This window comes from Microcoleus sp. N3A4 (assembly GCF_036701805.1).
In the GTDB taxonomy this organism is placed as follows: domain Bacteria; phylum Cyanobacteriota; class Cyanobacteriia; order Cyanobacteriales; family Microcoleaceae; genus Microcoleus.
Window position 1 is genome coordinate 57,672 of sequence record NZ_JAUBRJ010000003.1, and the last position, 57,671, is coordinate 115,342.

47 protein-coding genes (1 of these 47 only partly in view) are annotated in these 57,671 nt (G+C 44.2%); 8 read left to right on the forward strand and 39 right to left on the reverse strand.

Translation table 11 applies throughout. The features are described from left to right. Positions 1–1,097, reverse strand: partial view of a glycosyltransferase family 4 protein gene (locus QUA56_RS02630; RefSeq protein ID WP_333352816.1) — the 5' portion only. Its footprint begins 160 nt before the window's first position; 1,097 of the gene's 1,257 nt are visible here — the first part of the coding sequence; it begins with the start codon at positions 1,095–1,097; the stop codon falls past the left edge of the window. A 56-nt stretch (positions 1,098–1,153) separates the two neighbouring features. Further along, complete coding sequence (locus QUA56_RS02635; protein WP_333352820.1) at positions 1,154–2,005, reverse strand: class I SAM-dependent methyltransferase; 852 nt, start codon at positions 2,003–2,005, stop codon at positions 1,154–1,156. Positions 2,006–2,165: 160 nt separating this feature from the next. On the opposite strand from QUA56_RS02635, the gene QUA56_RS02640 reads away from it, so the two are divergent. Together QUA56_RS02640 and QUA56_RS02645 are read left to right on the forward strand one after the other, a co-directional pair. Beyond that, positions 2,166–3,257: a tetratricopeptide repeat protein gene (locus QUA56_RS02640; protein ID WP_333352822.1), complete on the forward strand. Its 1,092-nt coding sequence runs from the start codon at positions 2,166–2,168 to the stop codon at positions 3,255–3,257. Positions 3,258–3,384: 127 nt separating this feature from the next. Then, positions 3,385–7,416 carry a tetratricopeptide repeat protein gene (locus QUA56_RS02645; protein ID WP_333352825.1) on the forward strand — a complete coding sequence of 1,344 codons (4,032 nt, stop codon included), beginning with the start codon at positions 3,385–3,387 and terminating at the stop codon, positions 7,414–7,416. A 57-nt stretch (positions 7,417–7,473) separates the two neighbouring features. On the opposite strand, the gene QUA56_RS02650 is transcribed toward QUA56_RS02645, so the two are convergent. The 35 genes from QUA56_RS02650 to nadD all read right to left on the reverse strand — a co-directional run bounded on the left by QUA56_RS02650 (position 7,474) and on the right by nadD (position 47,633). Then, positions 7,474–8,238: a CmcI family methyltransferase gene (locus tag QUA56_RS02650; protein WP_333352828.1), complete on the reverse strand. Its 765-nt coding sequence runs from the start codon at positions 8,236–8,238 to the stop codon at positions 7,474–7,476. 53 nt (positions 8,239–8,291) lie between these two features. Beyond that, entirely contained in the window at positions 8,292–9,203 is a 912-nt protein-coding gene (locus QUA56_RS02655) for an NAD(P)-dependent oxidoreductase (protein ID WP_333352830.1), read from the reverse strand. Then, positions 9,200–9,733, reverse strand: coding sequence for a dTDP-4-dehydrorhamnose 3,5-epimerase (gene rfbC / locus QUA56_RS02660; protein ID WP_333352833.1), 534 nt, complete (start codon positions 9,731–9,733; stop codon positions 9,200–9,202). The genes QUA56_RS02655 and rfbC overlap by 4 nt, the downstream gene beginning before the upstream one ends. Further along, the gene (locus tag QUA56_RS02665) at positions 9,730–11,010 is read right to left on the reverse strand and encodes a class I SAM-dependent methyltransferase (RefSeq protein ID WP_333352836.1); all 1,281 of its coding nucleotides are present in this window, start codon (positions 11,008–11,010) and stop codon (positions 9,730–9,732) included. The genes rfbC and QUA56_RS02665 overlap by 4 nt, the downstream gene beginning before the upstream one ends. Continuing rightward, positions 11,007–12,005 (reverse strand): GDP-mannose 4,6-dehydratase, encoded by a 999-nt coding sequence (locus tag QUA56_RS02670; RefSeq protein WP_333352840.1) that lies wholly within the window; start codon positions 12,003–12,005, stop codon positions 11,007–11,009. The genes QUA56_RS02665 and QUA56_RS02670 overlap by 4 nt, the downstream gene beginning before the upstream one ends. Positions 12,006–12,103: 98 nt before the next feature. Continuing rightward, on the reverse strand, positions 12,104–12,292 hold the full coding sequence (locus tag QUA56_RS02675) for a hypothetical protein (RefSeq protein WP_333352843.1): 189 nt from the start codon (positions 12,290–12,292) through the stop codon (positions 12,104–12,106). Further along, on the reverse strand, positions 12,292–14,442 hold the full coding sequence (locus tag QUA56_RS02680; RefSeq protein WP_333352845.1) for a TIGR04372 family glycosyltransferase: 2,151 nt from the start codon (positions 14,440–14,442) through the stop codon (positions 12,292–12,294). The genes QUA56_RS02675 and QUA56_RS02680 overlap by 1 nt, the downstream gene beginning before the upstream one ends. Further along, positions 14,405–15,064, reverse strand: a complete 660-nt coding sequence (locus tag QUA56_RS02685) for an SIS domain-containing protein (protein ID WP_333352848.1) — start codon at positions 15,062–15,064, stop codon at positions 14,405–14,407. The genes QUA56_RS02680 and QUA56_RS02685 overlap by 38 nt, the downstream gene beginning before the upstream one ends. Continuing rightward, complete coding sequence (locus tag QUA56_RS02690; RefSeq protein ID WP_333352852.1) at positions 15,065–15,574, reverse strand: NUDIX domain-containing protein; 510 nt, start codon at positions 15,572–15,574, stop codon at positions 15,065–15,067. Positions 15,575–15,578: 4 nt separating this feature from the next. After that, positions 15,579–16,574, reverse strand: a complete 996-nt coding sequence (locus QUA56_RS02695; protein ID WP_333352854.1) for an SDR family oxidoreductase — start codon at positions 16,572–16,574, stop codon at positions 15,579–15,581. Then, positions 16,571–17,725 (reverse strand): class I SAM-dependent methyltransferase, encoded by a 1,155-nt coding sequence (locus QUA56_RS02700; RefSeq protein WP_333352856.1) that lies wholly within the window; start codon positions 17,723–17,725, stop codon positions 16,571–16,573. Before QUA56_RS02700 ends, QUA56_RS02695 begins: the two co-directional genes overlap by 4 nt. Before the next feature lie 25 nt (positions 17,726–17,750). Then, positions 17,751–18,518 carry a TylF/MycF/NovP-related O-methyltransferase gene (locus tag QUA56_RS02705; protein WP_333352859.1) on the reverse strand — a complete coding sequence of 256 codons (768 nt, stop codon included), beginning with the start codon at positions 18,516–18,518 and terminating at the stop codon, positions 17,751–17,753. Positions 18,519–18,533: 15 nt separating this feature from the next. Next, the gene (locus tag QUA56_RS02710) at positions 18,534–19,355 is read right to left on the reverse strand and encodes a phytanoyl-CoA dioxygenase family protein (protein WP_333352862.1); all 822 of its coding nucleotides are present in this window, start codon (positions 19,353–19,355) and stop codon (positions 18,534–18,536) included. A 16-nt stretch (positions 19,356–19,371) separates the two neighbouring features. After that, the gene (locus QUA56_RS02715; protein ID WP_333352865.1) at positions 19,372–20,229 is read right to left on the reverse strand and encodes a phytanoyl-CoA dioxygenase family protein; all 858 of its coding nucleotides are present in this window, start codon (positions 20,227–20,229) and stop codon (positions 19,372–19,374) included. Next, positions 20,226–20,984 carry an SDR family oxidoreductase gene (locus QUA56_RS02720; protein WP_333352867.1) on the reverse strand — a complete coding sequence of 253 codons (759 nt, stop codon included), beginning with the start codon at positions 20,982–20,984 and terminating at the stop codon, positions 20,226–20,228. Before QUA56_RS02720 ends, QUA56_RS02715 begins: the two co-directional genes overlap by 4 nt. Before the next feature lie 47 nt (positions 20,985–21,031). Next, on the reverse strand, positions 21,032–21,499 hold the full coding sequence (locus QUA56_RS02725; protein WP_333352870.1) for an LIC12192 family sporadic carbohydrate cluster protein: 468 nt from the start codon (positions 21,497–21,499) through the stop codon (positions 21,032–21,034). Next, the gene (locus tag QUA56_RS02730) at positions 21,492–22,298 is read right to left on the reverse strand and encodes a sporadic carbohydrate cluster 2OG-Fe(II) oxygenase (protein WP_333352873.1); all 807 of its coding nucleotides are present in this window, start codon (positions 22,296–22,298) and stop codon (positions 21,492–21,494) included. The genes QUA56_RS02725 and QUA56_RS02730 overlap by 8 nt, the downstream gene beginning before the upstream one ends. Positions 22,299–22,355: 57 nt before the next feature. Beyond that, a complete protein-coding gene (locus QUA56_RS02735; protein ID WP_333352876.1) occupies positions 22,356–23,015 on the reverse strand; it encodes a class I SAM-dependent methyltransferase in 660 nt (219 codons plus the stop codon). Positions 23,016–23,136: 121 nt separating this feature from the next. Next, positions 23,137–24,234, reverse strand: coding sequence for a tetratricopeptide repeat protein (locus tag QUA56_RS02740; protein ID WP_333352879.1), 1,098 nt, complete (start codon positions 24,232–24,234; stop codon positions 23,137–23,139). 81 nt (positions 24,235–24,315) lie between these two features. Then, complete coding sequence (locus tag QUA56_RS02745) at positions 24,316–27,045, reverse strand: tetratricopeptide repeat protein (RefSeq protein ID WP_333352882.1); 2,730 nt, start codon at positions 27,043–27,045, stop codon at positions 24,316–24,318. A 194-nt stretch (positions 27,046–27,239) separates the two neighbouring features. After that, positions 27,240–29,258: a tetratricopeptide repeat protein gene (locus tag QUA56_RS02750; protein WP_333352884.1), complete on the reverse strand. Its 2,019-nt coding sequence runs from the start codon at positions 29,256–29,258 to the stop codon at positions 27,240–27,242. 127 nt (positions 29,259–29,385) lie between these two features. Then, a complete protein-coding gene (locus QUA56_RS02755) occupies positions 29,386–32,076 on the reverse strand; it encodes a tetratricopeptide repeat protein (RefSeq protein WP_333352887.1) in 2,691 nt (896 codons plus the stop codon). Between the two features lie 30 nt (positions 32,077–32,106). Beyond that, complete coding sequence (locus QUA56_RS02760; RefSeq protein ID WP_333352890.1) at positions 32,107–33,099, reverse strand: GDP-mannose 4,6-dehydratase; 993 nt, start codon at positions 33,097–33,099, stop codon at positions 32,107–32,109. After that, entirely contained in the window at positions 33,096–34,229 is a 1,134-nt protein-coding gene (locus QUA56_RS02765; protein ID WP_333352893.1) for a DegT/DnrJ/EryC1/StrS family aminotransferase, read from the reverse strand. Before QUA56_RS02765 ends, QUA56_RS02760 begins: the two co-directional genes overlap by 4 nt. Before the next feature lie 9 nt (positions 34,230–34,238). Continuing rightward, complete coding sequence (locus tag QUA56_RS02770) at positions 34,239–35,390, reverse strand: DegT/DnrJ/EryC1/StrS family aminotransferase (protein WP_333352894.1); 1,152 nt, start codon at positions 35,388–35,390, stop codon at positions 34,239–34,241. A gap of 27 nt (positions 35,391–35,417) precedes the next feature. Next, positions 35,418–36,482: an alpha-ketoacid dehydrogenase subunit beta gene (locus tag QUA56_RS02775; protein WP_333352897.1), complete on the reverse strand. Its 1,065-nt coding sequence runs from the start codon at positions 36,480–36,482 to the stop codon at positions 35,418–35,420. Positions 36,483–36,490: 8 nt separating this feature from the next. Next, on the reverse strand, positions 36,491–37,456 hold the full coding sequence (locus tag QUA56_RS02780) for a thiamine pyrophosphate-dependent dehydrogenase E1 component subunit alpha (RefSeq protein ID WP_333352900.1): 966 nt from the start codon (positions 37,454–37,456) through the stop codon (positions 36,491–36,493). A gap of 58 nt (positions 37,457–37,514) precedes the next feature. Beyond that, positions 37,515–38,513: an NAD-dependent epimerase/dehydratase family protein gene (locus tag QUA56_RS02785; RefSeq protein ID WP_333352903.1), complete on the reverse strand. Its 999-nt coding sequence runs from the start codon at positions 38,511–38,513 to the stop codon at positions 37,515–37,517. 89 nt (positions 38,514–38,602) lie between these two features. Next, positions 38,603–39,184, reverse strand: a complete 582-nt coding sequence (locus tag QUA56_RS02790) for an HAD family hydrolase (protein WP_333352905.1) — start codon at positions 39,182–39,184, stop codon at positions 38,603–38,605. A 2-nt stretch (positions 39,185–39,186) separates the two neighbouring features. Continuing rightward, complete coding sequence (locus tag QUA56_RS02795) at positions 39,187–40,734, reverse strand: PfkB family carbohydrate kinase (protein ID WP_333352908.1); 1,548 nt, start codon at positions 40,732–40,734, stop codon at positions 39,187–39,189. A 321-nt stretch (positions 40,735–41,055) separates the two neighbouring features. After that, entirely contained in the window at positions 41,056–42,963 is a 1,908-nt protein-coding gene (locus tag QUA56_RS02800; protein WP_333352911.1) for a hypothetical protein, read from the reverse strand. 468 nt (positions 42,964–43,431) lie between these two features. Further along, positions 43,432–44,208, reverse strand: coding sequence for a glucose-1-phosphate cytidylyltransferase (rfbF, locus tag QUA56_RS02805; protein ID WP_333352914.1), 777 nt, complete (start codon positions 44,206–44,208; stop codon positions 43,432–43,434). 90 nt (positions 44,209–44,298) lie between these two features. Then, a complete protein-coding gene (locus tag QUA56_RS02810) occupies positions 44,299–45,258 on the reverse strand; it encodes a GDP-mannose 4,6-dehydratase (RefSeq protein WP_333352918.1) in 960 nt (319 codons plus the stop codon). 450 nt (positions 45,259–45,708) lie between these two features. Continuing rightward, positions 45,709–46,728: a type I glyceraldehyde-3-phosphate dehydrogenase gene (locus QUA56_RS02815; protein ID WP_333352920.1), complete on the reverse strand. Its 1,020-nt coding sequence runs from the start codon at positions 46,726–46,728 to the stop codon at positions 45,709–45,711. 191 nt (positions 46,729–46,919) lie between these two features. Further along, positions 46,920–47,633: a nicotinate (nicotinamide) nucleotide adenylyltransferase gene (gene nadD, locus QUA56_RS02820; protein WP_333352923.1), complete on the reverse strand. Its 714-nt coding sequence runs from the start codon at positions 47,631–47,633 to the stop codon at positions 46,920–46,922. A 954-nt stretch (positions 47,634–48,587) separates the two neighbouring features. Between nadD and murC the strand changes: the two genes are divergently transcribed. From murC to QUA56_RS02840, 4 genes are all read left to right on the forward strand, one after another. Beyond that, positions 48,588–50,144 carry a UDP-N-acetylmuramate--L-alanine ligase gene (gene murC, locus QUA56_RS02825; RefSeq protein ID WP_333352927.1) on the forward strand — a complete coding sequence of 519 codons (1,557 nt, stop codon included), beginning with the start codon at positions 48,588–48,590 and terminating at the stop codon, positions 50,142–50,144. Positions 50,145–50,295: 151 nt separating this feature from the next. Further along, on the forward strand, positions 50,296–51,252 hold the full coding sequence (gene murB / locus QUA56_RS02830; protein ID WP_333352931.1) for a UDP-N-acetylmuramate dehydrogenase: 957 nt from the start codon (positions 50,296–50,298) through the stop codon (positions 51,250–51,252). 62 nt (positions 51,253–51,314) lie between these two features. Continuing rightward, positions 51,315–51,665 carry a YbaB/EbfC family nucleoid-associated protein gene (locus QUA56_RS02835; protein ID WP_006634273.1) on the forward strand — a complete coding sequence of 117 codons (351 nt, stop codon included), beginning with the start codon at positions 51,315–51,317 and terminating at the stop codon, positions 51,663–51,665. A 335-nt stretch (positions 51,666–52,000) separates the two neighbouring features. After that, positions 52,001–52,489, forward strand: a complete 489-nt coding sequence (locus tag QUA56_RS02840) for a low molecular weight protein-tyrosine-phosphatase (RefSeq protein WP_333352934.1) — start codon at positions 52,001–52,003, stop codon at positions 52,487–52,489. Between the two features lie 10 nt (positions 52,490–52,499). Here the strand turns inward: QUA56_RS02840 and QUA56_RS02845 are convergent, their stop codons facing one another. Next, positions 52,500–53,240: a response regulator transcription factor gene (locus tag QUA56_RS02845; RefSeq protein ID WP_333352937.1), complete on the reverse strand. Its 741-nt coding sequence runs from the start codon at positions 53,238–53,240 to the stop codon at positions 52,500–52,502. Between the two features lie 64 nt (positions 53,241–53,304). Beyond that, entirely contained in the window at positions 53,305–54,897 is a 1,593-nt protein-coding gene (locus QUA56_RS02850; protein WP_333352940.1) for a glucose-6-phosphate isomerase, read from the reverse strand. Positions 54,898–55,360: 463 nt separating this feature from the next. Between QUA56_RS02850 and dusB the strand changes: the two genes are divergently transcribed. Both dusB and argF read left to right on the forward strand, forming a co-directional pair. Next, positions 55,361–56,374, forward strand: coding sequence for a tRNA dihydrouridine synthase DusB (gene dusB, locus QUA56_RS02855; protein ID WP_333352943.1), 1,014 nt, complete (start codon positions 55,361–55,363; stop codon positions 56,372–56,374). 224 nt (positions 56,375–56,598) lie between these two features. Then, positions 56,599–57,519 carry an ornithine carbamoyltransferase gene (argF, locus tag QUA56_RS02860; protein ID WP_333352945.1) on the forward strand — a complete coding sequence of 307 codons (921 nt, stop codon included), beginning with the start codon at positions 56,599–56,601 and terminating at the stop codon, positions 57,517–57,519. The last annotated feature ends 152 nt before the right edge of the window (positions 57,520–57,671 follow it).

Consider the following 57,671-nt stretch of genomic DNA (forward strand, 5'->3'; position numbering starts at 1 on the left):
ATTTTTATACCTACAGCTTGAGGATTTAATAAAGACCTGATTTCCTTGGCTGCTATTTTTCCTGTTTTCTGAGCTTCCTGATAATTCTCAAATACAGACTGCATGAGAGACGCAGCATGAGCAATATCTGGTTCCGCCCAGACACTGCCTTTGGGGTAAGCTCCATAATCTTCAGTTGTTGTCACCAGTTCGTATTTAACCGGAAAACTATTGCCAACATTCATAAATTCCATATTAGATGAATAGGCGGTGGCTATTACTGGCTTGCCGTAGTACATCGCTTCCGACATTGTTAAACCGAAGCCCTCAGCCCGATGCAGAGACACATAACAGTTACAACTATTAACCAAAGCATGAATCTCTTCTTTTTGCAAATGTCCATCTATAAACTGAAGAGATGACCAACCCTCAGCCAAATCAATTAGTTCCTGTCGCCGTTGCGGAAAAAGATGAGCATTGGCAAACTTGAGAACGAGCAAAACATCTTGATTGGATTTACCAAAAGCCCGTTTAAACGCCTCAACGGTGGCAAAGGGATTTTTTCGTTCAAAGGAACTCCCAAAGTCAAACATGAATAGAAAAATAAACTTATCTTTGGGTAAGTTGAGCTTTTCTCTTGTTAATAATGGTTGCGGCAAGGCAAGACTCACAGGAATTTTGAGTACAGGAACTTGGGAGACAGCCGAAAATGCTTCTGCACAAAAATTACTGGTAGTCCAAATTTCATCAAATAAATCAAAAGCCCACTGCCATTCAGAGGGAAAAACTGGCAATTCCCACAGCCAAACTCCTATATTGTATTTCCCTTTGAAATATTCAGAACCAATGCCGGGAAAGTATCCTGCTAAAATCTGCTCAACCCAATTGGGGTTGGTTTGGACTATATTGATTGGATAAGGATTGTCGTCGGAAAAGTTTTTGTAGGTGGTATCGGAGTTGGGTAGCCAATCTACTTTTAGATCTTTAACTGCCAAGGGAATTCTGGCTGCTTCTAGGGCTCTGAGATTTCCTCTAGCGGCTTCCGCCAGTCCAAAATCACCGGTGATATGACCTGCTAAATTTACACCCAAAGAATTATTTTGTTGATGATTTAACATTCGTCTTGTTTTTTGCTGAGTAGAAATGTCTGAATAGGATTGAAAAACGATTTAATCTATGAAGCCTTTTGAATGAGCAGCCCCAAGGATGTTGTGACATATTGTTCTAACTGAAGCTTTAAGTGTATCCCCGACCAGGGCGGTACGTCTATGTGACGATCGAATGGCCCGCTTCCTGTGTTGTAATTGAGGACTATTTCGTGTCCTTGGCCGGTCAAATCTGCAGCGAGTCTGTCGATGTCCTGCCGTCGAAAAAGTACAGTCTGTTGGTGGTCGATCGTCTCGTCATTAGAAAGAACGTTAAATTCGGTGGTGTGTACTGCTATTCCGCCCGGACGCAGGCACTTAAGGCTATTTTTGACAAATTGCAGCCCCAGTTCGATCGAGCCGAGGTGCTCGAAAGCGCAAGACGAATAGACAAAATCAAAGCCGACCAAATCCGCATCTATCTTATTCATGTCCGCGACGCGGTAAGTCACATGGGAGGCGAATCGTTCCAAGGGGCAAATGCCGCGATCGTTAAGTGCCTCTAGCGTGGCTGCATATTGACCGGTACTAGCCCATCCCTGCTTCGTTGCCTCCTCTGAATCTAAGTCTGTGGCCACCACTTGGCAGCCTCGTGCAGCCATTACAGCCACTAACGGTTCCTTGCCGACACCAAAGCCTAGCCCGCGCCTGCCCGGTGACATCATCCCCGTCTCGGAAAGACACTGAAGGATATAGGCGTACTCCCACAGTTTTCGATGAAATATTGGCTCGTGCGGCAGACGAGTTTCCTGACACCAATAGTAGAAGGCATCGGAGCGACACTGGGCCTCAGTAGCCATTTGCGAAACGGGATTGGTGAGGCTGGGTTCTTGGTCGATGACTGATGGCAGGCGCTTGCGCTCCGGATTCTGGGAGTTCAAATTATTATATGTGGGAATCACAGCTTAGTGTTTAGAACTAGGCGACAAAATTGTACAACTATTTATTGTACAATGGATCGAGTGTTACTGGGTGGAACGCTGTTGAGTTTAAATTCTCAACGTGATAAAATCAATAAACTGAGAAAAAAGTAATCGATTAATGAGCGCAGATTCGGCTGTAACGGAATTAGATAAAGGCAATCGACTTCTAGAGTCAGGCAATCTGGAGGAGGCGATCGCGGCTTACCACCGTGCCATTGAGCTAAATCCTGACCACTCTTGGTCTCACCACAATTTAGGGGAAGCTCTAGCAAAACTTGGTCAATTCGAGGAAGCGATCGCAGCTTACCGCCGCGCCATAGAGCTAAATCCCGATGACGTGCAGGCTTACCGCAATATCCTAGAGATTCAACCAGATAACTGGGAAGTCTGGTTGCAGTTAGGGAAAGCTTTATCAAAACAAGGTGACTTAGAGGGTGCAATTGCTTGTTATCGACGGGCAATCGAATTCAACCATAGTTCAGAAGGTAACGCAGAAAATGAAAATCAACTTACGACAGATATAGATCAAGCCAAGTTGCAGATGCAAGAAATTGATGCCGAAATTCAACAAGCACAATTGCGGCGACAGCAAATTTGTGTGGAATTAGACAGATTGGCATACAAACGCCATATCAGAAACAAAGGTTATTATTATACTACAGATTGGTTCAGTCACAATATTCCAAATTGGCAAAAATATTTGACTAGGTTTGTGAATCTTCCTGAAGTAAATGTTTTGGAAATAGGAAGTTGGGAAGGTAGGTCAACTTGCTGGTTGTTAGATAACATTCTTACCCACGAATCTGCAAGAATTACTTGTGTAGATACTTGGCAGGGAGGTGTAGAACATCAAAACATGGAGCGGCCGATACTACTTCTTTGTCAAGCGTGTTTTGATGTTAATGTATTCCTAACTAGTAATCCTGAGAAGGTGATTAAGAAAGTTGGTTTATCCTCTGATATAATGCGTTTACTACCCATGAATTACTACGATTTAATCTATGTCGATGGCTCTCATGAGGCGGAAGATGTCTTGGTGGATGCAATACTGGCTTGGGGACTTCTTAAAGTAGGGGGTTTGGTAATTTTTGATGATTATGGGCTGGGTGGAGGAGTTAAGGATGGTGTAGATGTTTTCTTGAAATTTTTTGCTAATAAGCTCAATCTTCTTCATATTTCATTTCAAGTGTTTATTGAAAAAACGGCTTAATCAACGATGAGAAAGCTAATTAACTTTTTTTAAGTCGCTTGTAAAAAAGCATGGATAAATTCTTGTCATACCCTCCAATGGACAATTTGCTTCCTTACTCTGTAGATCCATCCGGCAGACCTCACTTATGAACATGGAAACGGCGATGACTCAATTCAATAAAGGAACTCAATTTCTAGAAGAAGGTCTTTTCGAAGAGGCGATCGCATCCTTCCATATCGTCATTGAGTTAGAACCAAATCAGTCTTGGGCTTATCACTACTTGGGGGAAGCTTTAGCTAGACTGGGAAAATTGGAGGAAGCAGTCACGGCCTATCGTAAAGCAGTTGAACTGAAACCAGACTTCTGCTGGTCTTATCATCACTTAGGAGATGTCCTAGAGCGACAACAGCAATGGGAAGGATCGATCATTGCATTTCGTCAAGCGATTGAATTGAATCCGGAGCATTTTGGTTCGTATCTGGGATTAGGAAAAAGTTTAGAAAAATTGGGTCAGCTAGATGAGGCGATCACGGCTTACCGTCGTGCTAGCGAGCTTGACCCAGAGGCGGATTGGATGCAGTATAGACTGGGGGAATTGCTGCAACAGCGAACTCAGTTAGATTTGGAGGGGGCGATCGCTTCTTATCGCCGAGCGATTGAGTTAAATCCAGATGATGTGCAAGCATACCGCAAGCTCCTACAGATACAGCCAGATAACTTGGAAGTTTGGTTGCAGTTAGGGAAAGTATTGATAAAACTTGAGCAATGGGAAGAGGCGATCACTCCTTATCGCCGCCTTACTGAGTTAAATCCTGATGATGTGCAAGCTCATTATCGCTTAGGGGAATTATTAATTAAACAGGGGGATTTAGAGGGGGCGATCGATACTTTGCGGCATAGTCTTGAACTGAGTCCAAAATCTGACGAATCTTACTATAACTTAGGAGAAGCACTAGCAGCTCAAGGAAACGCAACAGAGGCTAGCCTCTGTTACTACAAGGCTTTTAAACTCAATCCCAATAATATGCAAGCTAATCAAAAGCGCCCTCGGATTTATGACTGTTTTGCCTTTTTTAATGAACTAGATGTTCTCAGAATTAGGATAGAAGAACTCAAGGATGTTGTAGATAAGTTTATTTTAGTAGAAGCTACAAAAACATTTAGTGGCAACCCCAAGCCTCTTTATTATCAAGAATTTATCCATGAGTTTGCTGAGTATCAGGACAAAATCATTCACTATGTTGTTGATGATATGCCTGAAATTGACTACAGTCAACCGATTCATCTCCAAGCATGGCCTCTTGACGTTCACCAAAAAAACTGTATAAGTAGGGTATTAAATTCTCTTGAATGCAAAAATGAGGATATAATCTTAGTCAATGACTGTGATGAAATTCCCCGCAAAGAAAAGCTGAGTGAAGCTATTGAATTACTTAAAGATAATGAGTTTGTCATATTTGTTCAAGATTTGTATCACGGTCATTTAGATAATCTCTTCAGTGAGTGGTGGTGCGGAACAGTTGCTTGTAAATATAAAGACTTCAAAGTTAGAACTTACACTAAAGTCAGGTATTCAGACAAAATCAACACAGGGTTAGACATGGGGGAGGGTGGTTACAAACGATCGGGTTACATCAATAGCGATAGGTATTTTGAACATCCATACATAGTTAAGAGTGGCTGGTCATTTAGTTGGTTTGGTTCCGAATTATCCCGTCGCTACAAATTGCAAAGTTTTGCACATAAAGAAGGGGATGATTCACAAGCAAGAGGTATTGAAAAAATAAAATATGACGTATGTAGGCCAAGCTTGGAGATAGAATCATCAGGTGAGTTTTATTTCGATGTCAGAGACATAGAGGGTAAAGACGTGCCTGAATTTTTGAGAAATAATATCCTCAAGTATCGGCACTTTCTTCAGCCTAGACAAACGGAACTGATGGCTAAAATTGGTGGAGATTTTAAACAAGTTGAAACTCAACTCTACCTTCTTAAGAAGGAAACTATAAAAGTCAAAGAGCAACTAGAAAAAGGGATGCAAAATCTGCTAAAAGTTTGCGATATTTTGGCAGAAAAGGGTGAATTAGTAGAAGCAATCGCCCAATGGCAGCAGCTAGTAGAACTTTACCCAAAATTCACCAGCAACAAATGTTTTCTAAGCAACTTAGATGGGATAAAGAATTGGCGAATTAACCCAGAAGATTTTACTCTGATTTCAGGACAGCTTGTGCAAACACAAGCTGGTAAGCAGCTAGTGATCCCGGTAGGAAATTACGGTCAAGTGTGCTACGGACCTTATATCAGTTTGTTACCTGGGTTATACAGAGTTAAGATCGCTCTGGAAAATGCAGATTTTAGTGGAATTCAAGGAAACGGCTCGGAACAACTTTGGTTTAAGTTTGATGTTGCTGTAAATAAGGGCTGGGTAGTTTATGAAGAAAATGTCTGTCTGGCCAATCAAAAAGAACATGAATTTTTTATAGATTTTGCGTGTCCCAAAGATTTAGAAGTTCGGTTTTGGGCAACAGGTCAATTCTTTGCGGTGAACTTTCTAGATCTGACTTTAATTCATCAAAGTGATTCACACAAAAATAACGAAATTTACGAAAAGAACTGGAACCACTTAAATCAACCAGAAGATATTGAGGAATATCGTCCCGATCACCTAACAGAAACCGAACCAGAAGCTGCGTTTCAATATTTCCAAATAGCAAGCAAATATAGATCTCTCATCCTGCAATTCTTAACTGAAGACGACAAAAAATATTTGGAAAACCTGGGTTTGTCCTTAGAGAATCTGCAATTAATAGCACAAGACAACTTTGCTTTGGAAGAAAGCTATATAAATAGTTTTGAAGAAGACCTACAAAAAAAGCTTATCCCTGAAATCAACTTCACTCTTCCTTACCAACAAGTTCTAGTAGAAACCGGTTATATTTATTCAGTTTGCCCTTTCAGTGGCAAGGTAATTAGATCTAATCAGTCCTTTGTCATCAATCATCAGGAGATCGGGCATCACGACTTGCAGGGTTTTATTTATCGCTTTGTCGGCAGCGAAATATTCTATTTGATGCATGGCTGTCCTATGGGAGAAAAGCTTTTGATTTATTTGCCAAAACAAGAGCTAATTATTAATTTCAGTCACGTATTAGTACCTTTTGCCCGTCCCGAACAAAGTATAAATAAGTTCAAGAGTTATATGGTTAGTTATTGGTCAAAAGTCAAATATTATTTAGAAAATTCCGAAAAAAAAGTAGTTGATGTTGTAGGTTTAGGTTTCAACATAGGGCATTATTTATGGCAGGACATGGCAGCTATTGACAGTCTCTATAAAAGTGGTATATTATCCAAGGTAGATAAATTTTTAATTGGTCCTGGCGAATACTTCAGTATAGGAGATGTTTTTCCAGAAATTCTGCCTGGAAATTTGACTTATGTTAATGATGTTTGGGATGTTTTTAAAACAGTAGTGGACAATAATTATGTTGCGTTTAGGGCTAATGCGAGATTTATAGAAGAGTCGTTAATAAACAGAATCTGTGATGTTTCATTTAAAAAATGCACTCCTGATTGTTTGAAAGAAATGGAAAGAGCTAAGGAGTGTTTTCCGCTTTTGGGTGTCCAAATTCGCACCAGTAGCAGAGTATGGCTAGGTCAGGTAGAAGGAATAGCAAATATTATCAACAGTCTGTATTCGGATTTTCCGAATTTGGGAGTTGTGTTTGATGGGTGGTCTCTGAGTGGTAAAGAAGATTCTCTTAGTAGCAGTTGGTCTATGATAGAAAGTGAAAAAGCAGTAATGGCAAAAATACTTTCTGTGATAGATCCCGCGATCGCTACATTCAGCGCTATCGGTGCTACAACTTATGAAACAGTCGTTTGGGCTAAGGCTATAGATTTGCACATATCACCAGTAGGGGCTGGACTGATCTATCCCTCATGGATAGCTAACAAACCAGGGGTGTTGCACGCACACACTCAAGTTCTCAATTATCAGGATGTCAGAAAACTTCAGTCGGGACGTTCAGAGCTACCCTATTTTGACAAGCTAATACCACAAGTGTTTATACCAAATGATAGTGTAGTTGATTATGCCGACTGCAATTATGATTGTGATTGGAAAGTAATTTATAATGAAGCGGTTAAACTAATAGAAAAGTTAAGTAAAGATCGCTAATAATGTTCCCAAATACGAGCGATCACAGCCAAGTTGGCCATTTCTCAACTCTATGCTCTACGATCGCCGCAACCACGCTCCAGGCCAGTGAGTCACATTCTCCGTCAAATCGCTCTCGCTAAACGGCCATTTAGGTTGCTCCAAGACAAACTCTGGATGCTTTTCTGCAAACTCAGCAGCCGCCGCAGTAGGATGATCCCACTTCCACTCAGGATTCCCGCGCGGCACATCATCCAAATCCTTCATAATCCCATCGGTGGCAATTATATAGGAGCCTGGCGTCACAAAACTGCAATAAGCCTCTAACTCGTCAGCAACGTGCTGTTTTGTGTGACACGAGTCAAGACTCACCAAGACAGTCTCCTCTGGATTTACCAGTGTTTTCACCTGATCTACAATACTGGTATCTGTAGAACTACCTTCCACTAAAGTAATGAACGATGACAGTTCGTGTTCCTCTATAGCCTTGCGATTGTGGGGACGAATTTCAATGTCAACTCCTACAACCCTACCCTTACCCATTACTTTAAAAAGGCTAGCGTAATAAATCAGCGAGCCTCCGTGAGCCACCCCGGTTTCAATAATTACATCGGGTTTAACCTGATAAATAACTTCCTGAATCCGAATCATGTCTTCAGGGAGTTGAATGATTGGCCGCCCCAGCCAACTGAAATTGTAGGTATATTTTTGATTCCAGCCTAATTTCAGCCAGTAGTGAGAAATGAGTTCAAAAGCTTCCTTAGAATAGAGCGGGAGAGTTTGACACTCACCGTCTATTTCTTGAATCAATTTTTGGGCATCTGTATCTAGCGTTAATTTCATGATTGGTCCTAGTTATAATTGTATTTAGGTAACGAATCTTAGACACCAGTTTTTTAGGACAAAAGCTGCTTTTCCCACCAGATTATAGCTTGCTTTAATCCGATTTCCAAATGAAACTTTGGCAGCCAACCTACCTCATTAGATAAACGAGTCACATCAGCCACTAACAAAGGCGCTTCTTTCGCAGCAGACGGAATAGCACCTAACTGCACTAAATCCGATCGCCCAATTACATCCGCTATTTTATAGACAACATCTTTAATCGCGATCGGCTGTCCCGATCCAATATTAACAGCACCCGTCACCTCACTCTCCAAAAGAGCCACAAAAGCATCAGCTACATCCTGTACATACAGAAAATCCCGGATTTGATTACCGTGAGAGCAGCGAGCAGCCTCTCCCTTTAACAGAGAAAGAATTACTGAAGAAACCAGCCGATTTGGGTACTCGTAATCACCGTAGGGAAAGAAAATACGTCCCCAAGCACTGCTGAGACTTGTCGTCTCGGAATAGGAGTTCACTATCTCCTGCAAAGCTTTTTTACAGATACCGTAGGGAGTATCTGGATTTCTAGGCGTTACAAATTCCGAGCAATAACCATACTTCCAATCATACTCGGCGCAGGTTCCACCCATCACTACTCGCTCGCCACCTTGCTCTCGAAATTGCCTCAATAATTCCAAACTTGCCTGAACCCACAAAAAGTTATCTTCAGATTTCCAATATTGACCGGGTACAGTATAACACCAGGCAAAGTGCAACAAATGTGTTGGCTTTACTTGACAAACTAGCTCTTTAATGGATGTACGATCTAACAAATTGGCCAGATGCCACGTACAGTCAGAACTTAAAGTCGGCAAAGCCTTAGAAGCGACAGCATGAACCTCGAAGCCGCGTTCCACCAGCGTCTTGAGCGAGTGTCTGCCAACAAAACCCCCTGCCCCCGTAACCAGGACTTTTTTCATAGCACAAAATCGGTGAAATTTCGATCTTTTTCCGAAATTACGCGCTGAGATATCTCGGGCCAATCAATACTAAAAGTCGGATCATCCCACCGCACACCCCTTGCTAATTCAGAATAATAAAATTCCGACATCTGGTAAAAAACCTCTGTATTATCTGCCAAAGTTTGACAGCCGTGAGCCATGCCTTCAGGAATATATATCATCTGGCGATTTTCCGAGTTTAGCTCTACTGCAAACCACTCTTGAAAAGTAGGAGAATCGGGACGTAAATCGATAATTACATCATAAATTCCGCCTTTGATACATCTAACCAACTTCGCTTCCTCGTGAGGTTTAGCCTGATAGTGCATCCCCCGCAAAGTACCTTTTTTGAGGTTAAAAGAAATATTGCACTGCACGAGGTTAGGATTCAAATTATGTTCGGCAAACTCCTTTTGACACCAACTGCGGGCAAAAAATCCCCTCTCATCTGCTAGGGGCTCTACCTCAATAACATAAGCTCCCTTAAGCTTCGTTTCAGTAAACTTCACCCTATTACCTCCACTTGAGGAATCAGCACCACAAACTTACCTCCCCACTCGCCGATATAATCCATCTGACTTACTATCTCATCCTTGATGTTCCAAGGCAAGATAGCCAAATAATCCGGTTTAGTCTCCCGAATTTTATCTGGATGATATATCGGAATCTGAGTTCCCGGCAAAAACAAACCCTGCTTGTGCGGGCTTAAATCCACCGTATAATCAATCAAATCCGTGCGGATACCGCAATAGTTCAGCAGCGTATTAGCCTTCGCCGGCGCACCGTAGCCCACAATTGATTTGCCCTGATTTTTTGCATCTACTAGGAAACTGAGCAGTTGACGTTTAGTATACTTAACCTGTTCGCCAAATCCTACATAAATTTCAATCTGATTTAGCCCTGCTTGCACTTCCTTAGCTTTCAGTTGGGAAATGCGATCGCCAACTGCTATACTCTCAAAATCCTCATGCCTCCCGTAAATCCGCAGAGAACCGCCGTGCGTCGGTAATTCCTCCACATCAAACAAAGTTAAACCGTGACTTGCAAAAACTTTCTCAACCGTCAACAGAGAAAAATAAGAGAAATGCTCGTGGTAAATCGTGTCAAACAGATTGTCTTGAATTAATTGCAATACATGAGGAAACTCCATTGTCAATATGCCATTGGGTTTCAGAATAATTTTCATCCCCGCCACAAAATCGTTTAAGTCAGGCACATGAGCCAACACATTATTTCCCAGCAACAAATCAGCCTGCTTTCCTTGGGTAACCAACTCTTTAGCCGTTTGCACGCCAAAAAACTTGACTAAAGTGGGAATCCCTTTTTCCTCAGCCACCTTAGCTACATTTGCAGCAGGTTCAATCCCCAATACGGGAATTCCTTGCTGCTGAAAATACTGGAGTAAGTAGCCATCATTGCTAGCGAGTTCAATTACCTGACTGGTTTCGTCAAATCCAAAGCGCTCCACCATCAAATCAGTGTAATTCTTGGCGTGGCGCAGCCAAGAGTCAGAATAGGAAGAAAAATAAGCATAATCGCTGAAGATGCTATCCGGGGATTCAAACTCTTCTAACTGCACTAAAAAACAATTAGCACAAACATAAGTATGAAGCGGATAGAATTTCTCTGCACAATTGAGATGATCTTGAGATAGAAAAGCATTCGCGAGCGGCGACATCCCCAGATTTACAAAAGTATGCTCCAATGGGTGACTGCAAAAACGACATTTAGATGGCACAGAATTAGCCCCCTTTAAAAGTTTTGAGTTTTGAGTACGGTCAATCACACGCTGATGACACAGGTATTTTCCTCCATCAAAAAGTTTTTATACCATTCAATTGTTTCTTTCAACCCTTCTTCTAGAGGATACTTAGACTCCCAACCGAGAATTTTTCGCGCCTTATCTGCAGAGAGATACTGATGTTTGATTTCATTCTTAGCCCGATTCAATACGACAGGCTCTAAATGAGTTTTGTCCATCAATTTCAAAACCTTATCTACCATTCCCCGGACTGAAATTTGCAACTCGTTGCTGAAATTAAACGCCTCTCCCAAAACTTCTTTCCTGTCCATTTGTTCAGCCAAATGGAGATAAGCTAAAACCCCATCTTTCGCATAGAAATAGTCCCGAATAAAAGTACCATCACTGCGGATGACTACCGGCTTGTCTCGTAATGCCGATCGAATTGTAGACGGAACAATCCGATTAAAATTCAAGTCTCCGCCGCCGTAAAAGTTGCCACAGCGAGTAATGCACACGGGCAAACCATAACTGACGTAGTAAGCGCGACTGATTAAATCAGCACAGCTTTTAGAAACATCGTAAGGGTGTTCTCCTTGCAGCGGAGTTGTTTCGCTGTAAGGCAACACTAGCTGGTCTCCATAGGCTTTATCGCTGGATGCTATCACAATTCGACTCACACCTCCAACGCGGCGACAAGCTTCGAGAATATTCCAAGTGCCTTTAATATTCGTTTCAAAAGTTGCCAACGGCTCTCTATTTGCAACTCCCACAATTGTCTGAGCTGCTAAATGAAACACCGTATCTACTTCATACTCATTAATCGCTCGTTCTACCGTTGACAAATCTTCTACACAACCGCGAACGATATTAATCTGCCGATACCACTCTCCAGCATAAAGTCGGGATTGGGGTACCAAGTCACGGACTAATCCCGTTACCAAGGCTCCTCTTTCCAGCAACTCAGCCACTAACCAGTTACCCAAAAGGCCAGTGCAGCCAGTTACCAACACAGATCGATCGCGCCAAAACTCACTCATTCCCATACCCTCCAAGGAGCCTCTCCATTATCCCAAAGTTCGTTCAAATATTTGTACTCGCGGTAAGTATCCATCGCAAAAAAGAAACCTTCGTGGCGTTACGCCATCAATTGGCTCAGGGCCGCTAACCGCTCTAGTGGCTCTCGCTCTACCATACAATCATTTGCGTCCAAATAGTCAAATATACAGCGGTTATGGTCTAGGAACGGCGGGGTTAAAAGTGGCTGCTTGCTCGATCGCAGTATATCTAACCTATCTCGATCGACCGCCCCCGATCGCCCGAGCATCAACTGCCTGTTTGCGTCAGTCCTAAATTGCCATACTTTTGCAGGAAAGAGCGTCCGATCCGGCTGTTGAAAGCACTCGGGCCATAAGGTGTTGACAGAGAGTTAAACTGCTGCTGTAGAGCTTCCTCCCTTTCTGTATACTGCACTCTACCTTCGAGTCGATCGAGCATTTCCAGTACCAAGTCATTAATCTCCTCTGGCGTATTATCCACCACTTTAATGCCCCACGAGTAAAGGAGTTTGCTGTTGAGGTTGAAAAAGAAGCGAGGCGCAAGTGCTTCTTCAAAGGTGAGATAGCGATTTTCTACTTCAGACCAAGCAAGCTTGGGGATGAATATATCCTGACTTTGGTAAGGACTCGCTGAAATTGGCCATATATTCGTTAGCACGCAAGGTACACCAAATATAGAGGGAAGATAACTTAAGCCTGAATTAGTGCCAAGTAAAAAGCGACAGGAAGCACACAAAAAGATATCCATCCAATCACTTTTCGCCTCAGTGCGAGCATAGTCGATAACCTGCCTCATAGGTGTCATTGGTTTCATCGTAGGGTCGCCCATGCGGATGACCCAGCCACCCCGCGCTACAATTGACTCAATTGCTAAGAGGTATGTGTTGATATCAGCATTGCGATAGTTACTTACTGCCTCTGAGTGGAAGCCATTTTCTCGAACGTGAAGACAGATAAACCAGGCATTTTTAGGTATGCCAAGGTCTTGTAGGCTGCACCAGCCACGCTCGTAATCCAATGGTGATAAAGTCAGCAGAGGCGGTTGTTTCTCGGCTTCCCACTGCTTCTGAACTAAAGGCACGGCATAAGACGTATCTACCCTCTGTCTGTCGGACAATTTGATGTAAAATAGAGTGTATTCTAAACACCGCAGTTTTTTGGCCATTGGAAGCAGGCGAACGATGAGGGAATTGTCGGTTATTATGTATAGATAGCGACGCCAGTAGTTGAGTAAACAGGGGTTGATGACTTGTTCGGAAGGTGCTAAAATAATTGTGTGGTGTTGGGGGCGCCAGCCAAGAATACCCATTTTGATATAAATGTCTATAGTGCAACCTAGTTGACCTATTGCTTGTAACCAAGGCCAGTTGGTAAAATACTCCGGCGTTATAAACCGGATACCTAAATTACTTAGGGTATGGGTTCTCATCTGAGAATTATATATATCAATTGCTTGTTCCATAGAACTGATTGATTCATTTAATTTGCCCAAATCCCACAAATTCCAGCTTATTTTGGCATGAGCTTCTGCTAGTTTAATATAACAATCAGCCCAGTCGGGCGATTCGGCTATCGCTCTTGTGTAAATCTCAATTGCTTCTTCTAATTTACCTTGCTGTATCAGTAAGTTTCCGAGGTTAAAAAGTGCCTCTTGCTCTAAAGAGAGTTTGTTTGGCTTTTGCTTAGCCTCATCTATTTCGGCTTGCTCTATCAATAAGTTGACAAGGTTGATATGTGCTTCTTCTAAGTCAAAGTTGAGGGCGATCGCTTTTTTATAACTTTCAATTGCTTCTATTCGTCGATTTTGCTGTGCTAATAGCTTGCCTAATTCAAAGTAGCTTTCTGCACTATCGGGAGCGTTTTCAATGGATTTACCTGTTTTAGCGATCGCAACTTCAAGCTGCCGCTGTTTTGTCAGGATTTCTGCTAAATTGCGGTAGTCATCTTTAACTGATGGATGGAGCCCAATAGCCTGACTGTAACAATTGTCGGCTTCATCCCACCGCTGCTGTTTGACCAAAGATTCCGCAGCTTGACAGTACAAGGCTGCTGCTTCTTCCCTACGGCCCTGTTTGCATAGGGCTGCCCCTAAGCTGCTGTAAAATTTATAAAAATCTGGGGAAAGCTCAATGGCGCGGCGGTAGGAGCCGATCGCATCTTCCCACCGACAGAGTTTTGCCAAGGCTTCCCCTAAATTGTAATAAGACCAAACCGAATTAGGGTTTAGTTGAATAGCGCGATCGTAGGAAGTAACTGCTTGCTCCCACCGACCAAGTTTTGCCAATGTTTCCCCTAAGTTGTGGTGAGACAAATAAAAGTTGGGGTTTAGCTCAATTGCTTGGTGATAAGAGGCGATCGCTTCCTCTAAGAAGCCTTCTTGTTTAAGTTTGTTGGCTGTCTGAAAATAACTTGCTGTCATTAATTACCGAACTATCAACTTCTGTTTCTGGTAGCGAACCTTTCATCAACCCATCTAGAATACAATGACAAATGCACAAATGGGTAATTTCAGCAAATCCATAGGCCATTGTCGGGACGTAAAAGTTGATATCTCCTAATTGACGGAGGGGATTATCCGGCTTAAAGGCTGAAAGGGTGATGACGTGACATCCCATTTTAGCCGCTTGATTTGCCCCAGCTAGGATATTAGCCGACTTTCCAGAACTGCTGATGACAAATACGATATCTCCCGCTTGGGCAAAGGTGGCAATGGGTTTGCTGAAAACTTGTTCGTAGCCGAAATCGTTGCTGATGCAAGTGAGGAGAGCAGCGTCATTGAAAGCCATTGCCGGAAATCCTCCATTTCGCCAGTAATCTATTGCCTGGTGACTTGCTACCGCCGCACTGCCGCCGTTGCCAATAAAAATTACTTTTTTTTGCTGTTGGCTTTGTTGAGATACTAAAGCTGCTGCTCGAATAATTGCTTCGGCAAAGGAAAGAGGCTGAGATTTTTTGTCAGTCGCTTCAAAGTTTTCGCTTAAATTTGCAAGTTGGCGGAAGTAATCGGTGGCAAAGGGAAGCTCTGAGGGAAAAGTTTGCATTTAATTTTTCAGTTTTGGTTTTATTGAATGAGAAATGCCCCATGTTAAATTTTTAGTGCTGAACTCCTGCCAAGCTGCGGACAGTTCATCAGAGGCGATCGCCTCTACTACTTGTGGCAGCATCCGAGGAATTTTAGGCACTAACAGCACTTGAGTCAATTCCTCAAAGGTAAATAGTTGGAAGGCTTGCCCCTCCGTTAAGGTTAATTGGCTAGTCGGTACTGTCAAGGGAATACCAAAAATATAAGTGGTGCAAGGTCGATCGGGTGCTTCCCATGTCAGCAGGTATTTGGGTTCGGGCGGTACCCAGCAAAGTTCTTCTTCGATTTCTCGCTTCATAGCTTGGGCTGGGGTTTCCCCTTCATCAACAGTACCGCCGAACAGTCCCCAGTGATTGGGGGCTATAATCTCAGGTATGTTGTCTCGCAGTTGCAGTAACAGGCGAGATCCTTGGTAAAGGAATGCTTTTGCAACTAAAAGATTAACTCGATCGGCGGTGTTTTGAACCATAAGTTTAGGTTTTTCCCAAATAGTCAAACCATGCTTTTGTGGCTTCCTGAATAGAATCAGGCGTCCAGACTGGTGCTTCTTGCCACAGGTTGATGTTTGCCAACATCTGGGCCACTCCTTCTGGGAAAGGAACTTTTGGTTCCCATCCCAAGAGAGTTTTAGCTTTGGTGATGTCTCCCCAAGTGCAGTCTGGCTCTCCGGGACGTTTGGGGATGTGGACGATGGGGCCGCCCAATAGTTCCACCAGGGTGAGGACACTTTGAGGATTGCCGGAGCCAATGTTGATAATTTCGCCCGTTACATCCGATGCTGCGGCGGTGACAAAGGCTTCTACGACATCGTTGACGAAGGTGAAGTCTCTGGTTTGGGTGCCGTCTCCGACGAGGGTGAAGGGTTTTCCTGCTAATTTTTGAGCTAAGAAGACGCCGAAGACGGCGCCGTAGGCTCCTGTAGTGCGCGATCGGGGCCCGTAGACGTTAAATAAGCGCAGGGAGAGGGCGGGGAGTTTGTAAACTTTGGCCCAGTGCATCACCATTTGCTCGCCTAAATACTTAGTCAAGCCGTAGGGGTGTTCGGGAGAGCAGGGATAGGTTTCGGGTGTGGGATATCGGTCTGGGATGCCGTAGCAGGTGGAAGATGCCGTGTAGACGAAGCGTTGGATTTGAGCGTGGCGGCAAGCGTCTAGCAGGCTAAAAGTGCCTTGAACGTTCGAGTGGTAGTATTGACTGGGGTTTTCGATCGACGGTACTAAGTCGGCGAGCCCTGCTAGGTGAAATACCCAGTCAATTCCTTCTAGGGTGGAGGGGGTGATGCTGGCTGCGTCTTGCTCGATGAAGGTAAATTTGTTATGGGTTTTGGCTTGTTCTAGGTTGGCGAGGCGGCCTACAATCAGGCTATCTAGACCTGTGACGGTGTGGCCGAGGGCTAAGAGGCGATCGCACAGGTGGCTGCCAATGAAGCCGGCGGCACCTGTTACTAAGCAGTGTTTTCCAGTAGTCAATGGCTATCTCCTTTCAAGTAAGGTTGACTCAAAATAAAATTGCTAGATTGAGAGGTAGAATATTCCTGTTGCATTTTTTGGCTGATATTCTTACCCGTAGCATGAGTAAAAGGCATTACAATGTCCATGCCAGGTGGGATATCTTGAGGCTTGACAATGGGAATATTGCCAATCTTGTTGCCCACCCTTTGGCTGTCTTCATCAATGAAACAACTTGGCGGATTTGACAGTTGACTTGATACCCAAATTCCTGATATTCCAGTGCCAAAAATAGCATACTTCCGATTCTGGGTTGCTCTTTCAAACTCTTCTACTGTTTGTTTGAGCCAGTAAAAGTAGCCATCGGGTGTAAAACTTGAATCTGGCAAGGATTGTTTGGGGAGGGCGCCATCGCGCTTCAGTAGTAGAGTCAAGCAATTGTGTACCCAATCATAGCCATCAAGTTCTATCTGATAGCCCGTTTCCTGACAAAGCTTGACTAAGGCCGAATTTGTAAAATGCGACCAATGATCGATCACAGCAAAGTCAAAGGGAGTCCGATGAATATCTGGAACTTGTATGAGTAAAAAGCCCTCTTCAGTCAGGTAATTTCTTAACAGGGTGAGAAATTTAGCTGGTTCTGGGATATGCTCCAAACAATGCCACAAAACGATTAGGTTAAAATTTTGTTTGGGAACATTATCCAGGCTTTCCGTATAAAATTCAACCACCCCAGGAATTGCTAAAATTTCTAGTTTCGATTTTTCCCCCAAGTCAAATGCAAATAATTGCCATTTCTCCAAAAGTTGACTAGCTGACTTCAAAATAGGGCCATTCCCCGTACCTATATCGAGTAGGTTTCCCGATTTTGGTAACAACGAAATACATTGCTCTATCGCATGATAACTTCGGGCGCGCGGTGGGCTATCTTTGGGAAAAACAAGTTGTTCTTTTCCGCTTGAAACTTTGTAGGTTTCATAATTTTGATAAAGAGAGTTAATAAATGAAAGTTCTCTCTCGGTATGAGCTTTTTGCAGGTGGTGGCAGTTTTGACAGTAATAGATTTTGGCTGGTAGAGAACACAAGTCTGGTTCCGATGTTACCGAAGCTGGCTTAAGACCAATATCTCCCAATTCTGTTACCCGATCGGACCGGCAAAGATTGCACTTCATAAACTTAGCTCTCTAATTCAGTTGTCTATTGTTTGATCAAGTAAGCGCCGGGAACATTATTCCATTCAAATTTCTTGAGTTCAACCTGCTGTCCCTTGAAATATTCTTCTACTGCTTTACTTTCCCCCGACCATTCTAAAATGCCATATTCATCAAATATTACAACTCCCCCTGGCACAACTAATGGATATAAATAATCTAAACCTACTTTTGTCGGTTCGTACATATCAATGTCGAAGTGCAATAATGAAATTCGCAAACCAGGGTTTTTTGCAACAAATTCTGGAATGGTTGCGGTTACATCTCCCACTACCAGTTCAATGCGTTTTTTCCAGCCCACAAAGCGGTCAGCATCAAATATGTCAATTACATCCAGTAATTCTTCATAGAATTTCTCTGGACTAAAACCGCCTTCTACCTTGTGAGACTGTTCGTAGTTAGGTCCGTCTTCAGGGCGTAAACCTGTGAATCCTTTAAAATTGTCAAAACCCCAAACTTTCTTAGTGCGATCGCCTATGTTACGCGCTTCCAGAAGATTGGCAAAAGTCATCAAACTCTGACCTCTAAAAACCCCTAGCTCTACAATGTCGCCCGGTAAATCAATAGTACGACGAAACAGTTCGTAGTGAGCTAGAAACTTTTTAAGAACAGTACGCCTTGCATAAATAGGAAAGCCATTGATAATTTCTATAGGGGAAATTTTGTGCTTAGAAAACAGCTCTTCTAAACGACTTTCAATCTCTTGATCTTTGGTGTATTTTTTTGTGCCGTCAAATTTTTCTGCTTCACTCACTTTCAGCCACCTCATTTAGTTAGTTTTATGGACTTCCCCTGACCAGGGATCGTAAAAAGATTTTGAACTTACAGTATTAGTGCTAAACGCCCTCATGTCAATACTAAATCTAATAATATTGTTTGAGGTATTTAGAGCTGATGCGTGAACAATAGTGGGTGTAAAAAATAGGACATCCCCTAGTTCCATTTGGGGTGAGTACGCAGCGTAGGTTGACTCGTCAAAAAAAGCTCTACTTTCCCAAGCACCGCTGGAACCATGCGTTAAGTTGCCCAACTCTTGAGTTCCTTCATAAAATGTCACCCCCCCTACTTCCTCTGTGATTGGCGTTAAAGGAACCCAAGCAGTAATAAATCTTTCTATGTGCGTACTGTAAGCACTATCTTGATGGGGCGGTACTATAGTTTGGTCTGCACGAGGCACTTTAAATCGGAGCATAGGAGGATAGTGCAGAAAATACCTGGGTTCGCCGAAAACATCTGCTACTAATTCTCGCAGACTTAGAGTAGCTAGAAAGTGGCGAATTTCGGCGGACAATCGAGTTTCTAAGTCAAACTCCCCCCTCAAAAAATGGCGTAAATCTTTTGGGAGTCCAATTGCTTCATACTCGGCAATACGATCGCTGTGATACCGATAGCTTTCCACCGATGTTACATCTTTTCCCCCAGACCATTCTTGGAAGCGATCGTGCAGGTTGTCAAGCCTTGCCGCTAGGTAATTCTGCATTTGGCGGATAACGGCCTGGTCTATAACCTTGTGACAAACTAGATACCCTTGCTGAGACAGAATTTTAGAGTGAGAAGATTGATGTTGTTGATGTTGAGCTTTGTCGATCATATAGTCACTGTTCCAATCATTCAATTCCTTTTAAAGATGCCAATTGAGCGTTATTGTAAGCCTCAGCGGTCTCAGAAACAACTGAACGACTCAGTTTTTCATAGTAGCCTGCTTTTAAAGAGGGGTTAAGGGGTGCTAGGGCATTTACTACCCGAATATCGGAACTCCAGCGACAAACTAAACCCCGATTCTCTACGCTACCATGCACTGTAGCCAGACTGAAAATTAGCGCCTCACCCACAGCCAGCGGCACTGGCTGCATATCTGCGGTGCAGGATGGATCTATTAGTTTAGGAGCATAGAGAAATCCTAACTGATGTTTGACAGAACCTTTGCTTACTTCTGGATTTTCTATCTGCGTGAGTGAAAAATCCGACTCGGGACGAATGTGAGAGCCTGATAAAACAGATAAAGCGCTCTCCGGTGGAACATCAGTATAAGGCACTAAAACAGATAATTCAAAGGGGGAACAGCCGTAATAAGTGTCACGATGGTAGCCTATATTATCTTGGGGCTTGCCAGGTCGAGTAATTCGCAAGTGAGGCTTACTCTGAATGTTTAAATCTTTTCCCAAAACTGCTTTAAACAAATCAAGTTGAGCGGTGATGACTTTAGACGCCAACTTTTGAGACCAAAAAAATTGAGTTAGCTGGAACTGCAATTCTGTATGAGTTTTGTCATCACCAATAACTTCGTGATAATCTTCTAATGTGATGCGATCGCTTCCCGTTAGCCTCCGCAATTCTGCAAGTAGTGACGCACGAGTGGCATAGACTGGCTCTGGATTTGGGAGTTGCACTACTATCCAGCCATATTGGTAGAAATGGCGTTCTAGTTTTTCTATATTTATCTTGCTGCTAGTTAGCTCAATCACCAAGAACCTCCATCAATAGGCATTACCGAACCAGTACAAAAAGAAGCTTTTTCGGAACATAGCAGAACTACCCAATCACTGATTTCATCCAATTGAGCGAATCGTTTAATTGCCATGCGCCGATCGAGATAGGTGGCCACCATCTCTGGTTTCTCCTGGGACATTTTATCCCAATGGCTACCTTCATGACGAATTGCTCCGGGCATCACGGATGCGATCACCACTCCGTCTGACGCTACTGTACACCCTAAGTTCCGGGTGTAAGCGTTTAGAGCGGCTTTGACGGCACAATAGGCAACTGCTCCTCGACTCAGATTAGCAGCAATTGAGGAAATATGCACTACTCGCCCCCATCGGCGTTGCTGCATGGGTGGAATCAGATAGCGGTTTAACTCTGCGGCAATTTCAAAGTTGAGCCTCCAAACTGAACGCCACTCGGTTACTGTGCAGAAGGGGTCTCTAATTGCTAAAGTTCCCCCTAAGTTGTGGATGATAATGTCAATCTGTTTGTTACCAGACTGGATTTCTTCGATAAGTTGGGTTGGTGCGCTATCGGGTACTAAGTCTTTAGCAATGCCCCAATGACCTTTAGCTTCACCCCCCATTTCCGCAACTAAGGAGATAATATCAGCTTCTGTGCGGGCAACAACTCCCACTTGTGCTCCTTCCTTGGCTAAAGTTAGGGCAATTTCTCGGCCCAGACCTTGACTACCTCCAACTACTAAAGCTGATTTTCCTTCAATTCCTAATTCCATTTGTTTATAATTTTTAAGTTGGTTTTTTGAATAAGCTATCTGTTTACTCAGTCTTCCTTAATAGCGTTTAGAAAAAAGTTGTTGAATTTTGGGTCTTCTGACTTTTGATAATACCCCCCCATAGGTGTATTAGATAAAGTTAAGACTGCTTGTATCATTTCCTCAAAGTTTTCTATTTCGTTTCTATCTTGAAGTACCATTTCTTCCAACCCTGCGTGTAATTCGCCTCCAGCCCCTAAAATCCGGTCATAGATTTCCAATCGCGACTCGGTTCTCTGGGGTAACACAAACAGACTAAATAGGATTATGCCCTCTAGTTGTGGCAATTCTGCCAAAACATCATACAACATCATATAACATCCAGGCATTGCGTATTCAGTGGCACTGAGTTTATAGGCTAAATTATGTCGCGTGGCGTAGTCGCGAACTACCAAGTTTTGCACGCGGTGGGGGTAACTTACACCTCGCACTGGACGGCTGATAATGTAACCGCGATAACCTGATTTTTTACTCATTGAACCCCCCTGGCATTGTGAATTTCATTCCAATTTTTGAGGCGGGACGCACGGCGATGGGTGCGAAATATTCCCCCAGGCGTTTATCTGAGTAAGGGGTAAATAAACCTTTAAATCGAATATTCATAGACCATCTGGTTGTAGATTCTTGGTTGAGTCGATTGCCGTGCATAATAGTGGGAGTAAATAAAACGACGTTACCATAGGGAACTTCCAACCATTCAATTTCTGGCTCGATTGCTTGATAAAGGCTTTCTGTTCCTGTCTCTGCAAATTCATGTACTTTTTTCCGCCATCTAGCATCAGGATCGGGCGGTAAAATAAACATAGTTTTTGTTCGATAGCAATCTACTAATGGAATCCACAATACTACTTCAAAGGGGGAACATTCGGAACCCCAACAATCAGAATGTAGGGGTAATAAAGAACTGTCATCACCGGGGAGTTGAATGCTTAAACCGATATTGCGCTGCATTACCAGTTCATTGCCGACGATGGTTTCTACTAGGCAACGAGCACAGGAGAAATAGGCTTCTCGAAACCAAGGTTCTGCCATTAAACCTGAGATGATATGAAGACGAAAAGAGTTGAGTTTTTCCACTGGTACTAGAGAGGCAATTTTATCTAAAAATTCTCCCGCCTCTGTCGGAGTGGGGACTCCTAAAAAATTAGTGGCTAAATCTACTGTTTTGTTTCTGATTTTATCTAGGGCCGAGCGATTTTCGGAGGGTTTGATTATATAGCCATTTTGAATAAAAGCAGCACTTAAGTCTGTTTCCGATTTTTGCATAAAGTTCATAGTTTCATCTACCTCTAGCTACTCTTTATAAAGAATTGTTAACGAATCATACAAAATCTACTCAGCGATGAACCAATAATAATCGCCTTTGTAGCCCACTTTGTCAAATAGTTTAACCCAATCATTGACGTGCATATAGGTTAATGCAGTTAAGTTCCAGTTGAGCATTCTTTGTTTTTCTTCATCATTGTGCCACGCATCCACAATAATAAAGGCGTGTTGGCGGGTGACTCGCTGAATTTCTCTCAAGGCCTGCTTACAGTCTTCGAGGAGTAAGTTATGAACGGTGTTGATGGAGATAACTAAGTCAAAGGAGCAATCGGGGTAGGGGAGTTCTTTGGCGTTGCCAACTTGGAGATAGGGTTTGACTTCTTTTTTGGCGTTAGCGATCGCGTATTCCGAAATATCGATGCCCGTGACGCTGATGTTGGGCATAAGCTGTTTGAAGTCGTACAGCATGAAGCCTTTGCCACAGCCGACATCGAGGATGCTGGCATTATCTGGCAAGTTGTAGTAGTCGCCGAAGCGCTTAACGGTATCTTGCCAGAAGCGAGGGTGGTAGTTGTAGCCGCCGTATCCGTAGAGGCGATCGCCGTCAAAAAACTCGGGGCCAAATTGGCGGGCGATCGCCCGGTGTTCTTCGGTAATTAGTTTGGCGCGATCGTCGATCGGGCGTTTACTGCGGGGGTAAAGGTCTAAGAGGTTGATTTCTGCCATTGACGTAAAGTCCTATTTTTAGGAGATTATTTTTTACTTTTTCCTGGGTTCAATTTACAAAATTTTTCTAACTCAATCTGTCACTTCCCCTGTCTTAACCGTTATTACTTTCTTCTTAAACCTAGTACCAAGGCACTAGGGGATGCCTAGCATTTAAACCCGCACAGATAGGTCTTATATCTTGATTTAATGAAGGAGCAATTGTCAATTGTAGCATAATTCTCTCCCCTATTTTTGGAGCTATTCCTCGATGTACTAGCTCAGAATTTTTGAAAAGTATCCACGTTCCTGGCAGACCTTCTATTAATGTATTTGAACCATTTTGTAGCCTGAGTTCTGTAGTTCCTATTTCTAAACCAACTCCCGTAAGATAAATCAAAATCTTGAGAGAACTCAATGGAAAACCATCATTATGCCAAGCATTTGCTCCGCCTTCAATCACCCCTGGAGGTGTTTTCTGAACAATAGTGTTAACAATGCGCCAAGGGGTTCCCAAGCAATCTGTTATCGGCTTAACAAGTCCCTGGAGCAATGGCGTTAAGCTATTAAGTTGTTCCGAATCGAGAGCCAGAAATGTGTGGCATCTAATTGCTTCTACAACTTGAGGAGGTAACTTACTAGGTAAATATCCAGACTGACAATCATCAAGATTAAATTCTTTGGCATCTGCTTTCTTCAGTGATTTTAATAAATTGTCTACTTCAGTCTTAGGTAGTAACCCTTGCTTAAACCCAAGCCTAGCAAAATCGGGATCGACTTCTCTGGTATAACCTCTGGCAATTGAAACTGTTCTGACGTACTCCGCATAAACATCCCAAAAATCATGATAGTGTGTTTCTGTTAATTGAGGTTGGACTTCTATGGCCTGTTGATAGCTGCGAATAGCATCCTCAAGTTTACCTTTTTTTGCCAATTCGCTACCTAAATTCAAGTAAACTTCTGCGTCGATTAATCTCGCTGACATTTGTGAGTTGCTTTCCAACTCTAAGGACTCTTTTACCAAAACAGGTTTGAGTGTTTCTGCTGTAGGATTAGAAGATAGAATCTCTCCTGAATTGCCTTTATTTGCGAGTTTTTTTGTGAGTGAATTGTCTGCTTCTGACCACTCAGGGTTGAGTTTAATTAACTGAGAGTATATAGCATCAGCTTCCTCGAAATTACCTTCGCGGTAAAAAAAGTTAGCTAAAGAATATACTGCCTTAGCATGATCCTGTCTCATTTATATCTCCTTAAGTATCTTGATTCCAGCCCTTTTATTCACCATCTAGCTTTTAAGTTGGTTGATGCCGATTCCTCGCCCTTAATTGATGATACTTATCTTGCTGGTAGCTGCTGGCATAAGCCAAGAATATTTACGTAAGAAAGCCTTTCCTATCCTGCTGAAAGAGCCTTCAAACCCCTTTGCCTGATTTGACAATGCGATGAACTGCTCTTGCAAGTATTTATCATCCTTCGTGTATTGTAGCTTGCCATCTAACCGATCCAGCATTTCCACTACTAGGTCTTTGATCTCTTCTGGTGTATTGTCTATGATGTTGATACCCCATGACGCAAAAATGTCTGACCGCTCACAGTGACCAACAGGATGAGCCAATGCTTCCGCGAAGGTCAGAAAACGATCCTCCCTTAAAGACCATAGTAGTTTAGGTATGAAAATATCCTTGCTCGAAAGCGGTCTAGTTTCCATAGGTACAAAATTGGCTAAGGCACAGGGAATACCAAAAACATAAGATAGATGAAATAAACCAGACGTTGTACCCAGGAAAAAACGGCACTGAGCACACAGAAATAAATCCATCCAATCACTGCAAATAAGACTATTTGCATAGTCAATTACTCGCTCCATGGGAGGCATTGGTGTCATGGAATAATTGCCCATACGGATGACCCACCCGCCCCGCTCTACAATTGTCTGGACTGCCAACCCGTATGTATTGATGTCAGCATTGCGATGGGAAGCAAGACCATGTTTAGCTTCGCTCAGATACCCCGGTTCTCGCACATGAAGACAAACAAACCAAGCATCCCTGGGTATACCGAGGGATTGCAAACAAGCCCAACCTTGTTCGCAATCATGGTCAGACAGCGTGAGGAGTGGTGAACGAGACTCTGCCTCCCATCTTTTTTGAACTGTTTCCATAAACTCGTGTACCCACACTGTTTTTCCACTAGATAAAGTCTGGGACATCAAGGGTTCTTTTAAGTAACGCACTAGGGGGGAAACAGAATTTATTGCGACCGGATCGGAAATTATGGTAATGTGCGAATGCCAGTAATTGAAGGCATGGGGATTCGCCATCGTCTCTGGAGGTGCGAGCAAAATAGGTTTGCGCGGTGTCAGCACGCCTAGAACAATCGCTTTCACATAGCAATCTATCAAAGCAAAATGACCGATCCTTCTAGGCCAAAGATTAGTTAAAAATCGGATTCCCAGTTCCTCTAACTGATAAAAATTAGCCCAGTATCGCTGCAACTTAGTGGCTCGATCGCAGAAGTAAATCGAATCAGAATATCTGCCCTTTGGCCAAAGGTGGAATACTATTGAATCAGCTATTTCTGCCCATTCACAGTCAGATTTGATATCCAAAGCTCTCTGCCAGCAAGCTTTTGCTTTCTCAAAATCGTCTAGGTGCGTAAAGGCATTTCCCTGGTAAAAGTGCGCTTCAACCCAGTATGGTCGGAGGGAAATCGCCTGTTGGTAGCTTTCTATAGCTTCCCTTGGTTTTAGTAGTGTTATCAAAATGTTACCTAGATGGAAATGGAGGTCTACCCAGTCAGGTTGAAGAGCGATCGCACGTCGGTAAGTTTCTATCGCTTCATCCTGTTTTTCATTGTGAAATAGAGCGTTGCCTAAGTGATAATAAGCTAAAGCCCATTCAGGTTCGATAGCGATCGCTTGCCTGTGACTTGCTATTGCTTCAGTTGGTTTTCTTTGAGCTAAAAAGGCGTTTCCGAGCTGAAGGTGAGCTATTGCCCAGTCTGGTTTAATGACTATTACTTTCTGGTAAATATCAACGGCTTCTGCAGGCTTACTCAGATTTACCAGTGCATCTCCTAATTTTAAATGTGCCTCTGCCCAGTCGGGTTTAATGACTATTGCTTTCTGGTAACTATCAACGGCTTCTGCTAGTTTTCCCTGCTGTGAAAATGCAACTCCTTGGTTGTAATGGGTTTCGGGGTTGGGAAAAATGACGGCTGCTTGCTTGTAACTCTCTATTGCTTCATCTAACTTACCTTGCTGTGCCTGTACTTTCCCTAACTGATTTAGTGCCTCACCCAAAGTTTTGTACGATTTGCGATCTTTTGGGTTTAGTTCAATTGCGCTGCGATACGCTGCAATCGCCTCTCGCAGACAATATGAGACGAGTGAGGAAATTAACAGAGAAGTAAATTCTGGTGATTCTCGAAATCCAGCGACCATTTCTTGACGGGTCATGCCATCATGAAGGCAGTGGAGGTAGTGATTTTTTCCTTCGTGGTCGGGGTCGCGATTTAGATAAGTGTGGTAAACTTTATCTAAAAAATACTCATCGTTGATGTCATTAGTTGCTTGTATAAAGTCTGCATCGTTGACATGGAAAGGCTCATTTGAATAGTCGTCGATCTGCTCTGTTTTAAGTAAAATTTCTCCTAATCGGCTATATGACTGTAAAACTCCTGTGTTGATCTGCAACGCAAGCTGATAAAAAGCTTTACCCAAACTGTTGTAAAATCCATGAAAATTTTGCTTCAGCTTAATGGCCATGCGGTAGGAGGCGATTGCCTCCTCTAGTTGACCTAGTTTTACCAAACTTTCCCCCATATTGTGGTGAGACCAAGCTGACTTCGGGTTAAGTTCTATAGCGTGACTATAATAATTGAGAGCCTCATCTAGGCGACCCAATTGGGCTAATACATCCCCCATGTTGTGATAAGACAAATAAAAAGTAGGGTTCTGCTCAATAGCACTTTTATAGGAAGCAAGAGCATCCTCTAATTTACCTTCTTGTTTCAGTTGGTTGGCTTTTTGAAAATAGTTTAATGTCATCATTTTTGAGTTTTTTACCATTCCTGGGAGTGCTGTAAATTAATTATATTACTGAAGATTCGCACACCTGTTTTTATTCAGTAATTAATTTCCCCTTATCTCTGATTTAACATAGACTATGACAGAGAATAGTGTTCTAATTCATTCCTAAAATATAAGGAAAAATAACTTGACTCAGAACAGGCGTTAAACCTTTCTCAAGCTTGCCATCCAAATCTTTTTAGTAGTCTTTGTGGAATCATGCTAGAGGCTTTTTCTGCTTGTTCCGGTGTGAAAACCTCCCGCCATTCATCTACCTTCCCTGTGCGATAATGCGTACTTGGCTTAAATTTTGGAGGAGGTGGCATAGTAAATCGCGATCGTTCTATTTCATAAAATTCCAAAATAGTATTAAAGAGTTCCTGTGGATTTGCTACTAAATCTTCCTGCCGCGTAAATAATATTTTTGGATAAAATAATTGATTTTCTTCTGCATCAAGCCAACTTTCTATCCACTTGATTGCTCCAGGTAGAGCCCACTTCTCTATCTGCCAGCTTATTTGCTCTGTCAGCGACATACAAAAATAGTTGTTGGGAAGTTGTGAGCAATTAAATATATGTACAGGACTCCTGCTATATCTGTAGAGATTATTGTGATGAACTTGAGAAAGAGTTACTTGCCTTGGATCTCTAACATTAACAATTAATCTATCGGCAATTAAACTTAATGTAAACAAATTATATGGTTCTGCATACAAATGCGCTGATACTAAATTAGAATTTGAGTTATTATATGGTTCTTCAGTCAATAATTGTAAGTAGGTAGTATTTCCTTCTAAAAGTGTTAAATAGCTGGCTAAATCTGCATTGTCGCAATTATTTATCAGGTTTTGTAAAGCGTTAAAAATGTATGTGCTTGCGGATTTTGCCAGAGTTATAAAACACATTCTTCCAAGGTTTCCTTGAGAGCGATCTTCGACAAATTTTATTTGATTTGACCGATAATAGCTGCGAAAAGCCTCATTTTGCTTGCCTTGCAGCATAAGTGCGTTTCCCAGCTTAAAGTGAAGTTCCACAGAGTTAGGGTGAATTTCAACTGATTTTTGATACCAATCTACCAAATTGTCTATCTGCCCTTGTGTCGCCAAAGCTTCCCCTCGCTGAGAGTATGCTTCTATTAAATCAGGTTGAAGTTCAATGGCTCGTTCATAATTTTGACAAGCTTCATCATTTTTTTTTATTTGTAATAGCATATTTGCCAAATGTAGATGTAATTCCGCTGAATCAGGTTTGATGATAATAGCCTGTTGATAGAAAGGTATTGCCTCATCCAACTTTCCCTGTTGCTTAATGGTTTCTCCCATAGTCAAGAAATTATTCAGCAATTCTGGTTTGAGAGCTATAGCTGTTTGATAGCTGTCTAAAGCTTCGCTATATTTTCCTAGTTGCCAAAAAGCATTGCCGAGGTGGAAGTGAGCTTCGGCCCAGTCTGGTTTCAAAACTGTGGTGGTTTGATAGCTGTCTAAAGCTTCGCTATATTTTTCGACTTGCCAAAAAGCATTGCCGAGGTGGAAGTGAGCTTCTACCCAGTCTGGTTTGAGAATTGTGGTGGTTTGATAGCTGTCGAGAGCTTCGCTATATTTTGCTAGTTGCCAAAAAGCATTGCCGAGGTGGAAGTGAGCTTCTACCCAGTCTGGTTTGAGAATTGTGGTGGTTTGATAGCTATCTAAAGCTTCGCTATATTTTGCTAGTTGCCAAAAAGCATTGCCGAGGTGGAAGTGAGCTTCGGCACAGCCTGGTTTAATAGCGAAAGCTTTCTGATACAATACAGTTGCTTCTGCTACTTTTTGGTCTTGCATCAATCTATCTGCTAAGCTCAGATATTTTACCTGTTCAAGTGCCTGTTTGCAACTACGTTTAATCTCATCTTCTTCCGGGTGCAAATCAATAGCTTTTTGATAGGATGCAATCGCTTCATCCCAACGGCTGAGTTGAGTCAAAAGTTCTCCTATGTTGTAGTGAGACCAAACCGATTGAGGTCTGAGTTGAATTGCCCGATAGTAAGAGTTAAGCGCTTCATCAAGACGGTCTAATTTAACCAAGACCTCACCCAAGTTGTGGTAAGCCAGGTAAAAGCTGGAATTCTCCTCAATGGCTTGGTAATAAGAGGCGATCGCTTCCTCTAATTTACCTTCTTGTTTAAGTTTGTTGCCTCGCTGAAAATAGGTGACAGTCATTTGTTTGAGTTTTTAAGAAGTAGAAATATCGATTTACAAGAAAGGAATTGTGAACTTGTATGCTGTCATAGTTGAGCTAATAAAATTTTAGTGACAGCATTTTTTACAATTCACTCATCTCTTCTATTTAGACTTTTTCTGCCCAACAATAAGTGCTAATTTCATACATTAATTCTATATCTGGGATATCTGAAAATTGACTTACAATTACTTCTTTATCAAAACTATTCACATGAAAATTAGCATTATTAAGCAATGATTCTAGCTCTTGGCGACTCCAAGCGTTTTGATGGTTAAACATAAATTCTTGTTCAATTTCTAAAACTTTATTCCGCAATTGTTGGCTGATAATCGAAGGTGTAGAGTCTTGAATCAAATTACGTAGCCATTCAATTTCTACAGTTGGAGGTCCGTTATATGCCTCTTCATTGTCATTATGAGGACCAGCGAATAAATGTCCATAAGCATTATTCCAAAAACCACAGAATATGTAAGCAGCTCTGTAATCTAGACAGTCAGTTATCTTACGATTTTTCCAGGTATAAGTCATTAATTTGTAATTCCATAGCTGATCGGTAAAAAAACTTGCATCTTCTTGTCGCCAGCAATGCAAGGCTCGATCAAAGTCAGGAATCTTGATAATAAACCTGCCATCTTGCCTTAAAACCCTGTGAGTCTCCGCGATAACTCGCAGAACAGTAGGGGTATCAAGATGTTCTAGATTGTGAGATGTGTAAACAGTTGAAATACTTTGTTTCTCTACGGGAAATACACAGTCGGGAGTGAGTCGAAATGTGTTAGGGTTAAAAACACTTACTACCTCTTCCAAGTTATGCCAACCGGGTTCTAAGAACCCAGAACCCCCACCAAGATTCAATGCAGTAGGCTTTCGCATTGCCTTAATTGCAATTCCACGCTTATAGTTTTTAATTGCGTCTTGACGGTTGCCTTTATCTAAAAAAGCATTTCCCAAATTGATGTAGGCTTCCACAAAATCAGGTTTAACAGTGAGCGATCGTTGATAATTTACAATTGCCTCATCTAACTTGCCAAGGCTTCGCAAAGCATTCCCTAGGTTGTTGTATGCCTCTTCTGAGTGAGGGTTTAGCGAAATCGCTCTTTGATAAATAATGATTGCAGCTTTGAAATTGCTTGGACTTTTTTTTTGTAGAGTAAGTAAATTGCCTAACTGATACCATACTTCCCAATTATCTAGTTGAAAATTGAGAATTTCTCGGTAATATTGTGCCCATTCAGCATTCTTTTGAATAGCTCTCTGGTAAGCGGGTATTGCTTCCTCTAGCTTATTTTTTTGAGATAAAATGTTACCTAATTGCCACCATAGTTCCCAATCATTAGGTCTAAAGTGTAGCAAATTTCGGTAAACTTGCTCCCACTCAGGATTTAATTGAATTACCCGCTGATAAGCTGATATTGCTTCTTCCCGCTGCTCTTTTCTGGATAATAGATTACCTAAATGCCAGCATATATCCCAATTCTCAGGGTTAATCTCTAGGATTTTATGGTATGCTGGAGTGAACTCAGAATTGATAGCAATTACCCGTTTATAAGCCCCGATAGCTTCCTGATGCCTATCTTTTTGCTTAGCTAACAGATTACCTAAACTCCACCACATCTCCCAATCATTTGGCTGCAAATGGAGCAAGCTTCGGTAAACTTGTTCCCACTCAGGATTTAATTGAATTACCCGCTGATAAGCTGATATTGCTTCTTCCCGCTGCTCTTTTTGGGTCAAGAGATTACCTAAATGCCACCAGTTTTGCCAGTTTTCGGGTTGTATTTCTAATAACTCTTGATAAATTTCCGCACAATCTGGTTTTAATTCTATGACTCGCTGGTAAACTGTTATTGCTTGTTCTAGCTGATTTGAACCGAATGACTTGCCCAACTGCCACCATAACTCCCACGCCTCTGGTTGCAATTGCACTAAGGCTTGATATCCTGGGATGTAGTTTTGATTGAGAGCCATCACTTTTTGATAAGCTGCGATCGCCCCTTCTCTCTGATTCTCCTGTTCTAACAGTTGCCCCAACTGCCACCACAACTCCCAAGATTCTGGTTGCAATTCCACTAATGCTTGATATGCAGGGATGTGAGCATTAATAGCTATAACTTTTTGATAAGCTGCGATCGCCCCTTCCGATTGATTCTCTTGTTCTAATAACTGCCCCAACTCCCACCACATTTCCCATTTTTCTGGTTGCAATTCCACTAATGCTTGATATGCAGGGATGTAGCTTTGATTGAGATCAATTACTTTTTGATAAGCTGCGAGCGCCCCTTCTATCTGATTTTGCTGGGCCATAATTTGTGCAAATTGCCACCACAGTTCCCAGGAATCGGGCTGTAACTTTAACAATTCTTGATAAGCTTCTACTGCTGAACCAGGATTTAGTTCTATAGTACGCCGATACATAGCTATTACCTTCGCCAAATCCAACTCAGTTCGCCGTTGCAAGGCTTTCCCCAAACTCTGCTGAATTTCCAACTCTTCTGGCTCTAATTCTAAAGCTTTTTGATAGCAAGCGATCGCCTCATCCAATCGACCCACTTTTTCCCAAGCTTCCGCTAAACTGTAATGAACCCAAGGTGAAGATGAGTTGAGTTCGATCGCACTCTGATAGGCATTGACAGCTTCTTCCCAACGGCCCAGCTTAGCCAAAGCATCCCCCAAGTTGTGGCAAGACCAATAAAAACTTGGATTTTCCTCAATCGCTTGACGATAGGAGGCGATCGCTTCCTCCCATCTTCCTTCTAGCTTCAGTTTGTTGGCCCTATCAAAATAGCTTACTGTCATTTTTCATCCTTCAGATATGCAGCCGACATCTTACTCTTTATGAATATACACTAACGGCTCCTGCTCGATCGCAGACCAGTTACTTTCAACCCACTCTATCACCTCTTGCACCCCTTGTTCAAAGGAGACTTGGGGCTGCCAGCTAAGTTCCCGTTCGGCCCTAGAGCAGTCTAGCAGATATTGGGAATCCTGTCCCAATCGCTCACCGACAACCTGAACGCATTTTTCAAAATCATACCCCATGCCAGTACAAACCTGACGTACAATATCAGCAATAGTGAGATCGCTCGGTACTGTAAAATGATAAGTTCCTGGGTTCCCTTGCTTCAAAGCCAACAATAAACCCTGGACAACATCTCGAACATGAATAAAGGACTTAACCGAGGTTCCTCCACCATGCAGTTCAATGGTTTTATCCATCTTTAGATAAATTGCGGTTCTCGGAATAATCTTGAACAATTGTTGATGCCGGCCGTAAACATTTGTCGAACGGATAATACTCGCTGGAAACCCAAAGTTCTTGCTGATGCTATTGAGGTACATATCCGCGGCTGCTTTAGAAACAGCATAGGGCGTACTGGGGTTGAACAGCGTCTCTTCCGTTACTTTATCCGCACAACTGCCAAAAATTTCCGCCGATGAAATGTGAACGTAGGACTTGAGATAATCCCGACTTCTAAGCTGGTTGCACAACTTTACCACCGCCGTCGTGTTAATGTCAAAATACTCAACCGGGCTGTAATTGCTCAACCCCACCTCACTCAAAGCAGCCACATTAATTACTACTTCCGGCTTGGTTGCGTCTAGTAGTTCTATCAGGCGATCGAATTCTCTGACACTATTAAGCTGGTGGAAAGTAAAGTCAGGGTTTTTCCGTTGTTTGTAAGGTAGGAAAAAATCTTTATATTCAGGCGAACGGCTAACACCAATTACTTTATTCTTCGGGTCATCCAACAAAGCATCTACAATGTGACAACCCGTAAAGCAATTACTGCCGATCACAACGTAAGTGGTTTTACTCATTTCACCCCTCCTTCTAGATAGAACGAGCGCACGCACTCAATCATATAATCAATTTCATCTGAGGTGAGATGTTGGTGAGCTGGTAAAGTGATCGATACCTGCGAATCTTTCTCTGCTACTGGAAAGTCACCTTTTTTATAGCCCAAATGAGCAGCGGCTTTTTGCAAGTGAACTGGAATTGGATAATGAATTTTAGCTTCAACTCCATTTTCCTGCAAATAACTCAGTAATTCATCTCGATGTTCTACCCGTAAAATGTAGAGATGATAAACGTGCTTAACATTGGCTATACGATGCGGAATATGAATGAACTCACCTAAATCTGCAAAGGCTTCATCTAGGCGTTTCGCATTAGCAATGCGGGTATTAGTAATAAACTCAGTTTGCCCTATTAAGCGATTCCCAATTACTGCTTGTAGTGAGTCCAAGCGAGAATTGTGACCGAAAATTGCCACTTCGTCGCGGTTAATTAAACCGTGATTGCGGAACAAGCGCAAATTTTCGTACAACTCTTGCGATCGCGTCACAATTATCCCACTATCACCCCAAACATTCAAATTCTTTAACGGATGGAGTGAAAAAGCTGCCGCTTCTCCCCAACTACCCACATACTTGCCATCTCTAGCCGCTGTAATTGACTGACAAGCATCTTCAATAACCAGCAAATTATGTTTTTCTGCAATCTTCATAATCGCAGGCATATCTGCCACATTACCCGTGTAATGGACAGGGACGATCGCTTTCGTTCGGGGAGTAATCGCCGCCTCAATTAAGTTAACATCAATCGTATAACCTTCATCATTATCCACAAATACAGGAGTTGCCCCCGTCATCGCGATCGCGCCCACCGTAGCAATGAAAGTATTAGTCGTCGTAATCACCTCATCCCCAGGACCAATCCCCAACATTTTCATCGGTAAAATCAGAGCATCAGTACCCGAATTCACCCCAACCGCGTAAGGCATTTGGCAAAATTCAGCAAACCGACGTTCAAACTCAGTTACAGGAGATCCCAGCGTAAAATCGCCGCTCAACACCAATTCCCGCACGTCCGCCAGATAATCATCCACATTAGCAAATTGCCGATCGAGGTAAGAAAACTTGACTTGCATTCTCTGTTTTGTTAACATATTTACCCTTCAATTACTACCATAAAACGCTTGAATACTGTCGCAAACACGCTCTAACTGCTCCTCTGTTAACCCCTGATTTACTGGCAGACTTAAAATTAGATTAGCCTGTCGTTCAGTCACGGGAAAACTATCCTCTCCATATCCTAACTCTTTTCCGACAGTAGAGAAGTGGATAGGAACTGGATAGTGAACAGATGTACCTATTCCCCTTTCTCCCAGAAATTGCCGCAGTTCTTCACGGCGTTCTGCTTGAATAACAAAAGTGTGGTAAGCGCACTTTTCATATTCTTTTTCCAACGGCAATTTCACCTGCTCAATTCCTGCCAATCTAGCCTGGTAATAACAGGCATTTTGGCGGCGCTGTTGGGTCCAAGCTTCGAGATAGCGTAATTTTACCAGTAAAATTGCAGCTTGCATCGTGTCTAGGCGAGAATTGTGCGACCACATCACACAGTCATCGCGGGTGCGAAGACCAATATTCCGCATAATTTTCAACTTGTCATACAATTCAGGATCGTTTGTGGTGAGAACGCCACCATCGCCGCAAGCATTTAAAGTTTTCAGCGGATGCAAACTAAACCCGCCTATTGTACCAAATGAACCGACTCGCCGACCTTTATATTCAGCCAAGACTGCTTGAGCCGCATCTTCCACCACATATAATCCTTTCTCTTTTGCCAATTCTAAAATAGGCTCCATATCGCAGGGACGGCCTGTGAGGTGAACTGGTAAAATAGCTTTAGTTTTAGAAGTAATAGCAGCCGCAATTTTATCGGGATCGATATTATAATCATCGCGCACATCCACAAAGACCGGTTTAGCTCCTAGAACTCTAATACAGGTTGCTGAAGCAATAAAGGAATTAGGTGCTGTAATTACTTCATCACCGCTGCGGATTCCCAAAGCTTTAAGGGCAAAAATTAAGGCATCCGTACCTGAGTTAACGCCAACAGCATAGCGGACACCGCACATTTCTGCAAATTGACGCTCAAATTCCGATACTTGTTCACCTAAAATAAACTGCCCGCTGTCTAACACTTCGCTAATAGCCGCCAAGATTTCGGACTTGATTAGCGCGTGCTGTTGGGCTAAATCAACGTAAGGGATTCGCTCTACCTGGGATTGAGAATTGATAATTGGAGCCTGGAGCCTTGTCATTTTTAATAAGTTTTAATTGGGTGAGTATTAAAACGGTCCTGTGAATCTTTTATCTGGAACATCCAGGGGAGTTTCCCGCATAATTCCCAATTCTGTTTCTGTTTGTACGACCAAACCCATCATCGTGCGGGCAGCATTTACAATGTCAACAGCGCGGGGGTAGTAATCGTTGGCGATCGCCGGACTAGATGGTGCGTACACATCAGGAAGAGCTATCCGTTTGGGACTGCATTTAAGAAAAGGATAAGCTTCTTCTGCCACAATAGCTAGGATTTCGCTGGCAAAACCCAAGGTTCGCCAAGCTGCATCGGCTGCAATCAGTCTCCCGGTTTTGCGTACTGATTCCAAAATAGTTTCGGTATCTAAGGGTTTGAGCGATCGCACATCCACGATTTCTGCTTCTATCCCGTCTCGCGACAACAACTCAGCAGCCCGCAACGCTTCCAGCGTCATGTAAGAAGTTGAAACAATCGTTACATCATGACCTTCTCGGATTTTCCGAGCTTTGCCAAGTGGGACGCGGTACATTTCCTCTGGTACTGGGCCAAAAATTTGGTGGAGCCAGCGATGTTCAAAAAATATGACAGGGTTATTGTCTTCGATCGCGGCAATCAGCAACCCCTTAGCATCATAAGGCGTTGTCGGCATCACCACTTTTAACCCCGGCACATGAGCAAACCAAGCTTGCAGACTTTGGGAGTGTTGCGGCCCTTGACCCCAACCCCGACCGATGACTAGGCGAATCACCAGCGGAACAGATGCTTTGCCACCAAACATATAGTGCCACTTAGCGGCGTTGTTCACCATTTGATCCATCGCCAGTAGCGCAAAGTCTACCCGCTGATGCACCAAAACCGGGCGCATCCCCGCCAGTGCAGAACCAATTGCCACGCCAGTCATACCATTTTCAGCTAACGGCATATCCAGCACTCGCTCTTTGCCAAATTTCTCCTGCAGTCCCAAGGTAGTGCCAAAAATGCCTTTAGGATCGGGAACCCCTTCTCCCATGACATAGACGGTCGAATCTGCGACCATCGCCTGAGTAAGAGCTTCTTTAATTGCCTGAGCAAAGGTTAGTTCGCGTTGGGTCATAGTCTGATTCATGCGTAGATATGCTGGAAGAGAATTTGCGGATCTGGGAAGGGGCTACTTTTGGCAAAGCTGACCGCTTCCTCTACCTCAGAGGAGATTACCCTTATCATCTCCTCCAAGTCTTCTGCTGTCAGAATCCCTTGCTCTAGTAACTGAGCTTGGGTGCGTTGAATGGGACAACGCACTTTCCACTCTTGAAATTCAGCTTCCGTGCGATAACCCAAGTCATTGTCGTAGTTCGGCCCACAATGTTCCCGCCATCGGTAAGTTTTGAACTCCAGAAAAGTTGGCCCACCACCACTCCTTGCACGTTGCACCGCTTCAGTGGTCATCTGATAAACTTCTGCAACATCATTTCCGTCCCCTTGAAAGCTGGGAATATTGTGAGACTTGGCTAGAGCATACACTTCTCGCCCTAGGGGTTGGCGTTCGCTCATCCCCGTGTACACGGAGTACAAGTTGTTTTCGCACACAAAAACGACGGGTAGATTTTTTAAGGCAGCGAAATTAACACTTTCGTGAAAAACGCCTTCCTCTGTGGTTGCTTCTCCGAAGAATACCACCACTACTTTCTTTAATCCTTGCATGACGGCTCCCAGAGCAGCGCCTACCGCCACAGGTATTGTGCCGCCGACAATGGGAGCAGAACCCATAAATCCGGCCTCCAAATCGATCAAGTGCATCGACCCGCCTTTACCTTGACAGCAACCTGTGACTTTCCCATACATCTCAGCTAAAAAAGCTTTTAAGTTCCCTCCGGCTGCTAAATAGTGACCGTGAGCTCGGTGATTGCTAAAAACGGCATCAGTCGGGTAAAGCGTGGCACAAACGCCAGCGGCGATCGCTTCTTGACCGATAGACAAGTGTATCGGGCAGCGCATTTCCTGTTGAGGATAGAGTTCAACTATTTTCTCCTCTACCAGGCGGATGCGGAGCATGGAGAAAAATAGTTGTTTCTGCAATTCTGGAGGCATGGTTATTTTACCTGAAAATTATAGACAAATTGGATACGCTTAATTGCCAACCATTTACTTACTTCAGGTTAATTTCTTGCATGACTTTAATATTGTAATAAAGGCTATCTGTCATCGGATTGGGAATCAAATTAGCATCAAACGCCTTTACTAAATCCTGCACGGCATCTTCAATTGTGTGCTGCGGCACAAACCCCAGTTCTCTCTTAATCTTCTCCGATGAAATGTGATAAGAGCGGTTGTCATTGGTCGGCGTGCTGACAATTTCTACCTGTTTTCCTACCACATTTCGCACCATTTGAGCAATTTGCATCACCGTATGATTTTCATAACCCGCGTTGAAAATCTTACCGTCGATCGCCTCATCAGGCAACTGGAGCGACTTGATATAAAGGTCTGTCATATCCTCAATGTGAATATTTGGTCGTTTTTGTTCGCCCCCAAACACGGTAATTTTACCATTATTGACAGCGTGGTTAGTGAGGATATTCACTGTCAAATCTAGCCGCAAACGAGGGGAATAACCGCAGACGGTTGCCGGCCGCAGAATCAAGGTAACAAACCCCGGTTCGCGGTTTGCCAGCAACACATCCTCGCACATTGCTTTATACTTGGAATAGTCTGTTAAAGGTTGCAGTGGCAATTCTTCGTTAACATTTTCGGTTTCTTTGATACCGTAAACACTGGAAGAAGAAGCATAGATAAACCGTTTTACCCCACTGTCTTTTGCAACATCTACTAAGTCAATAAAAGCATCGTAATTAATTGATTTGCCGAGATCGGGATCTAATTCAAAACTGGGGTCATTGGAGATGCAAGCTAAGTGAATGACAGCATCACATCCTGGCATTATTTTTTCCAGGAGGGCGCGATCGCGGATATCTCCCTTAATCTGTTCCAAACTCGGATTATCTTTAACAGCAGCTAGAACATCCTCACCATAGATATAGAGGTCAATCACCTTTACCCGATATCCAGCTTGCAAGAGCTTAGGAACCAAGACAGCTCCCACATAACCCGCTCCACCTGTGACCAGAACTTGTTGGATTTGATTCATACTTACTTCCTTAAATTGCGTTGACATCTTCTCGGGCAGTTATTATTTTCGCACAGGCATTGCAGGTAATATTTCTGGTTTATCAAAAATTAGCCCTCTTGTATGAGGGACAGAATAGCAGGCATTGACGAAATGGCAGTCACTTGCTGTGCGTAAGCACTTTTAGATAACTCTTGCTGTTCCTGTATTCCATAGCCAGTTTTAACCAGAAAAGCTTTCATGCCTAACTCGAAACCAGGCTCTAAGTCCCTGAGCCTATCCCCGATCGCCCAACATTGAGCCGAGGTCAGGCTGTGTTTTCGAATGGCTTGGAGAAACATCCCAGGTTTTGGCTTGCGACATTCACAAGCGTAACTATACTGGATAACTTCACCTTTCGGGTGATGGGGACAGTAATAAAAATCTGCGATCGCACCTGAAGTCGCTTCAGCATCCCGCCGCATTTTATCATTAACTGCCTCCACTGCTTCCCTATTGAAATAACCCCTAGCGACACCAGATTGATTTGTCAGCACCAGCACTTTAATTCCCAGGTTGTTCAAGATTTTTAGCGCCGCCAACACCCCAGGAATCCATTCTATTTGGTTAGGACTGCTGAGAAAGTGACAATCTTGGATGAGAGTGCCGTCCCGATCGCACAAAATTGCTTGCGGTTTGCTTAAAGATGGCATCTCTATACCTTTAACACTGTAGTAGCAAATTTCAACAACCGAGCTTTTTCTACTGGTTCAGCATTGCCAAGAGTATTCGCTGAAATCGCCCCGGCTAAATTCCCCAGCAGCGAACCAACTGCGAGCGGTAATTCCAACTTCGCACTCAAGCTAGCCAGAGCAAAAAATGCATCGCCCGCCCCTATTGTATCCTTTACTGCCAACGTCATTGCTGGACTTACATCTTCTTCTTCTTTAGCATTGATTCCCAACGCTCCCGCAGAACCTAGAGTGAGCCATCCTTGCTGAGCATCTAGATGTTTGAACAAGCCTTTAAGCAGATAATTGTGGTCTCCGTAACGGCTAGAAAAAGCTAAACGTAATTCTTGTTCGTCCAAGCAAAAAACATCTGCTCGGCGGTACTTAGTAATTAAGTTATAGCCATAATTTGCACTATTTGTTTGGCAGTTCAAAGCTAAAAAAGGAGCTTCATTTTGAACCAAATCCATGAGTTCAGAATCCAGCAATCCATGTCCGTAATCTGCAACCACCACCATGTCATAATCCCGAATCGTTTTCGCCAAACGATCTAATAAATTTTGCCGCTGATTGGGAGCATATCCTTCTTCTTGCAGCTCATTAATAGAAAACAGCTTGGTGTAATTATCCCTCATTCCCTGCCGCTCAATGTAACGGCGTTTGGTAACGGTGGCGGCACCATTTTCATATTGTAAATCTAGCCTAATACTGCCATTTATGTTATTCAAAATTAAGCTGTGAATGTCTGGCTCATTCCCTACCACACCAGCCACAGTTACAGAGTCTACAAAACTGGCGATGTGGCGGGCAATAGCCAAAGAACCTCCTAAATGCTGCTCTTTTTTCAAAAAGCGAGTCGAAATAACTCTTCCTTTAGAAGTCAAACCCTGCACTGTACAGTGAACAAATTCATCAATAATGACATCGCCCAACACTAAGACTTTGAGCTTTTGCATCGCATCAATGCCCTTGCGAATTGCCTCAAAAGGGTATTGCTGGCTTAATTGGATAGCATAGCTTTTGATATGCGGTGGCAACACATCGGTATAGTTATTGAGCAGCTTTGTTGAGCTAAAGACAATCTCGCCTGTATAGCGAATTTCTCCGCCGTAAGCTTTGACTCGATCTGCTTCACGGTCAATATTTTTAGTAACATCTTGACTGTGATCAGCATATTCGTGACCTTTGCAGTAAAAATTTGGCTGAACTCGATCGAGCACATCTAAAGCTGTAGCCACAGGAGCCAATAGCACGTAGTCTACGCAAGCTAAAGAGGCAATAGAATAAAGTCGCAAATCATCAGAAAAAACTGGTCTTCCAGGGCCTCGGTTAACATAATGAGCTGCGGTAATTGAAACTACCAATACATCTCCCAAAGCTTTTGCTTCTTGCAAGTGGGCAATGTGACCCGGGTGAAGCAAGTCGAACACCCCATGACAGAGAACTATCTTACGGTTCTGCTCTCGGACATTAGCAAGTACCTCTTTACAAGTTTCAAAATCAAGATATTTTTCTGTGTTTTTGGTCAGCATCTTTGAACTAAATGGTGTAATTTCCAACTATGACGGGCTTGCATACCCACCCTACAAGACGGGAGAATCCCAGTTTTTGTAACTATACCAGGTGATGTTCGCGATCGCGCGTCTACAAACTTGCGTTAAAAAAGATAAGCGGACTTTTTTCACCCACAGCGAATCGAGTTTCATTTATGCCACGCTATTCTCGAACAGTTTTAACCGCAGAGTTACAAACATGGGATGATCCCAGGGGGAAGGTGTGTGTGCGCCTATATCCCCGGTGGCTATTTTAAACACCAGACTCCCACTCAAGCCTAATGTTCCCGCCACCTCAACCTAGATCCGCCCTACCCTAGTTTTGACAGCAAGGACACGCCTCATCAATTCTTTCCATTCCCGTGAATTGCTCAGGGAGTTAGTATCGAGATACTCGCCTTTTTCTAAGGAAAAGCGACCAAAATTTTCTAACCAGTTCACAACTGTCTCTGTCGGTGAGAAAGGCGTACAATGCAAAGATTTCTGTAGAGAATTAGACATCCCAGCCAAATCGTCATTGCGATAAGCATGCCAAGCCTCCCAGACTATTGCACCGTACTGCACCTGGTTGTTTTCATCTGTATTTTTGACAGCACTTTGCTGAAAACGCCATCTCTCTAATTCCCCCGCAGTTTTGTGCAGTTGTGACTGCGACTGTTCCAATTCTTGCTGAGTCGAGTGCAGTTGTGACTGCGAATGTTCCAATTCTTGCTGAGTCGAGTGCAGTTGCGACTGCGAATGTTCCAATTCTTGCTGAATTTGATGGTGTTCGGCTTGGGATAGTTCCAATTCTTGCTGAGTCGAGTGCAGTTGCGATTGCGATAGTTCCAATTCTTGCCGAGTTTGATGGTGTTCGGTTTGGGATAGTTCCAATTCTTGCTGAGTTTGATGGTGTTCGGCTTGGGATAGTTCCAATTCTTGCTGAGTTTGATGGTGTTCGGCTTGGAATAGTTCTAATTCTCCCTGAATTTGATGCAGTTGAATGTCCATTAATTCCGAATCTTCCTGAGCCTGATACATTTGCGACTCAAATCGATCTCGCTCTTCCTGAGCTTGATATAGTTGAGCTTCGGTTAATTCCAACTCTCCCTGAGTTTTGTACAGTTGCGACTGGGATATCTCCAACTCGCTTCTAGTTTGATGCAGTTGGGGATGCACTTGTTCCAACTCTTCCTGAACTCGATCTAGTTGGGACTGAAATTCAGTGCACTCTTGCTGAGTTTGATAAATTTGAGCTTGCGCCAGTTCGACTTCTGCTTGAACGGGATAAATTTGACCTTGGACTACTTCTAACTCTTTCTGAGTTTGATTTAGTTCGATCAGGGATTGTTCTAATTCTGCCTGAGTTTGATATAGTTGCGACTGTGACTGCGCCAACTCTCTTTGACTCTGATGCAGTTGGGCTTTGCACTGTTCAAACTCTCTCCGCTGTTCGTAGGTCATATTGTAATATAAATCAGTTGGTTCTACGTTTAAGTTGAGATTAAAGTCGATTGAAACCTTGGATAATTCTATTATTGCAATTGCATTTGCCTGTGACAAAGGCCATCCGTATTCGCTATTGCTAAGTTCTCGAACATCTACTTCTCTCCAAAGCATATAATGCTTATCGTCGGCTGTTTCTCTATCTATTAGCTTTAAATAGTTGGCGGATATAGCATCTTTCGGGATGCCATATTTTTTCCATAAAACCTCTAAATACTCTTTGCTAAATTGAATGTACCATTCTCCATCTGTAAGTCTTCCAAAAGGAACAGTAATCAAGGCTTTTCCATCAAGAGCAAGTAGATCGTAAATTTTAGCGATCGCCTTTAGAGGACCTTCTAGATCGCGGGATTCTATCTGTTCGCCATAGCCTCCTGAAGGATCGTCTGCTTGCCCTACGTGTTCGACACTCGAAATTGATACTATTGCGTCATATTTTTCCGCTGATGGCAAGCTCATCAAATCTTGATTTTCTACACCTAGATCGACTTCAAATTTATCTACAATTCGTCTCGATCTGATACCAATATTTTCGCTCAAAGAGTTTTCGTAGTGGGAGAGTACGTTGCCAATTTCCAGGATTTTTTGAGGATTTTCCAGATTAGCAATAAAATCAAAGGCAATCGAAATTTCTACGGCTCTTTCGGTCGGATTATTAAATTTTATCCGATTGTAATATAACTCTTTACCTTTAAAGGTAAAAGTTCTTGTCCACTTACTCATTTTTTCCTCAAAAAGCAAACTCTCAAGTTTTCCGGTGTAGCTAACGCTGAAAGTAGGGACTTCTCGTCGGCGGGCATTAGTGTCAACTTAAGCTCAAACGTAGTCACCGACTGCTGTTTAACTATTAAGCTTATATCCTCCCGGCGCCCCCCTTAAGAAATGGGGGACAAGAGTATTCTCAAAGTCCCCTTCTTAAGGGGGATGCGAGGAGGATCTAGACTGCGGTAAAAACTAGGTTTCTCAAGGTTTTTAGTCTTAAGTTGAGACCAATGCTCGGCGGGAGTATCAAATTTAGCGTTTAACCAGCCATTATAGTTCCCAATTGCACCACAATTTATAAAATTTAGCTATCTTAACGGTCTTAGATACAGTAACGGTACATAAATATCTGCTCGGCTTGCGTTAGCTTCCTATTGGCTTTGGACTTTGAGGAGGCTTGCGATCATCGACGATCGCGCCAAAACTCACTCATTCCCACACCCTCCAAGGAGCCTCTCCATTATCCCAAAGTTCGTTCAAATATTTATACTCGCGGTAAGTATCCATCGCAAAAAAGAAACCTTCGTGGCGGTACGCCATCAATTGTCCCTCCGCTGCTAAGCGCTCTAGTGGCTCTCGCTCAAAAAAACAATCATCTCCGCTCAAAGCCTCAAATATGCTGCGGTGAAGTACCAAAAATCCGGCACTTGCCCAACCATCTACTTGAGGTTTTTCGGTGAATTCCAGAACTTTGCCTTGGTTGTCCACATCTAAAATACCATATCTCGATATCGGACGAACTGTACTAACAGTTGCCAGCTTACCATGAGCCTTATGAAAATCCACCAAAGCTCCAATATCGATATCAGCAACTCCATCACCGTATGTCACCATAAAGGTATCATCAGTAATGTATTTCTCCACACGTTTCACCCGCCCCCCAGTCATGCTGTCTGGCCCTGTTTCCGCCAGCGTCACCTTAAAATCTTGCTCGCGATGATCCTCGTGATAGGTAATCTGATTTTGACGGCCCAGGCAAATAGTAAAATCATTATTCATAGCTTCATAATTCAGGAAATACTCCTTAATCATGTTGCCACGATAGCCCAAACACACAATAAAGTCCCGGAAACCGTAATGGGCATATGTCTTCATAATATGCCAGAGAATTGGATACCCCCCCACATCAACTAGGGGCTTAGGACGAAATTCAGTTTCTTCTCGGAGACGAGTACCCAAACCGCCGGCTAGTATAACTACTTGCATTTTTTTACATCTTGAAAATGGTACACAACCGCTGATAATTCAGAACAGGTATTTATTCCAAACCAAGAGCTATCTTTTATGAAAAAAATTTCAAACCTTACCCATCCTCGCTTCCACCATCATCCGCACCACATCGGGCATCTTATACTTCGCCTCCCATCCCAACTTTTGCTTCGCCTTACCCGGATTTCCCCTCCCAACTGCAATCTCCGTCGGTCTGTAGAGACTCGCATCGGTTACTAAATGTTCCTGCCAATCCAAACCCGCAGAAACAAAAGCTGTCTGCACAAACTCCTCCAAAGGATAACTTACACCTGTTGCAATTACATAATCGTCCGGTTCTTCCTGCTGCAACATCAAATACATCGCCTCCACATATTCCGGCGCCCAACCCCAGTCTCGCTGCACTGAAATATTTCCCAAATGCAGTTTTTCGGAACTACCCGCAGCAATTCGGCACACAACAGATACAATTTTTTGGGTGACGAACCTCTCCGGCCGCAGCGGGGACTCGTGATTGAACAGAATACCAGAACACGCAAACAAATTGTACGCTTCCCGATAATTCGCTACTTCCCAAAATGCCGTTGCTTTCGCTACCGCGTAAGGACTTCTGGGGCGAAAAGGCGTATTTTCATCCGCTGGATTCCCTCCGGTATCCCCAAAACATTCGCTGGAACTGGCATTGTAAAGTTTAATTTTTCCGCCTGTAAACCGAATTGCTTCTAACAGATTCAATGTTCCTGTGGCAATGCTTTCGAGGGTTTCTACGGGTTGTTCAAAAGACAAGCCGACAGAACTTTGGCCTGCTAGATTGTACACTTCGTCGGGCTGAATTTTCGCTAGTACCTGCAAGACGCTGCGAAAATCGTTGAGAGACATGGATTCTAGTTTTACTCTGTCTCGGATGCCCAAACGACCCAGGTTTCCGAAACTAGACATTTGAGCGTCCCTAGAGGTGCCACAAACTTCATAACCTCGATCGAGCAGCAGTTTAGCTAAATAAGCTCCATCTTGACCTGATATACCGCTAATTAACGCTTTTTTCATATCACATTTTGCTTTCAAAGCTATACCGTAGCTCTTGCTATTTTTCCAGGTTTTTAACTTTTTTAGTCGGAATTTTTATTATTTTAATATTTTGGATTTTCCGAGGACTTGCCAGAGCAAGTTTCAGTGCTTACTACAAACAACAAGTTTATCATCGAGCAGACCCGAAAACCCGATCGAAGTATTCTTGCAAAAAGTTCGATAGCTGGGAGGATCAGCATACAGACATCGGGTAGGGACACGGCACTGCCGTGTCCCACAGATATCGGGTAGGGACACGGCACTGCCGTGTCCCTACGATATTTCATCTTCTACTCGCCAACTATCAACTGCCAAAAGTCTCTACGGCTCGAAAACAGAAATAACCAGTCAGCTAGAAATCGACTCAAAAGTACAAAATATCAGCATTTTACCTTCTGCCGAATGACTAATGCCTTCTGCCTTCGAGTATTAGGCTTCCCACCTTTGGGCGACCAATTCAGCCAAGTCTACCACCCGCTGACTGTAGCCCCACTCATTGTCATACCAAGCCAACAGCTTCACCATGTCGCCATCCATGACTAGCGTCAAGCTGGAATCCAGGATCGAAGAAGCATCGTTTCCGCGATAATCGCAAGAAACCAGAGGCAAATCGTTGTACTCCAAAATCCCCTTCATGGGGCCTTCGGCTGCTTCTTTGAACACTTGATTTACTTGCTCGGCAAAAGTCTTTTTCTCTACCTGAGCCACAAAATCAACTACCGACACATTAGGAGTCGGCACGCGCATAGCGATGCCATTTAACTTACCCTTCAATTCTGGAATCACCAAAGCCACAGCTTGGGCCGCTCCGGTAGAAGTCGGCACAATATTCATCGCAGCAGCCCGCGCGCGCCGCAAATCCCGGTGGCTGGCATCCAGCAAGCGCTGGTCGCCAGTATAGCTGTGGGTAGTGGTCATCATGCCTTTGACGATGCCAAAATTTTCGTGCAGCACTTTCAGTACAGGAGCCAGACAGTTAGTAGTACAGCTAGCATTGCTGATGACAGTGTAGTCACTGTGCTTGTAGTTGTGGTGGTTGACTCCCATCACATAGGTGCCGACTTCAGGCCCCTTGCCGGGAGCGGTAATTAGCACTTTTTTAGCGCCGGCAGTGATATGCTTCGATGCACCAGCCTGGTCAACGAAGACGCCGGTCGCTTCAATAATCAGATCAATACCCCAATCTTTCCAAGGCAGGTTGAGCGGATTACGATCGCTCACGCATTTAACTGTCTTCCCATTTAGAGTAATGGAATTTTCATCTGTACTGATGTCCACATCCTTCAACGTTCCCATCATGGAATCGTATCTCAGCAAGTGAGCATTAGTTTTCGGATCGGAAGTGTCATTAATAGCTACCAGCTCTAGCTGGCTGTTTTCTCGGCCCAACCAGCAGCGCGCAAAACTGCGCCCGATACGTCCAAAACCATTGATCGCGACTCTAATCACCTTGTACCTCCTAATGATGGCAGCCCCTAGCTCAGGCTGAAATTTTGGAAAAATTTAAGAATTGACTTATGAGAGAAGATCATATCGCAAAGGTCGATCCTTTCTAACTTTTTGTGTTTATCAAAAAAAGCTTGAACTTTTTTAGAAGGCAGAAATCGCAAGCCAGAAGGCATTGGGCTTTCCGCCGCTAGTTACTGGTAAAGCTGGTGGGCGGCAATATAAGTTCGGACAACTTCCGGGACTAAGTAGCGGAGGTTGCGACTTTCGGCGCAGCAGCGGCGGATGTGGCTCGACGAAATCTCGATCGCAGGCATGGACAGCACCTCCCAGCGAATTTCCACGTCCAAAAGAGCCATTTGTTCGGCAACTCGCCGGCCAACAGCATTTGCCTGAACCTGCATCCTGTCTCCCCCGGAATCAATGGGTTTTCCACTCGCACAATCACCCCACTCGGACGATCCCCCAATCTCCTCGCTTTCTCCTGTCTCTCGATCTCCCTGACTCCGACGCGGGGCCACCAACCAGTCGCACAACCCGGCAATTTCGCCGCACCGGTGCCATTTTGGGAGAGTAAGGAGTGCGTCGCTACCAATAATCCAGTACCACATATCGCCTGGATACAATTTTTGCAAATACAGCAGGGTGTCAATCGCAAAAGAACTGCCGGAGGGATTTGCCTCCGGCGGCGAAAGTAGGAAGTCTGGGCGATCGGCGATCGCGAGAGCGAGCATTTCCCGCCGGCGATCGAAACTTGCCAAATCCGGGCGCCACTTGTGAGGAGGAGAGCGATCGGGTACCCAAATGACTCGATCGAGACTAAATTGACTCGCAGCCGTCTCGGCCGCCAACACGTGACCCCAGTGCACCGGGTCAAAAGTCCCCCCCAAAATCGCTATTTTCCCCATATTTCCCAAACATCACGATTAATACAGACATCGCGCAAATTTTCTGTTTGTACGCTTTTACCCATAAGCTCGTTAATTACAAAACCCTCGCTTCACATCGGGGACAAACCCCTGGACGACCAAAGTTTTGACGGTTGTCCTGGAGGCTGAAACCGGGTTTTTTAATCATCTTACTTCGTTCAAACCTTCAATAAGAGTTAAAAAACCCGGTTCTGAGGGTCGGAGTGCGTCCGGGACTGATGATTCACCTTGCCAATATTAATCCCAACTTGTTTTGAGTGCGCGAGCCACCGCCTGACCATTCGTTTGTTGCCAAGTCAAAAAGTTTTGACGGTAGATATACTTAGCGCGGTAAAAATTTTAAGGGATGCCCAGAGCGTGCATCGGCTGCTCGATCGAACCAATGATTGGGTTCGCTCAATCACTTTTCGACTATTTCGACTAACTGCATAACTTGTATATATACAAGTAAGTAAAAATCTATACTAGAGTTGCGATCGTGTCAATCTCTGACTTTCAAGAAAAAATGACCGTAAAAGTAGATAAATGACCAGAAAATGAGCGAAATTTTGTTGTTCGTGGTAGTGTTTGTAAATCCTTATGGGTTTTACCCTCAATCTTGGTAAAAAGGTTGTGGGGCTTTTGCTGCCGTATCCCAGCACAGCAGGCGGATAGAAATAGAATGCAGGAGTATGCAACCACCCAAAATTCGTCTGTTGGCCCAGACCCCAGACCCCATTTTCTCTGACCTGCTATTTTCGAGCTGTGACTGTTCCGGAAAACTACTCGGTACTAAGTCATATAGGATACAAGACAAACATCTCTACAAGTCCCGCATTTCTAGGGACGCGCAGAGAATTTTGTACAGAATCTCTAGCGAACTGTATCCTGAAAAAACAATTCTTGATATGATATCGCGTGTTATTGGCGTGGTGTGGTGTGTGAGGAGTGAAGATGCCGAGTTCTGTTGATTTCAGCGGTAAACCATTTCATTTCATCGGCATTGGTGGGATTGGGATGTCAGCCCTTGCCTACATTCTAGCTAAACGCAAGTTGCCCGTGTACGGCTCCGACATTAAATCGAGTCACATAACCGAGCGCTTGCAAGGAATGGGAGCTCACATTTTTTGGAGTCAAGACGCCAGAAATTTTGAATTATTTCAAACGGCCCTCAACGGTAGCAGTCCCGATCGGGGGCCGCTTGGGGCCGTATCCTCGGCAGTCGCTGGCACGGTAGGGACTTCCGTCGCGACAGCCGAAGCTCCCAAATTCAACGGCAACGGTTCCAACGCCCAAGCAATTCCGGGATTGCCTCAAGTAGTATGTTCGACGGCAATTCACCCGGAAAATGCCGAATATCGAGCTGCTTTAGATTTGGGCTGTCCGATTTTTCATCGCTCGGATGTGTTGGCAGCGTTAATTCAAGATTACCAAAGCATAGCGGTAGCGGGGACTCACGGCAAAACTACTACTAGCAGCTTAATCGGCTTCATGCTGATGGCTGCGGGTCTAGACCCGACGATCGTGGTAGGAGGCGAGGTAAATGCTTGGGAAGGCAATGCTCGTTTAGGGAAAGGCCCCTACTTAGTTGCCGAGGCTGATGAATCCGACGGTTCTCTCGTCAAGCTGGTAGCCAAAATTGGCATAGTGACAAATGTGGAACTGGATCATCCAGACCATTACGATACCCTCGACCAGGTAATAGACACATTTAAGGTGTTTGCCCAAAACTGTCAAACCTTGGTGGGCTGCATTGACGACCAAATCGTCAAAGACTGCCTTCAGCCTAATGTCAGCTACAGCTTGCAGGGGGACAGCGGTGCTGACTACACGGCTTCGGGCGTGGAGTACGGGGCAGAAAGCACTAAGGCTGGCATTTGGGAGCGAGGAGCTTTCCTGGGGGAACTGGAGTTGAAGTTGCTAGGCAAACACAATCTCAGCAATGCACTAGCTGCAGTAGCAGTGGGTCGATTGGTGGGGTTAGAGTTTTCGGCGATTGCGAAAGCGATTGCTGGCTTTGAAGGAGCTCGCCGCCGTTTTGAGGTGCGGGGTTTTCACAATGACATCTTGTTTGTGGACGACTACGCCCACCATCCTAGCGAAATTCGCGTTACCTTGGCGGCGGCTCGCTTGCGTATCGAAGGTAGCGAAAAAAATCCCAAATCTCGACGAAGAGTGGTTGCAATTTTTCAACCCCACCGTTACAGCCGGACTCTGACTTTTTTGCCAGAATTTGCTCAATCTTTTGGGGATGCTGATTTGGTTGTGGCTTGCGATATTTATAGTGCTGGGGAACCGAATTTAGGAGAGATTAGCGGGCAGCAGGTTGCTGATTTGATTGCTAAAGAAGGTCGAGAGGTTGAGTTTCGGCCTTCCCTGGACTCGGTAAGTAAGTTTTTAACCGAAAATCTGCAACCGGGGGATTTGGCTCTGTTTTTGGGTGCTGGCAATCTGAATCAGATTATTCCAGAGGTTATGGCTTTTTATCAAGAAGCCGATCGCCCGGATTAGCTCGATCGCCCAGAAGAGTCGATCGACAGCCAGGGCGGTGCAGGTTGTACCGACACTGCTGTCTGGCGGATCGCTCAAAGGGGCGGCATAAGTTAGGTAAATGAATTTTCAACCACGTCTTCGAGCGCAGGTATTTTTAAGGATTTTCAAGATGGTGACTATCTCGAATGACTCCTCTGTTAAGGACAATCGGCGAGTGTATTCTCCTATTTCTTTGCGGGGAACTGATTGCAAGATTAACTCCCAAGTTTCGCTGGCGGGCCTGACTTCCTTCCGAGTCGGTGGCCCTGCCGAGTGGTACATTGCTCCCCGCAGTATGGAGGCTTTGCAAGCGAGTTTTGCCTGGGCGCACGATGAAGGGGTGCCGGTGACTCTGCTGGGTGCGGGTTCTAATTTGTTGGTGAGCGATCGGGGTTTGTCCGGTTTGGTCGTCGGCACTCGCTACCTGAAACAGGTGAATTTTAATCCAGAAACAGGTCAAGTTACAGCCGGGGCGGGGGAGTCAATTCCCCGCCTCGCTTGGTTGGCGGCTAAACGGGGCTGGAAAGGTCTAGAATGGGCAGTCGGCATACCGGGCACCGTGGGAGGGGCTGTGGTGATGAATGCAGGCGCTCACAGGGGCTGTACTGCTGATATTCTGGTCAACGCTCGCGTCCTATCTCCTGGCGGCAAGGTGGAAATTTTGACTCCCCAAGAGTTGGAGTACCGCTACCGGACTTCGGTGCTGCAAGGGGGCGATCGCCTGGTGACTGAAGCGACTTTTCAGCTAAAGCCGGGATTCGACCGATCGCAAGTAATGGCAGAAACTAATGACCATTTCAGCCAGCGGCGGACAACTCAACCTTACCACTTACCGAGCTGTGGCTCAGTCTTCCGCAACCCCGGCCCGAAGACGGCAGGTTGGTTCATCGAACAAGCGGGACTCAAGGGATACCAGATCGGCGGGGCGCAAGTAGCTCAGCGCCATGCTAATTTTATTCTTAACTGCGGGTCGGCAACGGCCAATGATATTTTTCAAGTGATCCGCCACGTTCAACAGCAAGTCGAGCAGCGGTGGTCGCTGTTGTTGGAGCCAGAAGTTAGAATACTGGGAGAGTTTCCCTTCTAGGGCATTATTAAAGTAATAAGGAAACGGCAGACTGCCAGCCCACAAACCATCACAAAGTAGCTATGACAAAATCAGGACAAGGATTTGGCTTCGGCCTGGGCAAAATGAAAGAGCTGACTGAAGCTTTCAAAAAAGCTCAGCAGGTTCAAGAAGGAGCTAAAAAGCTCCAAGAAGAGTTGGATGTAATGGAAATTGAGGGAACTGCCGGCGGTGGCTTGGTCAAGGTTTTTCTCAGCGGCAACCAAGAACCCCGCCGCGTGGAAATCTCGCCGGATGCTCTCGGTGAAGGTGCTGATGTGGTTTCTGAACTCGTCACGGTGGCGATGCAGGATGCTTACGCTAAGTCTACGATGACGATGCGGGAGAAAATGGAAGAACTCACCGGCGGACTGAATCTCCCCGGTTTCGGTTAGTCATCAGTCATCAGTCATCAGTCAATTGTTGACTGTTGACTGTTGACTGTTGACTGATTAAACTTTCTGGAAAACCGCAGTCAATTGTTGACTGTTGACTGATTAAACTTTCTGGAAAACCGCTATAGTAAGGTGCGTCGCTGCTCCATGTTCGATGGAACTTGCATATTGACTCTGAAAGCGACGCACCTACAAATTAGCACTGTTGATTGTTGATTAACTAATAACTAATAACTAACAACTAACAACTAACAACTAATAACTACTAACTAATAACTACTAACTAATAACTAATAACTACTAACTACTAACTACTAACTACTAACTACTAACTAATGACTAAATTATTGTTTGTCTGCCTCGGAAACATCTGCCGATCGCCCTCAGCAGAAAATATTATGAATCACTTAATAGAAAAAGCAGGTTTGAGCGATCGCATCACCTGCGATTCTGCCGGAACAGGCGGCTATCACATTGGCAGCCCCCCTGACAGGCGGATGGCATTGGCGGCGAGGAAGCGAGAAATTGAATTGTTAGGCGAAGCCCGCCAATTTCAAAGGCAAGATTTTGAGAATTTTGATTTGATTCTGGCGATGGATCGGGAGAATTATCGGAATATTCTTGCCCTCGATAATTTGGGAAAATATAAAGATAAAGTGCGGTTGATGTGCGATTTTTGCCAAACATACGACCTTAAAGAAGTGCCCGACCCTTACTACGGCGGCCCGGAGGGTTTCGATCGAGTAATTGATTTGCTGCTGGACGCTTCCGAGGGTTTGTTGGAGTATGTTATAAATCAGGAAAAATTAACAATTACCAATTAACAGTTACCAATTACCAATTACCGACTAAATGGTGTTCCATCGCAAAGCGAACAAGTTCTGCTCTGTTGTTACTTTCGGTTTTTCTGAACAAGCTGCTGACGTGCTTTTCGACAGTTCGAGGGCTGAGATGGAGCCGATCGCCTATTTGAATATTAGAAAGACCTTCTGTCAGCAAATCTAGCACTTCTCGCTCTCGCTGCGTCAAAGTCGGAGCATTTTGGCTTGGAGATGCGCGTGAAGCGGAGCTATCCCGTAGGGAATCGTCGGTTTCTGACTTTTGAGTGAAAAAATGCGCTTCAGGCTTGCCATTGGCTCTGCTGCGGGCCTCTGTTGGCGTCGGTTCGGGTTCCGGGGAACGAGACGGTGCCTGAGCGATTAGAGCGTAGCGATCGAGCAAAGAGCGAATAACCGCCCCCAATTCCTGGAGTTCAAAAGGCTTAGCCAGATAATTGTCGCACCCCATCTGATAGCCGCGAATCCGTTCCTGCGTGCTCGTGCGTTCCGTCAAAAAAATCACCGGCAGCAAGCGGAAAGCGGGACGAGCCCGAACTCGCCGCACAAATTCGTAGCCATCCATCTCGGGCATTGTAATGTCAGTAACAATCAAGTGGGGCTGAAATTCCTCTACCAAGCCTAAAGCTTCTTTGCCGTTCTCAGCAGGGATTACAGAGTATCCGGTAATTTCCAGATAATCGGTAATCGACAAGCGAGTCGCGAAATCGTCGTCAGCAACCAGAATCGTCAAGGGCATGGGAGGAATTAAAAATTAAACATTAAAAGTGACTAATTTCACTTTTAATGTTTAATTCTACTGTTTAATTCTCTTGATAACTTGCAGTTAAAGTAGCAGGCTGTGCTAATTTGCCCTCCAAAGCTACGCCGCGCCCGTTGGCTGCCAAATGCCGCAGAGTTTTGTAAATTGTCTCGATTTGCTCTGGCCTTCCTGCTTTTTTGGCTATTTCTGCTAAGGACAGAGGTGTTTGAGCGTCTTCGAGCACTTGCAGTACCCGTTGCTGCAAGTCCAACACAGCAGCGGCCGCTTTTTTGCCTGCTTCGACGCCCGGTTGGTGATAGGCATTGACATTCACCAAGGAACCGTAAAAACCTACGGCTCTTTCGTAGAGGGCGATTAATGCTCCTACTGTCCGAGGGTTGACTTGGGGAATTGTGACAGTAATTGAATCTCGGTGATTTTCGTACAAAGCTTGTCGAGTTCCCTGCAACAAACCAGACAAATAATCTCCCGAAGTGACGCCGGTTTCTACTTCTGGGGAAATGCCTTGTCTGTCTTGCAAAACTTCGATAAATGTTAGGAAGAAATTCGGCACGCCGTCTCGCAGTTGCTGGACGTAAGCGTGTTGGTCGGTGGTGCCTTTGTTGCCGTAAACTGCAATTCCTTGATGAACTGTGTTGCCGTCTAAATCTTGCTGTTTGCCGATCGATTCCATGACTAATTGCTGCAAGTAGCGGCTGAACAATAGCAGTGAATCTTTATACGGCAAAACTACCATATCTTTTTCGCCGCGTCCGTTGCAAGCAAAATACCAGGACATTGCTAACAGGGCGGCAGGATTGTTTTTAATTTCGGGAATTCTGGTAGCTTTGTCCATGACTTTAGCGCCGTCGAGCATCGCCTGAATGTCGATGCCTTGCAAAGCTGCTGGCAAAAGTCCGACTGCTGACAATTCGGAAGTGCGTCCTCCCACCCAATCGGCCATTGGAAAAGTGGTAATCCAGCCTTCGGATTTGGCTAATTTGTCTAGTTTGCTGTCTGCTCCGGTGATGGCAATTGCTTGTTTGGCAAAATCCAGTTTTTCGGCGGCGAAGGCTTTTTGAACTTCGATCATGCCGTTGCGGGGTTCGGGGGTGCCGCCGGATTTGGAGATAGTAATTACTAGGGTGCTGGCGAGTTTGTCTTTGATTTTGTTGAGGATGCGATCGATCCCAGCCGGATCTGTGTTGTCAATAAAATGAATTGCTAGGGGCGGAATGTCTGGGGATAAAGCTTCGGAGACAAATTGGGGGCCGAGGGCGGAACCGCCGATGCCGATCGAAATTATGTCGGTAAATTGCGGAGCAAAGGGCGGTTTAATATCGCGGTTTTGAACTTTCTTGACAAATGCTTCGACTTGTGCTATGCCTTCGACTATTTCTTGTTTTAATTCTGGAGTGGGAGCTAAATCGGGGTTTCGCAGCCAGTAGTGGCCCACCATGCGGTGTTCGTCGGGATTGGCGATCGCACCTGCTTCTAAAGCTGCCATGTCTTTGAAAGCTTTGTCAAATTTGGGCTTCAGTGCTGCTGCGAAAGCGTCGTCGAATCCCATGCGGCTGATATCGAGGTAAAGTCCCAATCCCTCGTGATAGTAAAGCCAGTCTTGATAGCGTTGCCAGAGTGCTGCGGCGTCCATAGGAATTCTCTACAATTTTTTTAATGTTCGATCGGCGTCGTCAGGAATCCACCAATTGTAGTTTAAAACGATCTGATGTACGGCTTTTGCAGAATCCCAATAAATTTAAGCATTAGTCGTCTGAAAGCAGCCGGAACAGAAGGCAGTCAGAGCATTCGGCAGAACTAAACAAGAAAAATATGAGTTGCACAACACTCTTTGTAGGTAGATCGCCCATTAATGGCAACACCCCATAGATATATCGAAGCGGCACAGAGATTTAACTGTGGTCGGCGTTGGCGTTTGAGTCCTGGTTTCACAATATTCAAATTCGGGCGATCGGGATCTGTAAAATAGGCATTGCGGTCAGGTTAAACATACTTTTAGCTGTCACTCAATAATCGGCTAAAAAGATAGTTAACAACGGTAAACTATCTGAAGTGTAGTATAATATACAGATATTAGAATTTAAGTGCGATCGACTATGCTTGCTCTCTCTCCCGAATTACAAAAAAGATTAGCAACTCCGCTCAAAATCGGCGATTTTGAAGTTAAAAGCCGCGTCCTGCAATCGCCGTTATCCGGCGTTACCGATTTGGTATTTCGCCGCCTGGTGCGCCGCTACGCGCCGGATTCGATGATGTACACGGAAATGGTGAACGCTACGGGTTTGCACTACGTGAAGCAACTGCCGAGAATTATGGAAGTTGACCCGAACGAGCGCCCGATTAGCATTCAATTGTTTGACTGCCGGCCGGATTTCTTGGCAGAAGCGGCCCAGAAAGCAGTGGCAGAAGGAGCGGATACTGTTGATATTAATATGGGCTGTCCGGTTAACAAAATTACTAAAAACGGCGGCGGTTCTTCCCTGCTGCGAGACCCGGAAACGGCCGAGGCAATTGTGCGGGCTGTTGTGGAAGCGGTAGATGTTCCTGTCACGGTTAAAACTAGGATCGGTTGGACTGACAAAGAAATTAATATTTTGGAATTTGCGAAGCGGATGGAAGATGCGGGAGCAAAAATGATTACCGTGCACGGCCGCACTCGATCGCAAGGTTACACCGGCCCGGCAAAATGGGAGTGGATTCGCCGAGTGAAAGAAGTTTTATCGATTCCAGTTATTGCTAACGGGGATATTTTTTCAGTGGAAGCAGCGATGCGATGTCTGGAAGAAACCGGCGCCGATGGAGTGATGTGTTCGCGGGGAACTTTGGGCTATCCTTTTTTGGTGGGAGAAGTTGATTATTTCTTGAAAACTGGTGAAGAAAAGATAGCTCCGACACCAATTGAACGCCTCGAATGTGCTAAGGAACATTTGCGGGCATTGTGGGAATATAAAGGTGAAAGTGGTGTCTGCCAAGCTCGCAAGCACTTAACCTGGTATGCTAAGGGTTTCCCCGGCGCTGGGGAATTGCGGGGCGTGTTGGCTGTGGTAGAAACGGTGGAACAAGGTTGCGATTCGATCGATCGCGCGATCGAGCAATTGCCCGCAAGTTGAACAAAAACAGTCCCGGAGGTAACTGGCATAATTAGTAGGGTGCGTCAGTTGAGAAAATCAGAATTTTTCGTACTAATTTCAAGACTGACGCACCATACAGCGTCGTTAAAATGTGATAATTGCGTCCAGGACTGCAAAAAGTCGATCGCCAGCGGGAACGAAAACAAAACCCGCCTCTGCGGGCTAAGATTTAAGGCACAGTTGAAAATTTGTGTGGGGTAAATATGGACTCATTAAAAGGACGAGATTTATTAAGTTTGGCAGATTTAAGTATTGATGAATTAAATTACTTGTTGGATCTTGCCGCCAGTTTAAAGTCGGGAATGGTAAAGCTGAAACGCAATAAAGTTCTCGGCTTGTTGTTTTCCAAAGCTTCGACGCGGACGCGGGTGAGTTTTACAGTGGCAATGTACAAATTGGGAGGGCAAGTAATCGACCTCAATCCCAACGTTACTCAAGTCAGCCGCGGCGAACCTTTAGTAGATACAGCCAGGGTTTTAGACAGATATTTAGACATTTTGGCGATTCGGACTTTCGAGCAAAAAGATTTAGTAACTTTTGCTAATTATGCTAAAATTCCTGTAATTAATGCCCTGACTGATGACGAACACCCCTGTCAAGTGCTGGCGGATTTAATGACAGTAAAAGAGTGTTTTGGCAAGCTGGAAGGAGTAACCTTAGCTTATTTTGGCGACGGTAACAATATGGCAAATTCGCTGATGTTGGGCTGTGCAATGACGGGGATGAACGTAAGAATTGCTTGCCCTCAAGATTTTATGCCCAATCCTGAGATTGTGGAAAAAGCGAAGGCAATTGCTAGCGGAAACACCGAAGTTACTGTGACTGCTGATGCGGCAGCCGCTGTGAAAAACGCTCAAGTGATTTATACCGATGTTTGGGCGAGTATGGGACAGGAAGAGGAAGCGAAAAGCAGGATTCCTTTGTTTGAGCCTTTTCAAGTCAACGAACAACTGGTAGAATTGGCAGATAAGAATGCAATTGTACTGCACTGTTTGCCGGCACACCGCGATGAAGAGATTACGGATGCGGTAATTGAAGGAAGTCGATCGCGCGTTTGGGATCAGGCCGAAAATCGGATGCACGTTCAGCAAGCTTTGCTGGCGGGTATTCTCGAAAGCGATTAGGAATTAGCTAAAAATTAGTCTGTCGGGGATCGAATCGACCTGCTCGCTACTTTTTGCAGACCGCTTCCGCTATCATTTCATTTGAACCAGGATTATTTGCAACCAGCCTGTAATTATCCGTTTCAACCATGATTAATTGCAATCTCTTAAGT

Bases quoted from the DNA above. Each gene is read 5' to 3' on its own strand.
- nadD (WP_333352923.1), bottom strand. From the start codon at position 47,633: ATGGGGAAAATAGCGATTTTGGGGGGGACTTTTGACCCGGTGCACTGG.
- QUA56_RS02790 (WP_333352905.1), bottom strand. From the start codon at position 39,184: ATGCCATCTTTAAGCAAACCGCAAGCAATTTTGTGCGATCGGGACGGC.
- QUA56_RS02650 (WP_333352828.1), bottom strand. From the start codon at position 8,238: ATGAAATTAACGCTAGATACAGATGCCCAAAAATTGATTCAAGAAATA.
- QUA56_RS02845 (WP_333352937.1), bottom strand. From the start codon at position 53,240: ATGCCCTTGACGATTCTGGTTGCTGACGACGATTTCGCGACTCGCTTG.
- rfbF (WP_333352914.1), bottom strand. From the start codon at position 44,208: ATGCAAGTAGTTATACTAGCCGGCGGTTTGGGTACTCGTCTCCGAGAA.
- QUA56_RS02730 (WP_333352873.1), bottom strand. From the start codon at position 22,298: ATGAACTTTATGCAAAAATCGGAAACAGACTTAAGTGCTGCTTTTATT.
- QUA56_RS02645 (WP_333352825.1), top strand. From the start codon at position 3,385: ATGAACATGGAAACGGCGATGACTCAATTCAATAAAGGAACTCAATTT.
- QUA56_RS02735 (WP_333352876.1), bottom strand. From the start codon at position 23,015: ATGGCAGAAATCAACCTCTTAGACCTTTACCCCCGCAGTAAACGCCCG.
- QUA56_RS02760 (WP_333352890.1), bottom strand. From the start codon at position 33,099: ATGAGTAAAACCACTTACGTTGTGATCGGCAGTAATTGCTTTACGGGT.
- QUA56_RS02775 (WP_333352897.1), bottom strand. From the start codon at position 36,482: ATGACCCAACGCGAACTAACCTTTGCTCAGGCAATTAAAGAAGCTCTT.
- QUA56_RS02785 (WP_333352903.1), bottom strand. From the start codon at position 38,513: ATGAATCAAATCCAACAAGTTCTGGTCACAGGTGGAGCGGGTTATGTG.
- QUA56_RS02675 (WP_333352843.1), bottom strand. From the start codon at position 12,292: ATGCTCGGGCGATCGGGGGCGGTCGATCGAGATAGGTTAGATATACTG.
- QUA56_RS02725 (WP_333352870.1), bottom strand. From the start codon at position 21,499: ATGAGTAAAAAATCAGGTTATCGCGGTTACATTATCAGCCGTCCAGTG.
- QUA56_RS02655 (WP_333352830.1), bottom strand. From the start codon at position 9,203: ATGAAAAAAGTCCTGGTTACGGGGGCAGGGGGTTTTGTTGGCAGACAC.
- QUA56_RS02640 (WP_333352822.1), top strand. From the start codon at position 2,166: ATGAGCGCAGATTCGGCTGTAACGGAATTAGATAAAGGCAATCGACTT.
- QUA56_RS02740 (WP_333352879.1), bottom strand. From the start codon at position 24,234: ATGAGACAGGATCATGCTAAGGCAGTATATTCTTTAGCTAACTTTTTT.
- QUA56_RS02765 (WP_333352893.1), bottom strand. From the start codon at position 34,229: ATGTTAACAAAACAGAGAATGCAAGTCAAGTTTTCTTACCTCGATCGG.
- QUA56_RS02780 (WP_333352900.1), bottom strand. From the start codon at position 37,456: ATGCCTCCAGAATTGCAGAAACAACTATTTTTCTCCATGCTCCGCATC.
- QUA56_RS02690 (WP_333352852.1), bottom strand. From the start codon at position 15,574: ATGGTTCAAAACACCGCCGATCGAGTTAATCTTTTAGTTGCAAAAGCA.
- QUA56_RS02745 (WP_333352882.1), bottom strand. From the start codon at position 27,045: ATGATGACATTAAACTATTTTCAAAAAGCCAACCAACTGAAACAAGAA.
- QUA56_RS02840 (WP_333352934.1), top strand. From the start codon at position 52,001: ATGACTAAATTATTGTTTGTCTGCCTCGGAAACATCTGCCGATCGCCC.
- QUA56_RS02710 (WP_333352862.1), bottom strand. From the start codon at position 19,355: ATGATCGACAAAGCTCAACATCAACAACATCAATCTTCTCACTCTAAA.
- murB (WP_333352931.1), top strand. From the start codon at position 50,296: ATGGTGACTATCTCGAATGACTCCTCTGTTAAGGACAATCGGCGAGTG.
- argF (WP_333352945.1), top strand. From the start codon at position 56,599: ATGGACTCATTAAAAGGACGAGATTTATTAAGTTTGGCAGATTTAAGT.
- QUA56_RS02680 (WP_333352845.1), bottom strand. From the start codon at position 14,442: ATGACAGCAAGTTATTTTCAGACAGCCAACAAACTTAAACAAGAAGGC.
- QUA56_RS02810 (WP_333352918.1), bottom strand. From the start codon at position 45,258: ATGAAAAAAGCGTTAATTAGCGGTATATCAGGTCAAGATGGAGCTTAT.
- murC (WP_333352927.1), top strand. From the start codon at position 48,588: ATGCCGAGTTCTGTTGATTTCAGCGGTAAACCATTTCATTTCATCGGC.
- QUA56_RS02850 (WP_333352940.1), bottom strand. From the start codon at position 54,897: ATGGACGCCGCAGCACTCTGGCAACGCTATCAAGACTGGCTTTACTAT.
- QUA56_RS02685 (WP_333352848.1), bottom strand. From the start codon at position 15,064: ATGCAAACTTTTCCCTCAGAGCTTCCCTTTGCCACCGATTACTTCCGC.
- QUA56_RS02720 (WP_333352867.1), bottom strand. From the start codon at position 20,984: ATGGAATTAGGAATTGAAGGAAAATCAGCTTTAGTAGTTGGAGGTAGT.
- QUA56_RS02835 (WP_006634273.1), top strand. From the start codon at position 51,315: ATGACAAAATCAGGACAAGGATTTGGCTTCGGCCTGGGCAAAATGAAA.
- QUA56_RS02700 (WP_333352856.1), bottom strand. From the start codon at position 17,725: ATGAAGTGCAATCTTTGCCGGTCCGATCGGGTAACAGAATTGGGAGAT.
- dusB (WP_333352943.1), top strand. From the start codon at position 55,361: ATGCTTGCTCTCTCTCCCGAATTACAAAAAAGATTAGCAACTCCGCTC.
- QUA56_RS02750 (WP_333352884.1), bottom strand. From the start codon at position 29,258: ATGACTGTCACCTATTTTCAGCGAGGCAACAAACTTAAACAAGAAGGT.
- QUA56_RS02770 (WP_333352894.1), bottom strand. From the start codon at position 35,390: ATGACAAGGCTCCAGGCTCCAATTATCAATTCTCAATCCCAGGTAGAG.
- QUA56_RS02795 (WP_333352908.1), bottom strand. From the start codon at position 40,734: ATGCTGACCAAAAACACAGAAAAATATCTTGATTTTGAAACTTGTAAA.
- QUA56_RS02755 (WP_333352887.1), bottom strand. From the start codon at position 32,076: ATGACAGTAAGCTATTTTGATAGGGCCAACAAACTGAAGCTAGAAGGA.
- QUA56_RS02670 (WP_333352840.1), bottom strand. From the start codon at position 12,005: ATGAGTGAGTTTTGGCGCGATCGATCTGTGTTGGTAACTGGCTGCACT.
- QUA56_RS02800 (WP_333352911.1), bottom strand. From the start codon at position 42,963: ATGAGTAAGTGGACAAGAACTTTTACCTTTAAAGGTAAAGAGTTATAT.